This window comes from Streptomyces qinglanensis, assembly GCF_900111245.1.
GTDB classification, from domain to species: domain Bacteria; phylum Actinomycetota; class Actinomycetes; order Streptomycetales; family Streptomycetaceae; genus Streptomyces; species Streptomyces qinglanensis.
The window spans coordinates 113,845-170,646 of sequence record NZ_FOGO01000014.1; the positions used below are offsets into that span (position 1 = coordinate 113,845).

The 56,802-nt window shown below is 73.8% G+C and carries 47 protein-coding genes and 1 pseudogene (2 of these 48 cut by a window edge); 23 read left to right on the forward strand and 25 right to left on the reverse strand.

Going from position 1 to position 56,802, the window contains the following annotated elements; genetic code table 11:
• Positions 1 to 87, forward strand: the 3' portion of a protein-coding gene (locus BMX65_RS25340; protein ID WP_075002662.1) for an acyl-CoA dehydrogenase family protein. 1,050 nt of this gene lie to the left of the window's left edge; 87 of the gene's 1,137 nt are visible here — the last part of the coding sequence; its start codon lies off the left edge, out of view; it ends in the stop codon at positions 85 to 87.
• 412 nt (positions 88 to 499) lie between these two features.
• On the forward strand, positions 500 to 1,060 hold the full coding sequence (locus BMX65_RS25345) for an ATP-binding protein (protein ID WP_107437574.1): 561 nt from the start codon (positions 500 to 502) through the stop codon (positions 1,058 to 1,060).
• 294 nt (positions 1,061 to 1,354) lie between these two features.
• Here BMX65_RS25345 and BMX65_RS25350 read toward each other — a convergent pair whose 3' ends face one another.
• The gene (locus BMX65_RS25350) at positions 1,355 to 2,290 is read right to left on the reverse strand and encodes a cyclase family protein (protein WP_075002663.1); all 936 of its coding nucleotides are present in this window, start codon (positions 2,288 to 2,290) and stop codon (positions 1,355 to 1,357) included.
• 154 nt (positions 2,291 to 2,444) lie between these two features.
• On the opposite strand from BMX65_RS25350, the gene BMX65_RS25355 reads away from it, so the two are divergent.
• The 4 genes from BMX65_RS25355 to BMX65_RS25370 all read left to right on the forward strand — a co-directional run bounded on the left by BMX65_RS25355 (position 2,445) and on the right by BMX65_RS25370 (position 7,454).
• Positions 2,445 to 3,356, forward strand: coding sequence for an SDR family NAD(P)-dependent oxidoreductase (locus tag BMX65_RS25355; RefSeq protein ID WP_075002664.1), 912 nt, complete (start codon positions 2,445 to 2,447; stop codon positions 3,354 to 3,356).
• Between the two features lie 63 nt (positions 3,357 to 3,419).
• The gene (locus tag BMX65_RS25360; RefSeq protein WP_075002665.1) at positions 3,420 to 4,820 is read left to right on the forward strand and encodes an acyl-CoA dehydrogenase family protein; all 1,401 of its coding nucleotides are present in this window, start codon (positions 3,420 to 3,422) and stop codon (positions 4,818 to 4,820) included.
• Positions 4,817 to 6,361, forward strand: a complete 1,545-nt coding sequence (locus tag BMX65_RS25365; RefSeq protein ID WP_079172073.1) for an aldehyde dehydrogenase family protein — start codon at positions 4,817 to 4,819, stop codon at positions 6,359 to 6,361. Before BMX65_RS25360 ends, BMX65_RS25365 begins: the two co-directional genes overlap by 4 nt.
• 16 nt (positions 6,362 to 6,377) lie before the next feature.
• A complete protein-coding gene (locus BMX65_RS25370) occupies positions 6,378 to 7,454 on the forward strand; it encodes an alcohol dehydrogenase catalytic domain-containing protein (protein ID WP_075002666.1) in 1,077 nt (358 codons plus the stop codon).
• Between the two features lie 140 nt (positions 7,455 to 7,594).
• On the opposite strand, the gene BMX65_RS25375 is transcribed toward BMX65_RS25370, so the two are convergent.
• Positions 7,595 to 8,623 (reverse strand): GlxA family transcriptional regulator, encoded by a 1,029-nt coding sequence (locus tag BMX65_RS25375; RefSeq protein WP_075002667.1) that lies wholly within the window; start codon positions 8,621 to 8,623, stop codon positions 7,595 to 7,597.
• Between the two features lie 269 nt (positions 8,624 to 8,892).
• Here BMX65_RS25375 and BMX65_RS25380 point away from each other — a divergent pair, with 269 nt between their 5' ends.
• Positions 8,893 to 9,732, forward strand: a complete 840-nt coding sequence (locus BMX65_RS25380; RefSeq protein ID WP_239502213.1) for an NAD(P)H-dependent oxidoreductase — start codon at positions 8,893 to 8,895, stop codon at positions 9,730 to 9,732.
• Between the two features lie 92 nt (positions 9,733 to 9,824).
• Here BMX65_RS25380 and BMX65_RS25385 read toward each other — a convergent pair whose 3' ends face one another.
• The 4 genes from BMX65_RS25385 to BMX65_RS25400 form a co-directional block, all read right to left on the reverse strand.
• Entirely contained in the window at positions 9,825 to 10,568 is a 744-nt protein-coding gene (locus BMX65_RS25385; protein ID WP_075002668.1) for a flavin reductase family protein, read from the reverse strand.
• 190 nt (positions 10,569 to 10,758) lie between these two features.
• Entirely contained in the window at positions 10,759 to 11,625 is an 867-nt protein-coding gene (locus tag BMX65_RS25390; RefSeq protein ID WP_075002751.1) for an enoyl-CoA hydratase/isomerase family protein, read from the reverse strand.
• A 226-nt stretch (positions 11,626 to 11,851) separates the two neighbouring features.
• On the reverse strand, positions 11,852 to 14,140 hold the full coding sequence (locus BMX65_RS25395; protein ID WP_075002669.1) for an acetate--CoA ligase family protein: 2,289 nt from the start codon (positions 14,138 to 14,140) through the stop codon (positions 11,852 to 11,854).
• 296 nt (positions 14,141 to 14,436) lie between these two features.
• Positions 14,437 to 15,606: a flavin-containing monooxygenase gene (locus BMX65_RS25400; protein WP_177214346.1), complete on the reverse strand. Its 1,170-nt coding sequence runs from the start codon at positions 15,604 to 15,606 to the stop codon at positions 14,437 to 14,439.
• Positions 15,607 to 15,779: 173 nt separating this feature from the next.
• On the opposite strand from BMX65_RS25400, the gene BMX65_RS25405 reads away from it, so the two are divergent.
• Together BMX65_RS25405 and BMX65_RS25410 are read left to right on the forward strand one after the other, a co-directional pair.
• Positions 15,780 to 16,316, forward strand: coding sequence for a Zn-ribbon domain-containing OB-fold protein (locus BMX65_RS25405; protein WP_079172075.1), 537 nt, complete (start codon positions 15,780 to 15,782; stop codon positions 16,314 to 16,316).
• A gap of 56 nt (positions 16,317 to 16,372) precedes the next feature.
• The gene (locus tag BMX65_RS25410) at positions 16,373 to 16,861 is read left to right on the forward strand and encodes a GNAT family N-acetyltransferase (RefSeq protein WP_079172076.1); all 489 of its coding nucleotides are present in this window, start codon (positions 16,373 to 16,375) and stop codon (positions 16,859 to 16,861) included.
• 46 nt (positions 16,862 to 16,907) lie between these two features.
• Here BMX65_RS25410 and BMX65_RS25415 read toward each other — a convergent pair whose 3' ends face one another.
• The gene (locus BMX65_RS25415) at positions 16,908 to 18,101 is read right to left on the reverse strand and encodes a thiolase C-terminal domain-containing protein (RefSeq protein WP_075002671.1); all 1,194 of its coding nucleotides are present in this window, start codon (positions 18,099 to 18,101) and stop codon (positions 16,908 to 16,910) included.
• Between the two features lie 151 nt (positions 18,102 to 18,252).
• Here BMX65_RS25415 and BMX65_RS25420 point away from each other — a divergent pair, with 151 nt between their 5' ends.
• Entirely contained in the window at positions 18,253 to 19,602 is a 1,350-nt protein-coding gene (locus BMX65_RS25420) for an acyl-CoA dehydrogenase family protein (RefSeq protein ID WP_075002672.1), read from the forward strand.
• Positions 19,602 to 20,078: pseudogene (locus tag BMX65_RS25425) on the forward strand (nitroreductase/quinone reductase family protein); the annotation flags it as partial. The gene BMX65_RS25420 and the pseudogene BMX65_RS25425, both read left to right, overlap by 1 nt.
• 249 nt (positions 20,079 to 20,327) lie before the next feature.
• Here the strand turns inward: BMX65_RS25425 and BMX65_RS25430 are convergent.
• Positions 20,328 to 20,975, reverse strand: a complete 648-nt coding sequence (locus tag BMX65_RS25430) for a TetR family transcriptional regulator (protein WP_075002673.1) — start codon at positions 20,973 to 20,975, stop codon at positions 20,328 to 20,330.
• A gap of 306 nt (positions 20,976 to 21,281) precedes the next feature.
• On the opposite strand from BMX65_RS25430, the gene BMX65_RS25435 reads away from it, so the two are divergent.
• Positions 21,282 to 24,140, forward strand: coding sequence for a serine/threonine-protein kinase (locus tag BMX65_RS25435; RefSeq protein ID WP_075002674.1), 2,859 nt, complete (start codon positions 21,282 to 21,284; stop codon positions 24,138 to 24,140).
• Between the two features lie 108 nt (positions 24,141 to 24,248).
• Here the strand turns inward: BMX65_RS25435 and BMX65_RS25440 are convergent, their stop codons facing one another.
• Positions 24,249 to 25,145: a Trp biosynthesis-associated membrane protein gene (locus BMX65_RS25440; protein ID WP_075002675.1), complete on the reverse strand. Its 897-nt coding sequence runs from the start codon at positions 25,143 to 25,145 to the stop codon at positions 24,249 to 24,251.
• 221 nt (positions 25,146 to 25,366) lie between these two features.
• Here BMX65_RS25440 and BMX65_RS25445 point away from each other — a divergent pair, with 221 nt between their 5' ends.
• Entirely contained in the window at positions 25,367 to 25,924 is a 558-nt protein-coding gene (locus BMX65_RS25445; protein WP_075002676.1) for a hypothetical protein, read from the forward strand.
• A 72-nt stretch (positions 25,925 to 25,996) separates the two neighbouring features.
• Here BMX65_RS25445 and BMX65_RS33025 read toward each other — a convergent pair whose 3' ends face one another.
• The 4 genes from BMX65_RS33025 to BMX65_RS25465 form a co-directional block, all read right to left on the reverse strand.
• Positions 25,997 to 26,155, reverse strand: coding sequence for a hypothetical protein (locus BMX65_RS33025; RefSeq protein ID WP_162637690.1), 159 nt, complete (start codon positions 26,153 to 26,155; stop codon positions 25,997 to 25,999).
• Positions 26,156 to 26,395: 240 nt separating this feature from the next.
• The gene (locus BMX65_RS25455; RefSeq protein ID WP_075002678.1) at positions 26,396 to 27,178 is read right to left on the reverse strand and encodes an enoyl-CoA hydratase/isomerase family protein; all 783 of its coding nucleotides are present in this window, start codon (positions 27,176 to 27,178) and stop codon (positions 26,396 to 26,398) included.
• Positions 27,175 to 27,660 (reverse strand): Zn-ribbon domain-containing OB-fold protein, encoded by a 486-nt coding sequence (locus BMX65_RS25460; protein WP_075002679.1) that lies wholly within the window; start codon positions 27,658 to 27,660, stop codon positions 27,175 to 27,177. The genes BMX65_RS25455 and BMX65_RS25460 overlap by 4 nt, the downstream gene beginning before the upstream one ends.
• A 6-nt stretch (positions 27,661 to 27,666) precedes the next feature.
• Positions 27,667 to 28,806 (reverse strand): lipid-transfer protein, encoded by a 1,140-nt coding sequence (locus BMX65_RS25465; RefSeq protein ID WP_075002680.1) that lies wholly within the window; start codon positions 28,804 to 28,806, stop codon positions 27,667 to 27,669.
• A 204-nt stretch (positions 28,807 to 29,010) separates the two neighbouring features.
• On the opposite strand from BMX65_RS25465, the gene BMX65_RS25470 reads away from it, so the two are divergent.
• Entirely contained in the window at positions 29,011 to 30,633 is a 1,623-nt protein-coding gene (locus BMX65_RS25470; RefSeq protein WP_075002681.1) for a FadD3 family acyl-CoA ligase, read from the forward strand.
• A gap of 165 nt (positions 30,634 to 30,798) precedes the next feature.
• Here BMX65_RS25470 and BMX65_RS33030 read toward each other — a convergent pair whose 3' ends face one another.
• Positions 30,799 to 30,957, reverse strand: coding sequence for a hypothetical protein (locus BMX65_RS33030; RefSeq protein ID WP_162637692.1), 159 nt, complete (start codon positions 30,955 to 30,957; stop codon positions 30,799 to 30,801).
• Positions 30,958 to 31,312: 355 nt separating this feature from the next.
• Between BMX65_RS33030 and BMX65_RS25475 the strand changes: the two genes are divergently transcribed.
• Complete coding sequence (locus BMX65_RS25475; protein ID WP_075002682.1) at positions 31,313 to 31,498, forward strand: hypothetical protein; 186 nt, start codon at positions 31,313 to 31,315, stop codon at positions 31,496 to 31,498.
• Between the two features lie 233 nt (positions 31,499 to 31,731).
• On the opposite strand, the gene afsR is transcribed toward BMX65_RS25475, so the two are convergent.
• Positions 31,732 to 34,677 (reverse strand): SARP-family global regulator AfsR, encoded by a 2,946-nt coding sequence (gene afsR / locus BMX65_RS25480; protein WP_075002683.1) that lies wholly within the window; start codon positions 34,675 to 34,677, stop codon positions 31,732 to 31,734.
• 190 nt (positions 34,678 to 34,867) lie between these two features.
• Here afsR and BMX65_RS25485 point away from each other — a divergent pair, with 190 nt between their 5' ends.
• On the forward strand, positions 34,868 to 36,088 hold the full coding sequence (locus tag BMX65_RS25485; RefSeq protein ID WP_075002684.1) for an amidohydrolase family protein: 1,221 nt from the start codon (positions 34,868 to 34,870) through the stop codon (positions 36,086 to 36,088).
• Between the two features lie 236 nt (positions 36,089 to 36,324).
• On the opposite strand, the gene BMX65_RS25490 is transcribed toward BMX65_RS25485, so the two are convergent.
• The 6 genes from BMX65_RS25490 to BMX65_RS25515 are packed head-to-tail and all read right to left on the reverse strand — an operon-like array spanning position 36,325 to position 41,877.
• Positions 36,325 to 37,566 carry a cytochrome P450 family protein gene (locus tag BMX65_RS25490; protein WP_075002685.1) on the reverse strand — a complete coding sequence of 414 codons (1,242 nt, stop codon included), beginning with the start codon at positions 37,564 to 37,566 and terminating at the stop codon, positions 36,325 to 36,327.
• A complete protein-coding gene (locus BMX65_RS25495) occupies positions 37,536 to 38,849 on the reverse strand; it encodes a cytochrome P450 family protein (RefSeq protein ID WP_079172078.1) in 1,314 nt (437 codons plus the stop codon). Before BMX65_RS25495 ends, BMX65_RS25490 begins: the two co-directional genes overlap by 31 nt.
• Positions 38,846 to 39,517: a GTP-binding protein gene (locus BMX65_RS25500; protein WP_388550259.1), complete on the reverse strand. Its 672-nt coding sequence runs from the start codon at positions 39,515 to 39,517 to the stop codon at positions 38,846 to 38,848. Before BMX65_RS25500 ends, BMX65_RS25495 begins: the two co-directional genes overlap by 4 nt.
• Positions 39,489 to 39,857, reverse strand: coding sequence for a DUF742 domain-containing protein (locus BMX65_RS25505; protein WP_019359527.1), 369 nt, complete (start codon positions 39,855 to 39,857; stop codon positions 39,489 to 39,491). The genes BMX65_RS25500 and BMX65_RS25505 overlap by 29 nt, the downstream gene beginning before the upstream one ends.
• The gene (locus BMX65_RS25510; RefSeq protein WP_075002686.1) at positions 39,854 to 40,279 is read right to left on the reverse strand and encodes a roadblock/LC7 domain-containing protein; all 426 of its coding nucleotides are present in this window, start codon (positions 40,277 to 40,279) and stop codon (positions 39,854 to 39,856) included. The genes BMX65_RS25505 and BMX65_RS25510 overlap by 4 nt, the downstream gene beginning before the upstream one ends.
• On the reverse strand, positions 40,276 to 41,877 hold the full coding sequence (locus tag BMX65_RS25515) for an ATP-binding protein (RefSeq protein ID WP_075002687.1): 1,602 nt from the start codon (positions 41,875 to 41,877) through the stop codon (positions 40,276 to 40,278). The genes BMX65_RS25510 and BMX65_RS25515 overlap by 4 nt, the downstream gene beginning before the upstream one ends.
• A 278-nt stretch (positions 41,878 to 42,155) precedes the next feature.
• Here BMX65_RS25515 and BMX65_RS25520 point away from each other — a divergent pair, with 278 nt between their 5' ends.
• The 6 genes from BMX65_RS25520 to BMX65_RS25545 all read left to right on the forward strand — a co-directional run bounded on the left by BMX65_RS25520 (position 42,156) and on the right by BMX65_RS25545 (position 51,669).
• Positions 42,156 to 43,109: a TIGR03619 family F420-dependent LLM class oxidoreductase gene (locus BMX65_RS25520; protein ID WP_075002688.1), complete on the forward strand. Its 954-nt coding sequence runs from the start codon at positions 42,156 to 42,158 to the stop codon at positions 43,107 to 43,109.
• A 582-nt stretch (positions 43,110 to 43,691) separates the two neighbouring features.
• A complete protein-coding gene (locus BMX65_RS25525; protein ID WP_075002689.1) occupies positions 43,692 to 44,822 on the forward strand; it encodes an LLM class flavin-dependent oxidoreductase in 1,131 nt (376 codons plus the stop codon).
• Positions 44,823 to 44,964: 142 nt separating this feature from the next.
• On the forward strand, positions 44,965 to 46,704 hold the full coding sequence (locus tag BMX65_RS25530) for an N-acyl-D-amino-acid deacylase family protein (RefSeq protein ID WP_075002690.1): 1,740 nt from the start codon (positions 44,965 to 44,967) through the stop codon (positions 46,702 to 46,704).
• Positions 46,705 to 46,831: 127 nt separating this feature from the next.
• On the forward strand, positions 46,832 to 47,659 hold the full coding sequence (locus BMX65_RS25535) for a TIGR03619 family F420-dependent LLM class oxidoreductase (protein WP_075002755.1): 828 nt from the start codon (positions 46,832 to 46,834) through the stop codon (positions 47,657 to 47,659).
• Between the two features lie 131 nt (positions 47,660 to 47,790).
• The gene (locus BMX65_RS25540; RefSeq protein WP_075002691.1) at positions 47,791 to 50,379 is read left to right on the forward strand and encodes a bifunctional FO biosynthesis protein CofGH; all 2,589 of its coding nucleotides are present in this window, start codon (positions 47,791 to 47,793) and stop codon (positions 50,377 to 50,379) included.
• A gap of 156 nt (positions 50,380 to 50,535) precedes the next feature.
• Positions 50,536 to 51,669 carry an ADP-ribosylglycohydrolase family protein gene (locus BMX65_RS25545; protein ID WP_075002692.1) on the forward strand — a complete coding sequence of 378 codons (1,134 nt, stop codon included), beginning with the start codon at positions 50,536 to 50,538 and terminating at the stop codon, positions 51,667 to 51,669.
• 296 nt (positions 51,670 to 51,965) lie between these two features.
• Here BMX65_RS25545 and BMX65_RS25550 read toward each other — a convergent pair whose 3' ends face one another.
• Complete coding sequence (locus BMX65_RS25550) at positions 51,966 to 52,892, reverse strand: PhzF family phenazine biosynthesis isomerase (RefSeq protein ID WP_075002693.1); 927 nt, start codon at positions 52,890 to 52,892, stop codon at positions 51,966 to 51,968.
• 93 nt (positions 52,893 to 52,985) lie between these two features.
• Between BMX65_RS25550 and BMX65_RS25555 the strand changes: the two genes are divergently transcribed.
• Positions 52,986 to 53,921, forward strand: a complete 936-nt coding sequence (locus BMX65_RS25555; RefSeq protein ID WP_075002694.1) for a LysR family transcriptional regulator — start codon at positions 52,986 to 52,988, stop codon at positions 53,919 to 53,921.
• Between the two features lie 488 nt (positions 53,922 to 54,409).
• Here the strand turns inward: BMX65_RS25555 and BMX65_RS25560 are convergent, their stop codons facing one another.
• From BMX65_RS25560 to BMX65_RS25570, 3 genes are all read right to left on the reverse strand, one after another.
• Entirely contained in the window at positions 54,410 to 54,625 is a 216-nt protein-coding gene (locus BMX65_RS25560; protein WP_075002695.1) for a DUF397 domain-containing protein, read from the reverse strand.
• A gap of 275 nt (positions 54,626 to 54,900) precedes the next feature.
• A complete protein-coding gene (locus BMX65_RS25565; protein ID WP_075002696.1) occupies positions 54,901 to 55,761 on the reverse strand; it encodes a helix-turn-helix domain-containing protein in 861 nt (286 codons plus the stop codon).
• A gap of 415 nt (positions 55,762 to 56,176) precedes the next feature.
• Positions 56,177 to 56,802 carry the 3' portion of a GOLPH3/VPS74 family protein gene (locus tag BMX65_RS25570; protein ID WP_075002697.1) on the reverse strand. Its footprint extends 151 nt past the window's final position, so the window shows 626 of its 777 coding nt (coding positions 152-777); its start codon lies beyond the right edge, outside the window; it ends in the stop codon at positions 56,177 to 56,179.

A 56,802-nucleotide genomic window follows, 5' to 3' on the forward strand; every position in this document is an offset into this window, starting at 1 on the left:
GCCTGGTTGCGTGCGGAGCAGTGGTGCGCCGCCGCGGGCTCGGAGGAGCGGTTGGCCTCGGCGCTCCTGCGTCCCGCGGGTCGGTGAATGTCCCCTTCGACCGGGACATTCGATGCGCGTGATTACGCAGGGTTATGACTGTCTTGTGTGTGACTCTTGGCCACCGTGAGCGGAAGATCGTATTCCACTCGGATACGCTCCCTGGATGCGAGTACGGCGGCCGCGGGCCGCCGGTGGAAGGCGCGGGCCGCGCCGCCGCGCGGTGCCGGCCCCGACGGCCAAGGGGTGTAAGGGTGTCCACGAGATACGGGTGCGGTCGTTCGAGTCCCTGTACTCGACGTCGCACAGTATGCCGTGCGTCTACTCCTTTGCGCCGGAATATGCCTGAAGCGCTTGTTGGCTTCACTGCGAGTCAACCATGCTGTTCTCGCTGGAGTCACAATCCGTGACTACATGGAGACGCGAGGCGATGTGTCCGCCAGTTCGGATGGTGTGAGCGGTGCAGGTGCTTCTGGAGCAGTTGGAGATCGGATCCGATCCGACGGAGGTGGGGCGTGCCCGGAGGTGGGCCCGGGCCCGGCTGGCGGGATCGGGGGTGGACGCCGATGAGCCGCTGGCCGAGACGCTGATTCTGCTGATCTCGGAACTCGTCACCAACGCGGTGGTGCACACCGGCTGTCCGGCCGTCCTGTGCATGCTGCTGCCCCGGCGCTGCCCCGCCGGGGTCGCGCACGAGGCGGGATCGGTGCGGGTCGAGGTGGCCGACGCGAGCAGCCGCGCGCCGCGCCGCCGCCTCGCCGAAGGGGAGGACACCGGCGGTCGCGGGCTCGAGCTCGTCTCGGGTCTCGCCGACCGCTGGGGCTGGGAGCACGAGCCGGGCGGCAAGCGGGTCTGGTGCGAGCTGGACACCGCACCGCTGGGGGCGGTGGATCCCGTACCGGCCAACGGCCGGGAGCCGGGCACCCGTCGGGAGGCCCGGGTGAGCGGTGAGCCGCGTGCCGGGGTGAACGCGGGTGTGCGCGTCAATGTGGCAGGGGCGGGCGCTGGCGCGTTCGGCTGAGCGCGCGCCGGGCAATACGGGCATAACCCCCAAAGTCCAGACCAGGTGTTGACGTCTCGTACCGGTTTGATCACCCTTGGGTGGAGCGATTCGTCGTGAGGGGACGACGAGGTGCCTGAGGTTCCTCGGCGAGTGCGGGTCGCGTTCCGGTGCCGACCTCCGTCCGAGGGCAGGTCCCCGAGCGCCGGAGTCGGGTGGCGGTATGCCGTGCCGTGCTCGGGGCGCGCACCGGAGCGCCGCCACCCGACTGTGCTGGGCCCCGCAGTCGCCCCGGCGCCCCGTGGGCGGCCGCCGTCACAGCACCGCGACCGGCGCCACCGGGGCGCCGGTGCCGCCCGTGAACGGCTCGGGCTGCGCCGCCAGCAGGAAGGTGTAGCGCCCCTCGTCGGCGCAGACCTCGGAGAGTTCCTCCAGGTTCCAGTTCTGGCCCTGCAGCATGCCCATCTCCACCAGGTGCAGGGCGTGGACCGGCAGCCAGAGGTCCTCGATCTCGGGTGGGACGATCTCGAACGTGAGGGTGTCGTTGGCCACGGCGGCGACATCGCGCGCGTGGAACCAGGCGGGCGTGCGCAGCGACAGCCCGGGGGAGGGGTGGGCGTAGCCCTCCCGGTCGCCCGCCAGGTAGCGGCGGATCTGCCCGGTCCGTACGAGTACGATGTCGCCGGCCCGCACCCGGCAGCCCCCGAACTCCTCGGCTGCCGCGAGGTCCTCGGGCGTCACCGCGTGCGCGCCCGCCGTGAGCTCCTCGCCGCGGGCCCGCGCCACGTCGAGCAGCACCCCGCGGGAGACGAGGGGGCGGCTCTTCTCGATCCCGCTGAACGCGGCGCCGTCGTGCGCGGTGACCGTGGTGGCGGGGCGGCCGTTGTAGATCCGCCCGCCGTGCGAGACGTGCGGGAGGCCGTCCCAGTGGGTCCCGGCCTGGAGCCCCATGGTGACCGCGTCGTCGCTGGTGGCGACCGCGCCGGCGCCGAACAGTTCCAGATTGAGCGCGACCATCGTGTGCAGCGGGTTCACCCGGCCGGGGATCAATCCCGTCTGCACCCCGTCCTGCTGGAGGGGCAGGGCGAGCGGGACGCGGCGGCCGGTGCGCACGCAGGCCGCCGCCTCCCGCACCACCGCGTCCGTCACCAGGTTGAGGGTGCCGATCTCGTCGTCGGCGCCCCAGCGCCCCCAGTTGTTGACGCGCCGGGCGATCTCGGCGAACGCGGGGCAGTGTGCCGGAGCGGTCATCTGTCCTCCCGGGGTGCTCGGGTGCTCGGGTGCTCTGGTCCCGGCCCGGCTCGGGCGGCTCCGGCTCGGGCGCGGCCGGTTGCAGGGGGCTTGTGTTCGGCCGGGGCCTGCCCAAGAATCTAACGGGTCGTCAGATATTCGGGAGGGGGCCGACGTGGGTGATTTCCTGACCGGGAAGGTCGTCGCCGTCACCGGCGCCGGGCGCGGTATCGGCCGTGCGGTGGCGACGGCGTGTGCCGACGAGGGAGCCGAGGTCGTCGTCAACGACTACGGCGTCTCCGTCGACGGCGGCGCACCGCACAGCGAGATAGCCGAGTCCGTCGTGCAGGAGATCACGGAGGCGGGCGGACGCGCGGTGGCCGTCGCCGACGACATCTCCACGATGGACGGCGGGCAGCGCGTCGTGGACACCGCCCTCGCCCACTACGGCCGTCTGGACGGGGTGGTCTGCGCGGCCGGAATCCTGCGCGAGCGGATGCTCTTCAACATGAGCGAGGAGGAGTGGGACACGGTGCTCGCCACCCACCTCAAGGGCACCTTCACCGTCTTCCGCGCCGCGAGCGCCGTGATGCGCGCCCAGCGCGGCGGCACCCTCATCGGCTTCACCAGCGGCAACCACCAGGGCTCCGTCGCGCAGGCCAACTACGCGGCGGCCAAGGGCGGCATCATCTCGCTCGTCCGCAGTGCGGCGCTCGGCCTGCACAAGTACGGCGTGACGGCCAACGCCGTGGCGCCCGTGGCCCGCACCAGGATGTCCGCCAATGTCCCCATGGAACTGGCGGAGATCGGCGCACCCGAGGACGTCGCCCCCCTCGTCGCCTACCTCCTCAGCGAGCACGCCCGGCGGCAGGAGGTCACCGGACAGGTCTACACCGTCGCCGGGCCCAAGATCGCGGTGTGGGCGCAGCCGCGCGAACTGCGGTCCGCCTACGCCGACGGCGCCTGGACGCCCCGGCAACTGGCCGACCGGCTGCCCGGCACCGTCGGCCAGGACCCGATGCCCCTGCTGGCGCGGCTGGCGGAGATGTCCGAGGCTGCCGCCCGCAAGGACCGGCCCCAGGCATGACCTGGACCTGAGGACGTCCGGCCCCGCCCACCGGGACCGGCCCCGCCCCGGAGAGGGGGACGCATGGACTTCGGCTTCACGCCCGAGGACGAGGACTTCCGCACCCGGTCCCGCGCCTGGCTGGACGAGCATCTGTCCGGCGACTACGCCGCCGCTGCCGGACAGGGCGGACCCGGCAGCGCCCACGAGGCCGCTGCCGTCCGCCGCCGCTGGGAGCGTGCACTGGGCCGCGCGGGCTGGATCGGCATCGGCTGGGACCGCAGCCGCGGCAGCCACGGCAACCGCGCCGCCACCCTCACCCAGCAGGTCGTCTGGGCCGAGGAGTACGCGCGCGCAGGCGCACCCGGCCGGGTCGGCCACATCGGCGAGAACCTGCTCGCGCCCACCCTCCTGGCCCACGGCACCGATGAGCAGTGCGACCGCTTCCTGCCCCCCATCGCCCGCGGTGAGGAGCTGTGGTGCCAGGGGTACAGCGAGCCCGGCGCCGGGTCCGACCTGACGGCGGTGCGCACCACCGCCGTACGCGACTCCGCCGCGGACGGCGGTGCCGGGGGCTACCGGGTCACCGGTCAGAAGATCTGGACCTCGCTGGCCCGCGAGGCCGACTGGTGCTTCGTCCTCGCACGCACCGGACCGGGGACGCGCGGACGTCACGGGCTCTCCTTCCTGCTGGTGCCCATGGACCAGCCGGGCCGCGTCCAGGTCCGGCCGATCCGGCAGATGTCGGGAACGGACGAGTTCAACGAGGTCTTCTTCGACGGTGCACGCGTCGCACCCGGGCACCGGGTGGGCGCCGAGGGCGATGGCTGGCGCATCGCCACCTCCCTGCTCGCCCTGGAACGCGGAGTGTCCACCCTCGCCCAGCAGATCGGCTTCGCCGCCGAACTCGACCGCGTGCTGCGGCTCGCCCTGCAGACCGGCGCCGACACCGACCCCGTGGTCCGTGACCGGCTCGTGCGGGCATGGGCGGAGCTGCGGACCATGCGCTGGAACGCCCTGCGCACCCTGGGCGGCTCGGGCTCGGGCTCGGGCTCGGGCTCGGCCTCGGGGACGGGTTCGGGCTCGGAGACGAGTTCAGGCTCGGGCTCGGGGACGGGGCCGGGGACGGAGACGGGACCAGGCTCGGTGCCGGGCTCGGGGAACGGTTCGGGCGCGGGATCGGCTTCGGGCTCTGGGGCGGGCCCTGGGGCCCATGCGGGCACGGTTCCGGGCGCCCCCAGCGTCGCCAAGTTGCTGTGGGGGAGCTGGCATCAGCGCCTCGGGGAGCTGGCGATGCAGGTCCGCCAGGCCGCCGCCGCTCTGGGCCCGCACGACTGGTCGCCCCACCGGCCCTATGAACTCGATCCCCTCCAGCGATTGTTCCTCTTCAGCCGTGCCGACACTCTCTACGGCGGCTCGGACGAGATCCAGCGCGACATCCTCGCCCGGCACGTGCTGGGCCTGCCCGGGGAGGCACGTACGTGACGACGGAACCGGCCCCCGTACCCGCCCCCTCGCCTCCCGCGGGCGGCGCAGACCCAGCAGCCCGGCCACCGGCTCCCAGGGCCTACCGGCACTGGATCGACGGCGCCTGGCACCAGCCCGCCCTGGGCCACTATCCGATCACCGACCCGGCCACCGAAGCGCTGCTCGGCCACGCGCCCGAGGGGAGCGCCGCGGAGATCGACACGGCCGTCCGCGCAGCCCGAGCCGCCCAGGAGGCGTGGGCGGACAAGGATCCGCGCGAGCGGGCCCGAGTTCTGGAGCGGATAGCCGAGGTCCTCACCGCGCACGGGCCGGCATTGCTGCCCCTACTCCAGGCCGAGACCGGCGCCACCGTCAAGGTCGCGCGCGGCATGCAACTGCCCACCGCAGCCGACCGCTTCCGCCGCTATGCACGCGGCGCGCTGGAGCCGGACGTCCTTCCGCTGGCGCCGCAGCCCGTGGGGGCCAGTGCACTGGCCCCGGGAGGGCTGATCGGTGCGGCCGCGGTACGCCGCCCCGTCGGTGTGGTCGGCTGCATCACCTCCTACAACTTTCCTGTGGTCAACCTCGCGGGCAAGGTCGCGCCCGCGTTGGCCGTGGGCAACGCCGTGGTCTGCAAGCCGGCGCCGCAGGATCCGCTGAGCTGCCTGGAGCTGGGGCCGCTGCTGCGGGAGGCAGGGCTGCCGGACGGGCTCTTCAACGTGGTCACGGGCTCGGGCCCCGGGCCGGGGGAGGCGCTGGTCGCACACCCGGACATCGACATGATCAGTTTTACCGGCTCCACCTCCGTGGGAAAGCAGATCGCTGGGAACGCAGGACGAGACATGAAGCGCACTCTCATGGAGCTGGGAGGAAAGGGTGCGGCATTGGTGCTGGACGACGCGGTGGGCCGGGCCCGCGAAGCAGCACTGGGCTCGGTCGCCTCGACCTGGACCTTCCACAGCGGCCAGATCTGTACGGCACCGACGCGTGTGCTCGTACACGACTCGCTCCACGACGAGTTCGTGACTGCCCTTGCACGGTACGCCTCCGCACTCACGCCCGGCGATCCCACGAACGAGCGAACCGTGCTGGGCCCGGTCATCTCCGCGGCCCAGCGCGACCGGATCGAGGCGTACATCGCGGCCGCCCGCGCGCAGGGCGCCACGGTGCTGGTGGGCGGCGAACGCCCCGCGGCGCCCGGCACCGGGTTCTACGTCGCGCCGACGCTGCTCACCGGCGTCACACCGGAGATGACCGTGGCCCGCGAGGAATTGTTCGGGCCCGTGGTGGTCGTCCTCCCGTTCGCGGACGACGACGAGGCGGTGCGGATCGCCAACAGCACCCCCTACGGCCTCTACGACTACGTCTTCAGCGGCGACACGGGCCGCGCCTGGCGGCTGGCGGGGCGGCTGCGCTCCGGCAACGTCGGCATCAACACCGTCCAGCGGCATCCCGAGACACCGTTCGGCGGCTGCAAGGAATCCGGAGTGGGGCGGGACGGCGGCTCGTTCGGGCTGCACGCCTACAGCGAGCTCCAGTCGATCGTCTGGCCGTCGTGAAGGAGGCGGGAGCGGCATGAGAGGCGTGGTCCTGGAGGGCGCGCGGGCCCGGTGCGTGGACGATCTGGAGATCCGGCCGCCCGGACCCGGCGAGGTGCTGGTCGGCATCCGGGCGGCCGGGCTGTGCCACAGCGATCTGTCCGTCATCGACGGGACGATCCCCTTCCCCCGGCCCGTCGTCCTCGGGCACGAGGGCGCCGGAGTGGTCGAGGCGGTCGGCGACGGAGTGGTGCACGTGGTGCCCGGGGACCATGTGGCGCTGTCGACCATCGCGAACTGCGGCGCGTGCCCCCAGTGCGCGCGGGGCCGCCCCACCATGTGCCCCCGGGCTGTGGGCAGGCCGGAGCAGCCCTTCACCCGGCGCGGCGAACCGCTGTACAACTTCGCCGCCAACTCCGCCTTCGCCGAACGCACCCTCGTCAAGGCGGTCCAGGCCACGCCGGTGCCGCGCAGTGTCCCGCTCACCTCGGCTGCACTCATCGGATGCGCCGTCCTGACCGGTGTCGGCGCCGTGCTCAACCGGGCGCGGGTCGGCCAGGGCGAGTCCGTGGTGGTGCTCGGCGCCGGGGGTGTCGGGCTCAACGTGCTGCAGGGCGCCCGGATCGCGGGTGCGGCCCCCGTCGTCGCGGTGGACGCCAACCCCGGCAGGGAGGCTCTGGCACGGCAGTTCGGCGCCACCCATTTCGTCACCGCCGCACCGGGCGGCAGCGGCGCGGACACGGTCGCCGCCGTCACGGAGATCCTGCCGGAGGGGGCCGAGCACACCTTCGAGTGCGTCGGCAGCACCGCGCTCGTACGGCAGGCCGTCGACCTCCTCGGCCGCCGCGGCCAGGCCGTGCTGCTGGGCATGCCCCCGTCCGGTGCCGAGGCGGTCTTCCTGCCGGCCGCGCTGTTCCTGGACAAGTCCATCCTCGGCTGCCGCTACGGCTCCTCCCGGCCCTCCCGGGACATCGCGCTCTACGCGGACCTGTACCGGCAGGGGCGGCTGCTGCTCGACGAGCTGGTCACCCGCACCTACCCGGTCGAGGAGTTCGAGGCAGCCGCCGACGACGCCCACCACGGCAGGGTGGCCCGCGCGGTCCTCACGTTCTAGCCACTGCCGGGCCGGTGCCCCGACCCCGGGAGCGACGGCCGTACACGGCACCGCCGCAGGTCCCACCGAACCGCCGCGCGGTCCGCTCCGGCAGCGTGGTCTTGCTGCGGCCGCGTGGTCCGCTGCGGCCGCGTGGTCCGCTACGCCGCAGCGTGCGCAGCATCTGCCGCGTCTGCTCCCGCCGCCGTCTCCGCCCGGAACGTCCGGCGGTAGGCGCGGGGGGAGACACCCAGCGCCGCGTGGAAGTGCTGGCGGAGGGAGGCGGCCGTACCGAAGCCGGCGCGGGCGGCGACCCGCTCGACGGGCAGGTCCGTCTCCTCCAGCAGGTGGCGGGCGCGTTCGATGCGCTGCTGGGTCAGCCACCGCAGCGGCGTCACGCCGACCTCCTCGCGGAAGCGGCGGGTGAAGGTGCGGACGCTCATCGACTCGCGTGCGGCGAGTTCGCGGAGGGTCAGCGGCTGGTCGAGGTGGTCCAGGGCCCAGGAGCGTGCCGTTCCGGTGGAGGAGCGGCGGGGCTCGGGGACCGGGCGGCGGATGAACTGGGCCTGCCCGCCGTCGCGGTGCGGCGGTACGACGGTGCGCCGCGCCACCGCGTTGGCGACGGCCGCCCCGTGGTCCTCCCGCACGATGTGCAGGCACAGGTCGATCCCGGCCGCCTCACCCGCGGAGGTCAGCACGGCGCCCTCGTCCACGTAGAGCACGTCCGGATCCAGCCGCACGGCCGGATACAGGGCGCGGAAGCTGTCGGTCGACATCCAGTGGGTCGTCGCCCGCCGGCCGTCCAGCAGTCCGGCGGCGGCCAGGACGAAGGCGCCCGTGCAGATGGATGCCATGCGGGTGCCGGGGCGGACCCGCGCGAACGCCTCGCGGAGCGGTGCGGGCAGCGTGCCCTCGGTCTCTGTCTCGTCCGGTTCGTGGGTGGCGGGGACGACGACCGTGTCGGCCTCCGCCAGCGCTTCGGGGCCGTGCGCGACGTGGATGGGGAAGTCGGCGTCCGTACGGACGGTTCCCGGGGCGACGGCGCAGGTGAGGACCTCGTACAGCGGTTCGCCCTCCGCGGTGGCGGCGCGGCCGAACACCTGGTGTACCAGCCCGAGCTCCATCGGCAGCACCCCGTGCCTGACCAGCACGGCTACCCGGTGCAGCTCGGGGCGGGTGAAGGCGGCCATGGCCCGATCCTCGCACACAGTGCTCCTCGGGCCACCTGATCCGCACGGCTCCCCGTGCACCCGCTCCGCCGCCGTCGGGGCGTGCGATCCGTTCTTCTCTGTCCGGTTCGGTCCGCCTCTGTCGGGATCCGCCCAGCCCTGTCCGACAGGTCTGTTCGCCGGTGCCTGCCGAGGTGTGGCCAGGCGTGGGCCAGGTGTGGCCAGAATCTTGCACTCGTCGTCCATCCGGCCACTCGTTCCGATCCCCGGCCGGACGCAGGATCGGTGGCATGCAGACGACGACGCAGACGCAGACGAGGACGCAGGCGAAGGCGACCGGGGCGACGACGGCGGCGACGAAGAAGACGCTGTGGATCTTCGCCCACCCCGAGGCGCGTTCCCTGAACGCCGCGCTGCGGGACACCGGCGTCGCCGCACTGCGGGAACAGGGGCACCAGGTGCGGGAGTCCGACCTGTACGCGATGGGCTGGAAGCCGGTCGTCGACGGCGCGGACTTCCCCGGCAGAGCACCGGATCAGGAACGGCTGCTGGTCGGGGACGCACAGGAGCACGGATACGTCACGGGCGGTCTCAGTGCGGACATCCGGGCCGAGCAGGAGAAGATCGCGTGGGCCGACACCGTGGTCTTCCACTTCCCGCTGTGGTGGTTCGGGCCGCCCGCCATCCTCAAGGGCTGGTTCGACCGGGTGCTGGTGCAGGGCTTCGCGTTCGGCGTGCGGGACGCGCGGGGCGCCATCCGCCGGTACGGGGACGGCGGCCTGGCGGGCAAGCGCGCCATGGTCGTCACATCGGTCGGGGCGCGTGCTTCCAGTTTCGGTCCGCGCGGTGTCCACGGGTACGTCAACGACGTGCTCTTCCCGCTGCACCACGGAACGTTCTGGTACACGGGCATGGCGGCGCTCCCGCCCTTCGTGGTCTACGGCGCCGACCGGGCGACCGCGGCGGACGTCAAGGAGCGCCAGGAGGAGCTGCGCGAGCGGCTGCGCACCTTGGACACTCTCGACCCGCTGCCCTTCCGGTACGAGGCGGGCGGCGACTACGACGCCGATCTGGTGCTGCGTCCGGAACTCGACCCTGGCCGGACCGGACTGGAAGTGCACTCCAGGTGACCGGAAGAGCCGGCGGCGGGCGCCGGCGAGGGGGCGACGACGGGCCCGGACAGCCGCGGCAGCCGCGCTCGGTCCGGCCGTCGACCGGTGCGTCAGTCCCGGCCGTCGACCGGTGCGAAGGTGCCCAGGCGGCCCCGGTGGAAGACCAGCGGGTCCCCGGCGTCCTCGGCCGCGTCCAGCGCGCGTACCCGGCCCACCACGATGAGATGGTCGCCGCCGGTGTGCACGGCGTGGATCTCGCAGTCGATCCACGCCGCCACGCCCGCCAGCAGCGGCGAGCCCGTGACCGGTGCGGGGCGGTGCGAGACCCCGGCGAACTTGTCGGCGCCGCTCACCGCGAAGGCGCGGCACAGCTCGCCCTGGTCGGCGGCGAGGACGTTGACGCAGAAGACGCCGGCCCGTGCGATGCGGGGCCAGCTCGTGGAGGTGCGGCCCACCATGAACGACACCAGGGGCGGATCCAGCGACAGGGAGGCGAAGGACTGGCAGGCGAACCCCGCCGGCCCCGGTGTCCCGCCGGTCTCCGCCGCGGAGGAGGCACGTGCCGGGGTCCGTTCGCCAGGGTCCGGCGCAGCGGGCGCGGTGACGACGGTGACCCCCGAGGCGAAGCCGCCGAGCACGCGCCGGAAGTGGGCCGGATCGACGGGGGCGCGCTCGTCCTCGCGCACGGCGCGCAGGTCGGCCTTGGGGAGCGTGCCGGACTCCGCGCCCGTTCCGGTGCCCGGTCGGTCCGTGCCGGGCCGTCCGGAGCCGGGGTGGGTGTTGCGCGCACCGCGGGTGGCGCGGGCGGCCGGTGCGCCTGCGGCGCGCAGATAGCGCACCGCGGTGGCTGCCATTCCAGCGTGTCCCATCATGGATTCATCGCACCTGATGCTTCGTCAGATCGGAAGTTGCGGACCGTTCCTCGCTGTCGTGCCGACGCGCACGGCAACTCCAGAGTAACCACGGTGCTCCACCCCGCCTCGAAGCCGGGTCCACGGCACCGGGCGGAGCGCGCCGGGCGCGGCCGAGGAGGGGCCGGGCCGGTCAACGGCCCTCGAAGGCGGGATCGCGCCGCTCGACGAAGGCAGCCACGCCCTCCCGAGCGTCCCGGGTGGTCATATTGATCTCCTGCGCCCACGCCTCGGCGGAGAACGCGGCCGAGCGGCCCGCGTGCTGCGCGGAGTCGACCAGCCGCTTGGTGAGGGCCAGCGCACGGGTCGGCCCGGCGGCCAGCCGTTCCGCCCACTCCCGCGCGGTCCGCTCCAGGGCCGCAGCGGGCACGACCCGATTGACGAGCCCGAGCCGCTCGGCCTCCGCGGCGGGCAGCGCGTCCCCGAAGAACATCAGCTCCTTCGCCCGCCGCGGCCCGACCAGCCCGGCCAGCAGATAGGCCCCGCCCCCGTCGGGCACCAGCCCGCGGCGTACGAACACCTCCACGAACGACGCCTCCTCGGCGGCCAGCACCAGGTCGCAGGCCAGGGCGAGATGACAGCCGAGCCCCGCGGCGGTGCCGTTCACCGCGGCCAGCACCGGCTTCTCGCAGTCCAGTACGGCCGCGATCAGCCGCTGCGCCCCCCGTTCGAGCGTGCGGGCCACATCCCCGGCGACCCGCTCCCCGCTCCCGGAGCCGCTCCCGGAGCCACCCCCGGCGCCGCCGCCTCCCGCCCCGCCTCCGGAGCCGCTTCTGAGGTCGGCACCGGAGCAGAAGCCCCGGCCCCGCCCGGTGAGGACGACGGCCCGGACACCGGGATCCGCCGAGGCGTCGGCCAGCAGCGCGATGAGCCGCTCCCGCTGCGCCCAGGTGAGCGCGTTCAGCGTGTGCGGTCGGTCGAGGGTGATCCACGAGACGGCGTTGCGGGTCGCCTGCGCGACCGCGCACTCCGGCGGCTCCTCCTGGGGCGCCCCGCGCACACGGGCGGCGCGGGCGGAGCCTCCCTCGCGTACGGGCTCGGGCTCGCGCTCGGGCTCGGGCTCGGTCACAGGCTCGGGCTCGGGCTCGCACACGGGCTCGGTCACAGGCTCGGGCCCGGGCTCGGGGCCGGGCCCGGGCTCCGCGCGGGACATGTCACGAGGCGAGGACGTCACTGTGCAGCTCCTTTCACCGGCCGGGCCGGGGGCGCCGATCGTCGGAGGGGGCTCAACGGCAGACGGCCAGCGCGTCGAGTGCGACCGCGCCCTGTCCGCGCTCCAAAACCACCAGCGGGTTGATGTCCAGTTCCGCCAGCCCGCCGCTCCCGGTGTCCCCGCGGTGTGTGCCACCGTCGGGGCTCAGCTCCAGGGCCATGCGCTGCACCCGCAGGACGACCTCCACGAGCGCGTCGCTGTCGGCGGGCGGCCTGCCGCGCACCCCGTCCAGCAGTGCGGCGCCACGCAGTTCGCCCAGCATCGCGCGGGCCTCGTCCTCCCCGAAGGGCGGGACCCGCACCGCCGTGTCCCGCAGGACCTCGATCAGCACGCCGCCCAGCCCCACCGTCACGGTCGGCCCGAACAGCTCGTCCTGGGTGATGCCCACCGCCATCTCGATGCCCGGATCGACCAACTGGCACACCAGCACGCCCTCCGGCTCGACACCTTCGGCCAGGGCGCACTCGGTCAGTTCGCGATAGGTGTCCCGCACCTGGCTGGCGGAGGTCAGGCCGAGCCGGACGAGGCCGTACTCGCTCTTGTGCGCGAGCTGCGGCGCCGACGCCTTCATCACGACCGGATAGCCGACCTGCGCCGCCGCGCGGACCGCGCCCGCCGCACTGGTGCACAGGTGCTCGCGGGGGACGCGGATGCCGTAGGCGCGCAGCAGTTGCTTGCCCGCGTGCTCGCTCAAGGAGTGCCCCGGGCGCAGCAGCCCCTGGGCCTTGCGGAACGAGGGGGAGGGGTTGCGCGGCACCTCGTCGAAGGGGGAGCGGTAGTTCCGGGTGAAGCGGTGGTGGTCGAAGTAGGCGCGGAGGGCCCGCACGCAGTTGCCGAACGTGCGGAAGGTCGCCACCCGCGAGGAGCCCAGCAGGGTGTGCCGGTAGGCGTCCTCGGTGCCCACCGGGGAGCCCCATACGACGCAGACCAGCTTGTCCGTCTCCTCGGCGGCGTCCACCAGGTCCTGGGCCAGCCTGTCGCTCATCGGCGGGAAGGGCCCGGTGATGGGGCAGACCAGCACGCCGACGTCCGGGTCCGCCAGCAGCGCGTCGATGATCTTCCGGCCGCGCCCGTCGCCCACCGGGTGCCCCCCGTTGTCGACGGGGTTGGCGACCGGGAGGTAGTCGGGAATCCACTGGTGCAGCTCCGCCTGCTTCCGCGGGGAGAGGGCGGGCAGGCTCAGCCCCTCGGCGGTGGCCAGGTCGGCGAAGTGCGCCCCCGTGCCGCCCGATATCGCGTGCACGGCCACGCCCTCCGCCCGCGGCGGCCGGGCGCGCGCCAGCAGCGCGGCGGTGTCCTGCAACTCGTCCAGTCCGCTCACCCGGGTGACGCCGAACTGCCGCATCGCCGCGTCCGCGGTCGCGTCCGCTCCGGTGAGCTTCCCGGTGTGCGACGCGGCTGTCCGCGCGCCGGTCTCGGTGCGGCCCACCTTCACCGCGACGACCGGGACGCCGCGGCGCGCGGCGCGGTCGGCCGCCAGCAGGAAGGAGCGGCCGTCCTTGAGCCCCTCCAGATATGCGGCGACGGCCCCGACCTCGGGCAGGGTGGCGAAGTAGGAGAGGAAGTCCGCCGTCTCCAGATCCGCCTCGTTGCCGGTCGGCGCCCAGTGCGAGACCCGGATGCCCAGCTCCTGGAGGGCGAAGACGGGGCGCCCCTGGTGGCCGGACTGCGTGATCAGGGCGATGGCAGGCCCTTCGAGGTCCTCGCGGAAGTACTCGAAGGCGTTGAGGTTGGTGTTCGGGCCCAGCAGCCGCACCCCCGAGCGTGCGGCGGCCTCCGCGAGCCGGGCCTGCGCGGCCGCACCCGCCTCGCCGGTCTCGGCGAACCCGGAGGCGAAGACGACGGCGAACCGGGTCTTGGTGCCCTCCAGTTGGGCGAGGACGGGCAGTGGGTCGGCGACGAGCAGCACGGCCGTGTCCACCGGTTCGGGCAGTGCGGCGACGCTGGGGGCGCAGGGCAGCCCGAAGACCGTGCGCCGGTTCGGGTGCACCGGGTGCAGGCGCGCACCGACCCGCTCGGCCCAGTCGACCAGTCGGCGGGTGATCCCGGTGTGCGGCCGTCCCTCGGCGTCCGAGGCGCCGACGACGGCCACGGCCTCCGGGCGGAAGAACCGCTCCAGGTCCGGCACCGGCGCGTGCAGCGGCCGCCCGCTGACGTCGAGCGCCGCGCACGCGGGGTCTGCGGCGTCGGCGGCGTCCCGGGCCCGGCCGTGCACGGCGCCGCCGGGCGCGCGTTCGCCGCAGGCCAGTACCCGGGCCGAGCGTGCGGTCGTGGTGAGGGTCCCGTGAGTCGATCCGAGCATGTTCTCTCGCCCACTCCCGTGTGGTGGCCTGCCGGGGACTGACGCCTCCCGAGAACTGACGCTGTGTCAGATTACTGAACTGACGCAACGTCAGGAACCCCTCGTGCAGCGGACCGACGCCGCTGGGCCCGGCGGCGGTCGGCCCGAGCGGCGCGACGCCGCTGCCGTTGCGGCCGTCGTCGCCGGTCGCTCGGCCGGTGGCCCGAGCCCCGCCGCGGTGGCCCGATGCGCCCCGGGGCGCGCGTCCCCGGCGGGCATCGGCTCCTGGGCGCCGCCGGGGCCCTGCGGCTCTCCGCTCAGCGCGCGGCGCGCGCCACGGCCCTGGCGATCCGGCCGGCGTCCAGCGACAGTTCGCGCAGGGTGCCGCTCAGCGGATTCGAGAAGCCCGTGAAATAGAGGGCAGGCGCATCCGGGTGGGTGCGGCGGCCGTGTGCGCGGGGCAGGCCGCGGGAGTCGAGCACTCCCAGATGGCCGACCAGGTCCTCCAGGCCGCGCCGGTACCCGGTGGCGGCGACGACCACCTCGGGGGAGAGCGTCTCACCGTCCACGAGCGACACCTTGCCGCCGTCGAACGACTCGACGGCGGCCACCGGCTCGACCTTGCCGCGCCGTACCGCGGCCACGAGCCCCACGTCCAGTACCGGGGTCGCGCCCTGGCGGGCCCGGGTGTAGAGGCCCGTCTCCGGGCGGGGCAGCCCGTGCCGGGTCAGGTCCGGACCGGACATCCTGACGAGCTGCGCGGCCAGCCCGTCGCCGAGCCGCACCGGCAGCCTCCGGCCCAGGATCGCGCCGAGTTGCGAGGGCCAGCCGAGAGTGGAGCGGCGGAGGATGTGCGGAGGGGTGCGCACGGCCAGCCGGACGCGTCCGGCGCCGCCCTCGGCGAGGTCTGCGGCTATCTCGGCGCCGGTGTTCCCCGCGCCCACCACCAGGACGTCGCGACCGGCGTAGGGCGCGGGGGAGCGGTAATGGGAGGCGTGCAGCAGTTCCCCGGTGAAGTCGTCGCGGCCGGGCCAGGAGGGTACGTAGGGGGTGTGGTTGTAGCCGGTCGCGACGACGACGGCGGGTGCGGTCAGCCGCCGTCCGCCGTTGGCGTGCAGGATCCACCGTGCGCCGCCCGCGGGGGCCGGTGCGCCTTCCGTGTCGTCGGCCCGCTCCAGCCTGTGCACCTCGACCCCGGTGGCCAGTTCGATGCGGTGGTGCGCCGCGTATTGCTCCAGGTAGCGCACCACGTCGTCGCGGGCGACCCAGCGTCCGTACGCGCGGGGCAGGGGCAGCCCGGGGAGTGCGGACCGGGCCCGGGTGGTGTGCAGGCGCAGCCGGTCGTAGTGGCCGCGCCAGGAGGAGCCGACGGCGTCGCTCCGCTCCAGTACGACGGAGCTGATGCCGCGCTCCCGCAGGGCCGCGGCGGTGGCCAGGCCCCCGGGGCCGGCTCCGAGAATGTGGACGGGTGTGCCGCTGTCGGACATGGGCATGACCACAATCCTAGAGTGGCCCCGTCGGCTCTTGCGGACGAGCACCCGGAAGTCTTGCGGGCGAGCGCCCGGAGGCCCTACAACTGACGTGCCGTCAGTTGTCGCGGGCGACCGCGCCCGGACCGCGCCCCGGGCGCGGCGGCACGTCGTCGGTGCGAGGGGGTTCCGTGAGCGGACCAGCAGCACAGCAGCGGTTCGACCTGCCGGACATCGACGCCTTCACCGCGCCGTACTGGCAGGCCGCCGCCGAGGGGCGGCTCCTGGTGCGGCGCTGCCGCGCCGAGGGCTGCGGCGCGGTGCACCACTATCCGCGCGAGTTCTGCCCGCACTGCTGGAGTGCGGACGTCGACTGGGAGGAGGCCGACGGCCGGGCCACCCTCTACACCTGGTCCGTCGTCCACCGCAACGACCTGCCGCCCTTCGCGGCCCGGGTCCCGTATGCGGCGGCTGTGGTCGAGCTCGCGGAGGGGCCGCGCATGATGACGGAGGTCACGGACTGCCCGCCGGAGGCACTGCGGACGGGGATGGCGCTGCGGGTCGCCTTCCGGCCGGTGGACGCGGCCCTGACGGCCCCGACGGCCCCGACCGCGCCCGGCGACGGGGACGCGAAGGGCGCGAAGGGCGCGAAGGGCATGGAGGGCATGGAGGGTGGCGAGGGCGCCCGGCCGCTGCTCGTGCCAGTCTTCCGGCCCGCCGGGGAGTAGTCGCTCCCGAGGGTAATCGCTGGTGCGAAGGGCCGTGTCTGCCGCATGCTGGCCGGGTGCAGATCCGAACCGCCACCGAGGCCGACTGGCCCGCCATCCGTCCTTTCCTCCTGCGCATCGTCGCCGCGGGGGAGACTTACACCTACCCCCGCGACATGGACGAGGACGCGGCCCGCGACGCCTGGATGCTCCCGCCGCCCGGCCGCACCGTCGTGGCCGTGGACGACGACGGAACGGTGCTCGGGTCCGCCAAGATGAACCCCAACCACATGGGCGGCGCCGCGCACATCGCCAGTGCGAGCTTCATGGTCGACCCGGACCACGCGGGCAAGGGCGTCGGCCGGGCACTGGGCGAGCACGCGCTGGAGTGGGCCAGGCGGGAGGGCTACCGGGCGATGCAGTTCAACGCCGTGGTGGAGACCAACACCGCCGCTGTGGCGCTGTGGAAGTCGCTCGGCTTCGAGATCGTCGCCACCCTGGAGGAGGGCTTCCTGCACCCCCGGCACGGGTATGTGGGGCTGCACATCATGTACCAGCGGTTCTAGCGGCGGCCGACGGATCGGCACCGGCGGTTCCGCACGACCGCCCGGTTCAGCCGCGCCCCAGCACCACCGTTCCGGACGAGCAGAACCAGCCGCCCGTCCCCGAGGCGACGGCCAGTTCGGGCAGTGTCCCGTCGCGCCGGCGGACCTGCCGGCCGGCGCCGGCCTCGCCGCGGAGCTGCCGGACCGCCTCGACGAGCAGGAACAGCCCGCGCATCCCCGGATGGCAGGCGGACAGCCCGCCGCCGTCGGTGTTCACCGGCAGCGCACCCTCCCGCAGCAGCCGCCCGCCCTCGACGAACGCGCCGCCCTCGCCCTTGGCGCAGAAGCCCAGGTCCTCCAGCGTCACGAGGGTCATGTAGGTGAAGGCGTCGTAGATCTCCGCCAGATCGATGTCCTGCGGGGTCACTCCGGCCCGCGCGAAGGCGGCGGGTCCGGAGACGGCGGCGGGGGAGACGGTGAAGTCCGCCCATTCGGACATCGTCGTGTGCGAGACCGCGGTGCCCGAGCCGAGGATCCACACCGGTTCCGCGGCCAGGTCGGGCACCAGGTCCTCGGCGACGAGCAGCACGGCGCAGCCTCCGTCGGTGCGCACGCAGCAGTGCAGCTTGGTGAACGGGTCGGCGATCAGCGGTCCCGACAGCACGTCCGCCACGGTGATCGGCTCGCGGCGGAGCGCCTCGGGATTGGCCGCGGCGTTGGCGCGGGCCTGCACGGCGACCTGGGCGAGCTGTTCGAGGGTGGTGCCGTACTGGTGCATGTGCCGGCGGGCGGCCATCGCGTACTTGGCGACGAGCGTGTGCCCGTAGGGCACCTCGAACTGGAGGGGGCCGCGGGCGCCGAAGGAGAGGTCGGCGGTGCGGCGCCCGGCTTTGAGGTCGGCGCGCGGTGTCGCGCCGTAGACGAGGAGCACGGCGTCTGCCCGCCGCTGGGCTATGGCGTCCGCCGCGTGCGCGGCCATCACCTCCCAGGTGGCGCCGCCCACCGAGGTGGAGTCCACCCAGGTGGGCTGCAGCCCCAGGTATTCGGCGACGTCCACCGGGGCCAGTGCGCCCAGCCCGGCCGAGGCGAGCCCGTCCACCTGGGAACGGTCGACTCCGGCGTCGGCCAGGGCGCGGCGGGCGGCCTGCGCGTGCAGGGCGTACGGCGTCGCTGCGGCGTCCGGTGCTCCCGTGTCGCAGAGCGCGACCCCGGCGACCGCGACGCGGCGGGCGGTGTGATGCGGGCTGGTGGCGACCGGCATGAAACTGACGGTACATCAGATACGGCGCCGGGTGGCAGGGGCCGTGCCGGGTGCGCGGACCCTGGGCATTCCGTCCGCCGGTCTCTAATATGACGCTCCGTCAGTCATCGAGTCCGAGTCCGCCGTCGTCGAACCGCAGGGGGCGCTGCCCATGGACACCGCGTTCACCGAGGAGCAGGAGGCCGTCCGGCACACCGTGCGGGACCTCCTCGCACGGCGCTGCGGGCCCGAGGAGGTCAAGGCCGCCGTGCAGGCCCCCGAGGGGTACGACACGTCGCTGTGGCACATCCTCGCCCGGCAGCTCGGCCTGCCCGGCCTGGCGCTGCCCGAGACGTACGGGGGCGCCGGATGCGGCACCCTGGAACTCGCGCTCGCCTTCGAGGAGGCAGGCCGCACCCTGCTGCCCTCCCCACTGCTGCCCACCGCCGTCCTCGCCGCCCCGCTCGTGGCCGGGCACGGCAGCACCGCCCAGCGCGACCGGCTGCTGCCGCTGCTCGCCTCCGGCGAACTGACCGCCACCCTCGCCGTCCCGGGCCGCGCACTCGCGGCGGCCCTCGGACTCACCGGCTCCGCGCGGGAGTGGGCGGGCGGCGGCCGCGCGGGCGGAGTCCAGGCCCGCCGCACGGACGCCGGGTGGCGGCTGTACGGGGAGGTGGCGCAGGTGCTCGGCGGGCACAGCGCCGGGCTGCTGCTCGTCGCCGCGCACACCGGCGGCTTCACCCGCAGCCGTACGCCGCTGTTCCTGGTCCGCGGTGACGCGCCCGGCCTGGTGCGCACCCGGCACACCGTGCTGGACGAGACGCGCCCGGCGGCCCGCATCCAACTGCGCGACGTCGAGGCGGCCCCGCTCGGACCCGTCGACGGCGGCGACAGCAGCGGCGCCCGCGGCGGTACCGACCGGGACATGTGCTCCGCGCTCCGGGCGGCCGGGCCGCGCGCCGCAGCGGTGCTGGCCGCCGAGGCGGTGGGCGCCGCGGACGGCGCGCTCACCCGTACCGTCGAGTACGTCAAGCTGCGGGAGCAGTTCGGGCGACCCATCGGCTCGTTCCAGGCGGTGCGGCACCGGCTGGCGGACGTGTACGTGCAGGTCCAGGCAGCGCGCTCGGCCGCGTACTACGCGGCATGGACGGCCGCGCAGGCCGACGGCATTGGCCTGGCCGACAGTACTGGCCTGGCCGACGGCGCCGACCGGCTTGCGCAGGCTGCCCGGGTCGCCGACGGTCCGCCCGGCGGCGCGGCGGGCGACGATCCGGCGACGGTGAGCGCGCTGGCGCTGGCGCAGGCGCTGGAGACGCAGCGGCTGGCCGCGGCCGAGGCCGTGCAGCTGCACGGCGGGATCGGGTTCACCTGGGAACACGTGGCGCACCTCTACTTCAAGCGCGCGGCGGGCGACGAGTTGCTGTTCGGGCCTGTGCACCGGCTGCGGGCGCACGCCGCGGACCGCGCGGCGCTGTTCGGGCCGCGTGCGAGGGTGTGCGCGTCGTCGGCGGCGGCTGTCTGATGGCCGGGTCCGGTACCGTGAAGCTGATCCGGAGGGCCTCGTCGACCAGGGCCTTCGCCCGGATCGCACCGTATGTGATCCCCGCGCTGGACCGGGCCGTGCACCGCCTGTCCGGCGGGCGGACCATGCTCAGCACCCGGCTGCTGCCCGGTGTCGTACTGACCTCGACGGGGGCCAGGAGCGGGCAGCCGCGGCGCACACCCCTGGCGTGCCTGCCCGAGGAGGGGCGGGGGAGCTGGCTGCTGGCGGGCAGCAACTTCGGCAGGCCCGGCCATCCTGCCTGGAGCGGCAATCTGCGCAGGAACCCGGAGGCGTGGATCAGCTACCGGGGGCGGGACATCCCGGTGCGGGCGCGGCAGTTGGAGGGGGACGAACGGGAGCGGGCGTGGCGGGAGCTGCTGCGGTTCTGGCCGCCGTACGCCGCGTACCAGTCCCGGACGGAGCGCCGGATCCGCATCTTCCGGCTCGAACGCCGTGTTCCCGGAAGGCAGGAGCCCGGAGGCCGTGCGCCCGTAGGTCCTGCGCCCGGAGGTCAGGAACCCGGAGGCCCTGCGCCCGGAGGCCAGGAGCCCGGAGGCCAGGAACCCGGAAGTCGCGCGTCCCGAGGTCAGGAGCGCGGACGCGGGAAATCCGCGGCCCATGAGCCCGGACACCGTGGGGCCGGAGGCCGGGAGCCCGAAGGCCGGTGACGGGGCCGGTGGTTGCCGGGGGAGCGGCCGGGGCGGCTACTTGGCGGGCTTCTTGCCCGTCACCCCGAGGTGGACCAGCAGGGCCAGGCTCGGCTTCAGCTCCGCCTGTTTGACGCCCCAGCTCTGGAAGCCCTTCTGGTGCCCGGCGACCGAGGCCAGCATGGCGACCAGGGAGCCCGCCACCGCGGCGGCGTTGACCTCCTTGTCGACCCTGCCCCGGGACTGGAGGTCCTTGATCGCGTCGGCGAGGGAGTTGTTCACCGAGTTGAGGACCTTCATGCGGATCTTGTAGAACCGCTTGTCGCCCTCGGCGGCGCCCAGGTCGACCACCCGCAGGATCGCGTCGTTCTTGCGCCAGAACCCCAGGAAGCCCTCGACCAGGTCCTCGGCCGTCTGCCGGCCCGCCTTGCCGGTCCAGGAGCGCCCGGCCACCAGGTCGGTGAGGGCCGCGCCCTCCTTGGCCATGGCTTCCGCGATCTCCAGGACGGCGCCCTCGACATCGGGGAAGTACTGGTAGAAGGTCGCCGGAGAGGTGCCTGCTCTCCGGGCCACGTCGATGACCTTGACGTCGCGGTAGGGCGAGGAGCTGAGCATCTCGCTGAGGCAGTCGAGCAGCTTCTGCCGTGTCGCCTGACCGCGGCGTCCGGCCACCCGGCCGTCGACGGTTCGCACTTGTCCTGTCATGCCGTCAGCTTACCGAGGGGTGATCGGCCCGCGATTCGTCAGCGGGCAAACGGGGTGTGCTCACTTCTCCGGCGGGGGTGAGGGCAATCGGGGTGATACTCGTCCGAGGGAGCACGTCGGATTCTCCGGCCCATCCGGGGCTTTGTCCGCCTGCGGCGACACGTACGTGCCGCCCCCGGGTTCGCAACCGGCGCGTTCGCCAGGAAGAATCAGCGTCCGGACCGCCAGGTCCGGCACGGCAGTGAGAGGCTGCACGGGGTGGGAACGGGCAGATTTTACGGCCCCTACGGGGAGGTGGCAGGACAAGTGGTGGAGCAGCTCACACAGCACGATCCGCGGCGGATCGGCCCGTTCGAGGTGTTGGGCCGTCTCGGCTCCGGCGGTATGGGGCTGGTCTACCTCGCCCGCTCGGCGTCCGGCCGCCGGGTCGCGATCAAGACGGTGCGCACCGAGCTGGCCGAGGACCAGCTCTTCCGGGTGCGTTTCACCCGCGAGGTCGAGGCGGCCCGTGCCGTGAGCGGCTTCTACACCGCCGCCGTCGTGGACGCCGACCCGCGCGCCGCCGTGCCGTGGCTGGCCACCGCCTATGTGCCCGCGCCCTCCCTGGAGGAAATAGTCACCGAGTGCGGACCGGTACCGGTGCAGGCCGTGCGCTGGCTGGCGGCGGGGGTCGCCGAGGCACTCCAGTCCATCCACGGCGCCGGCCTGGTGCACCGCGACCTCAAGCCGTCCAACGTGCTGGTGCTGGAGGACGGCCCCCGCGTCATCGACTTCGGCATCGCCTCGGGGGTCTCCAACACCCGGCTGACCATGACGAACGTCGCCGTGGGCACGCCCGCCTACATGTCGCCCGAGCAGGCGCGGGACTCCCGCAGCGTCACCGGGGCCAGCGACATCTTCTCGCTCGCCTCCACCCTCGTCTTCGCCGCCACCGGCCACGCGCCCTTCCACGGCGCCAACCCGGTGGAGACGGTCTTCATGCTGCTGCGCGAGGGTCCCGACCTGGAGGGGCTGCCGGAGGCGCTGCGGCCGCTGATCGACTCCTGTATGCGGATGGCCGCCGAGGAGCGGCCCACGCCCGCCGATCTGCAGGCGCAACTCGCCCCGCACCTCTTCGGCGCGGGGAGCGACGACAGCGGCACGGTGTCGGCATGGCTGCCGTCCACGGCCGTCTCGCTGATCGAGCGCCGCAGAGGCGGCCGCACGATGCGGCGGCAGCACGCGGTCGCGGCCGACGGAGCAGCCGCCGGAGCAGCCGTCGGGTCCGGGCCCGGCGCGGCCGGGGGCGGACCGGGTGCCGCGGCCGCCGCCGGAGGCTCGGCCCTGGGGTCCGTGGGCCCCGGCGGGCCCCCGGCCGCCGGACGCGCGGCCTCCGGACAGGACCCCGCCGCCTCCGGACCAGGGGGGCCCGGTGCCGCCGTCGCGGAGTGGGACCAGGGCATCCCGCCCGGGCCGCCTGCCGTCGGCTCCGCCACCGGGCCGTCCGGCGCCGAGGGCGGGTCCGCACCCGACGGGGTGCCGGGCCCGGTGTCCGGCTCCTCACCGGGAGCGGCCCCGGACGCGGGGCCGGTCGTCTCGCGTCCCGCCGCCCAGCCCGGAACCCCCGGTGCCGGGTCCGTGCAGTTGCCCGGCGCGCAGGTGCCGATCGGACCCGGACCGCGGCGTCCGGACGAGACCGGCCGGGACGCCGAGGCGGCCGCCACCTCCGGCTGGGTGCGTCCGCCCGCCGGCCAGGACGGCGCGCAGGCCGCCCAGCCGTATGCGCAGCAGCCGCCCAGGCCCGCTTCGGCGGCGGTGCCGTCGCTGTCGTCCGCCGAACCGGCAGCCCCGGCACCGTCCGCTCCGCACCCGCTGGCCCGCCCCTACGGGACTCCCGGTCCGCGGCACGCCGGGAACGCCGACCACGGTCCGGGTCAGCCGTCCGCCGTGCCCCCGCCCACCGGTCCGCCGCTCCCGCAGCACTCCGGGGTGCCGCAGTCGCCGCCGCCCGCGGGGCCGGGCCAGGCCGGCGGCCCGCAGCCCGGTGGCCCGCAGCGCTGGCGTCCGTGGCGGTTCCGGATGTCGAACGACGTGTGGGGCTCGCCCGTGGTCGCCGACGAGCTGGTGTACGTGACCTCCTTCGAGGTGCACGCGCTGGACGTGGCGAGCGGGCGCAGGCAGTTCAAGACCCGGGAGGTCGCCTGGTCGATGGCGGTCTCCGGGGGCCGGGTGCACGCCTCGGACGGGCCCAGCCTGTACGCGCTGGACGCCACCGACGGCTCCGAGCGGTGGCGGCTGGCCACCGACGGCTGGGTCTACTCGCTCCAGGTCGCCCGCGGCACCGTGGTCACCGGTACCCGTGGCGGCGGGGTCCAGGCGTGGGAGGCCGCCAGCGGCGAGAAGCTGTGGGAGCTGACGGGCGCGCAGGCCGACTTCGAGACCCCGGAGGCGGGACCGGTCATCGCCGACGGCGCCGTCTGCACCTGGGCCGACGGACGGCTGTACGTGCTGGAGGCGCGGACCGGCGCGGAGCGCTGGTCCTACCCGGTGGGCGACGCCTCCGCCACGGGCGGGGTCCCCGTGCGGGTGACGTCGGCGCCGGACGGAACCCTGTACGTGTGTGCGGGCTCCCGGGTGTTCGCGCTGGACGCCGCGACCGGGCGCGAGCGCTGGCGGTTCGACGCCCCGGCCGCCTTCCTGTGCCCGCCCGCGTTCGTACCGGGCCCCGGGGTGACGGGCGGGGGCATCTACCTCGCCGACTACCTCGGCACCGTCTACGCGCTGGACTCCGGTACCGGCCACGACCGCTGGCGGATCGCCACCGAGCCGCGGCACTCGACCGAGCCGGTCGTCACCGCGGACGGGCTGGTGCACCTCGGCAGCGGCAGCGCCCTGTACACGCTGGACGCGGTGAGCGGGACGCCCCGCTGGCGTTTCGCGACCGGCGCCGACGTGGTGGGTGCCCCCGTCGTCGCCGACGGGCGGGTGCACTTCGGCTCCGCCGACCACTGCCTCTACACCGTCGACGCGGTGGGCGGGCAGCTCCGCTGGAAGCTGGCGACCGGCGGCGAGATCACCGGCTCGCCGGTGGCCGTCGGCGGGGTGGTGTACGCGTGCAGCAAGGACCGCTGCGTCTACGCGCTGGACGCCACGAAGGGCACCGGCCAGGCCCGGCACTCCGCCTGAGCTCCGCTCCTGCCGGTCCGGGCCCCGGGCGCATGTCCGCCGGCCCCTTCCCCGGGCGCACGCTGTGGCGCGTCCGGGGAAGGGGCCGGCAGCGGGGTGGGGGTGTGCTCAGGCCGCGTCCCGCCCGCGGTGCGGCCAGGTGTCTTCATCGTCGGGGTTGCCGGGGTTGCCGGGGTTGCCGGGGTTGCCGGACCGTCGGCTCCCGGAAGGCGGCCCCGCGCCCTCGGGCCGCCGCTCGTACGGCTCGTCCAGCGGAGCTCCCTGGGTACCGGGCTGCGGCTGGTAGGGCTCGGGCCTCTCGGGCAGCGGCGGCTCCGTGTGCATCTGCCGGGGCCCGCCGTACGGTTGCTGCGGCGGCGGTGCCCCCGGCTCGGGTGGCGGCGGCCCCGGGTACCCCTGTGGCGGCGGAGGGGGCCCGCCCGCGCCCGGTCCCGGCGGGGGCTGCTGCCACCGGGGATCGGCGTAGGGCCGCTCCGGCGGCGGGGGGCCCACGAACGGCTGCTCCAGAGTGTCCTCGGTGCGGTCCGGTGCCCCGTGGAAGGGCGGGGCCGCGGCCCCCGGTTCCGCCGCGTGCCGCCGCCGGGCCGCGGTGCGGCGGCCCGTCATCAGGGCCCCGGCGAGCAGCAGCAGGAATCCGCCGCCCAGGGCGAGCCAGGCCCCGGAGGCGAGCCCGCCGGTGTTGCCTGCGGAGAGGCTTCCGGCGGCCTGCCCCTGCCGCACCATCCACAGGACGGTGACCGCCAGGCCCAGCACGCCCGCCAGCGCCACGGTCAGCCGCGAACGCAGCAGCACGCCGAGCACGGCGATCACCGCCACGACCAGCATCAGCACGAACAGCCCGGTGAACAGGGCCGCACCGGCGCTGGTGACGCCGGTCCCCGTGAAGAGGTCGTCGATGCGGAAATCACGCCCGAGGCGGCCGTCGTACCACGGTCGGAAGGGGCTGTATACGGCGGCCGCCGCTCCGATGAGGGCGAGCAGGGACCCGAGAAAGTTCCGGATCATGGTCTCGCCTCGCTTTCCGGCGCCGCTCCCGGCGCCGCACGGGTGCGTGATCCACATCCGACGCTACGCCGCCCGGAACCCCCTCGCCACTGCGCGCGTCCTGAGCCGATGATAGGAGTTGTACTGCACGCGACAACTGCCCAGCGGGTGCGTCGCGCCCTGGGTGCCGTGTGCCGCGGCGCGCACCGACCGTCGCGGAACGACGTCTCGGGGGAGTCCCAATGAAGCGGATGCGTCACCTCAAGCTGATCGCCGCCGTCACGCTCGTGCTGGTCGCGTTGAGCGGCTTCAGCCCCGCCCGTTCCTCGGGCGGCCGCGGCGGCAGCAAGAGCCACAGCAAGAGCCGCAGCGGGCACGGCGGCGGCGGTTGCAGCAGCAAGAAGTCCAGCAGCCACAGCTCCAGCCACTACGACAACGACTACGACAACGACTACGACAGCGACGACAGCTACGGCACCACCACCTCCGGCAGCTCCAGCAGCTCCCGCCAGGACCGGGCCAGGGGCTCGGGCACCGTCACCGAGTGCGCCGCGGCCAAGGGGAAGAAGCTGAAGAACCGGGACGAGCCCGGCGCCACCGTGCGGGTCCGCAACTCCGGTGGGAGCAACGGCACCTTCGACGTCGAGGTGGCCTTCCGCGACGGCAACCGCCAGATCGTCGACACGGGCTCGGCCATCGCCGTGGTGCGCCCCGGCCGCAGCAAGACGGTCCAGGTGCCGATGGACCACCCCGACCAGCTGTCCAAGGTCCGCGACTGCGAGGTCACCTCGGTCTCCTGAACCGGCCGGTGCCGGGGGCGACCGCCCCCGGGCACCGGCCTCCGGGGCCACCGGTGCCGGGGGCGACGCCACTCAGGGAGTGGAGCGCCCCAACAGGAACAGGCTGCCCAGGACGACGAACACCGTGATGACGATCAGGGCGAGGCCGACCGGGTTGTTCGGGTTGTACACATACCGGCTGGTTCCCCAGCGGCTGCGGATGAAGACGGGCTCGTGGTCGCGCTTGTGCATGCCGGAACAGTAGAAGGTGCGAGCCGCCGCTGTCGGGGGCCGCACCCGGCAGTCTCGGCCGCCCGCACCTTGCCGGGCCGCGCCGCGCCCCCCTCCCGGAGCCCGGAGCCCGGCGCCCGGCGCCCGGCGCCCAGAACCCGGCGCCCGTCGGCCGGTTGCCTCAGCGGTCCGAGCGGTCCGAGCGGTCCGAGCGGTCCGTCCCTCGGACGCCGTATCGGCAAGAGGTCCCGGACCACACCGCTAGCGGGTGCGGAAGGCGCCCCTGCCGCGCTCGCGGAACAGCGCGGCCTGCTGCCGCGGCGGCAGGTTGCCGAGTGCGATCAGGGGCGGGGCCTGGGCCATCGCCTGGTTGCGGGCCGCCTCCTTCGCGGCCCACACCGCACGCACCGTGCCCTGTACGGCCGTGGCGGGGTGCCGGGCCAGCACCCGGGCGCACTCCAGCGCCGCGGCCAGCGCCCCGCCGACGGGCGCGAGTTCGGAGACGAGCCCGGTCTCGTAGGCGCGGCGTCCGGAGATCCGCTCCGCGGCGCCCATCAGCGCCATCCGCGCGACCTCGCCGAACGGCATCCGCTGCGCCATCCCCATCGCCTCGTAGGCGCCGACCATGCCGTAGCTGGTGTGCGGGTCGAAGAAGGCGGACTCCTCGGTGGCGACGAGGAACTCCACCTCGCTCAACAGGTAGAAGGCACCGCCGCAGGCCATGCCCTCCACGGCGGCGACGACCGGGACCCACAGGTCGCAGCTCTTCGGCCCGATCGACAGCAGCGGGTCCTCGATCGCGAAGGGGGCGTGCGGCTGCGGGACCGCGTCCTCCGCCTCGGCGGCGGCCCGGTCGATGCCGGTGCAGAAGGCCCGGCCGCCCGCTCCGGTCACCACCGCGGCCCGCACCGACTCGTCCGTGCGCAGATCGCGCCAGACGCCGGTGAGCGCGCGGGCGTCGGCCAGGTCGAGCGCGTTGTGCTTCTCCGGACGGTCCAGCGTGACCACGGCGATGCCGTCCTGCCGTGCGACGCGGATGCTCATGGCCGCTCCAGCACCCAGCGCGGCAGTGTCATCCGCCGGTCGCCGCCGCCCAGTTCCCGGAAGACGGCGCGTACCGGTGCGCCGATACGCAGCCTGTCGCCGGGTGCCGAGCCCAGCGGTGCGTCCGGTGCCGCGACCAGGTTGCCCACCAGCCGGATCGCCGGGTCGTCGGCGAGTTCGACCACCAGGACGTTGTAGGGGGCCGCCTCGGCGTACCCGGGCAGCAGCGGCGGATGGGCCACCACATAGGACCAGATCCGGCCGCGGCCGCTCGTCCGCTGCCAGTCGCTGTCGAACGACTGGCAGCGCGGGCAGCACGGCCGGGGCGGGAAGCGCCGGGTGCCGCAGCCGGCGCACGCCTGGACGCGCAGTTCGCCCGCGGCGGCGTAGGACCAGAACGGGGCTCCGTCGTCGTCGGGTACCGGCAGCAGCAGGCCAGTCTCCGCCGGAGAAGGCGCAGGCGGCGGTGTCCGCGCGGGCATCGGGAATCAACTCCTCAGCAGCAGTGCGGAGGTGGGCACGCCCTCGCCCGCCGTGACCAGGCAGGTGGCGGCGTCGGGCACCTGGGCGGTGGAGGTGCCGCGCAGTTGGCGGACGCCCTCGGTGATCAGGTTGAAGCCGTGTACGTACGCTTCGCTGAGCCCGCCGCCGGAGGTGTTCAGCGGCAGCCGTCCGCCGATCTCCAGGGCGCCGCCCTCGGTGAAGGCCGCGCCCTCGCCGCGCCCGCAGAACCCGTACCCCTCCAGCGAGAGGGGGACGAGTGCGGTGAAGGCGTCGTAGATCTGGGCGACGTCCACATCCTGTGGACACAGGTCGGCGTGCTTCCAGAGCTGCTGCGCCGCCGTCCAGGCCGGGCCGCGCAGGGGGTCCTCGGCCCAGTAGTTGACCATTCCGTGGTGCTGCGCCGGCAGGCCCTGCGCGGCGGAGTGCACGTACACGGGTCTGCTGCGGCAGTCGCGGGCGCGGTCGGCCGAGACCACGACGCACGCCAGGGCGCCGTCCGTCTCCAGGCAGTTGTCGAACAGGCACAGCGGCTCGCTGATCCAGCGGGAGGTCATGTACATCTCGCGGGTCAGCGGCCGCTCGTACATCATCGCCGCGGGGTTCTGGTTGGCCCGGTTGCGGCACGCCAGCGCCACGTTGAACAGGTGGTCGCGGGTGGCGCCGTACTCGTGCATGTAGCGCCGGGTGAGCATCGCGATCTCGTCCGCCGGGCGCAGCAGCCCGAAGGGCCGGGTCCACTGCGCGGGAGTGGGGAGCTGCACGGTGGTGTTCCGCCAGGGGCGGCCGCCGGAGCCGCGCTTGCGGGAGCGCCAGGCCACGCCCACCGTGGCCTGGCCGGTGGCCACGGCGGCGGCCAGGTGTGCCACGGTGGCGCAGGATCCGCCGCCGCCGTAGCCGGCCTTGGCGAAGAACGTCACGTCGCCCGCGCCGATGGACTTGGCGACCTCGACCTCGTCGGTCTCCTCCATCGTGTACGAGGCGAACCCGTCCACCTCGGCGGGCGCGATACCGGCGTCCTCCAGCGCCGCCAGGATCGCGCGGCAGGCCAGGGTCTTCTCGGATTCGGGGAGCTGCTTGGCGAACGGCGTCCGGCCGATGCCGACGATCGCCGCGGCGTCCTTCATGGCGTCCTCCCGGCTGTGCGTGGGCGGCCCTCGTGGGCGTACCCCTGGCGTCTCCGGTGCTGACAGTGCGGGAGGCTACCGCTAATCTGACGATGTGTCAGGTGCTGGGTGTGCCGGTGCCGGGCCGCGGCGGACCGCCCGCCGCGGCCCGGCACCGGCTCCGGCACCGGAAGGTCCGGCCCGATCCGACCAGGGAGGCGCACGGTGAGCGGTACGGCCCCTTCGTCCGCGGACGGAACCACCCCGCGGACCATCCCCGAACTGGTGCGCACCGCGGCCGAGCGGTACGGGCCGCGCGAGGCGGTGGCCGACGGGCGCACCCGGATCAGCTACGCAGGGCTGGGCGAGCGCGTCGAGCGGGCCGCGGCGGCCGCGCTCGCCTCCGGGCTGCGACCGGGCGACCGGGTGGCCGTCTGGGCGCCCAACACGGCGGACTGGATCGTCGCCGCACTCGGCGCCGTCACCGCGGGCGGCGTCCTGGTACCGCTCAACACCCGCTTCAAGGGCGCGGAGGCCGGCTACGTGCTGGCCCGGACCCGTGCCCGGCTGCTGTTCGTCACCGGCACCTTCCTGGGCACCTCCTACGTCGCGGCGCTCCGCCGCGCCGCGGGCCAGGGGCCGGGCGCGGGACCGCTGCCGGGCCTGCCGCACCTGCGCGAGGTGGTGGTGCTCGCCGACGACGCGCCGGAGGACTTCCGCACCTGGGCGGACTTCCTGGCGGGCGGCGCGGCCGTCCCGCCGGAGGCGGTGCGCGCACGTGCGGCGCGGATCGCCCCCGAGGCACCGTCGGACATCACCTTCACCTCGGGCACCACCGGCCACCCCAAGGGTGTGGTCCTCACCCACGAACAGACCCTGCGCGTCTACGCGTGCTGGAGCGAACTGGCCGGACTGGCCGCAGGCGACCGGTATCTGATCGTCAACCCGTTCTTCCACAGCTTCGGATACAAGGCCGGGATCATCGCCTGCCTGCTGCGCGGCGCGACGATGGTCCCGCAGTCCGTCTTCGACGCGGAGGCCGCGCTGGCCCGTGTCGCCGCCGAGCGGATCAGTGTGCTGCCCGGCCCGCCCACCCTGCACCAGGCGCTGCTCGACCACCCCGCCCGCCGCCGGTACGACCTCTCCGCGCTGCGGCTGGTGGTGACCGGTGCGGCCGTCGTCCCGCTGGAGTTGGTCGAGCGGCTGCGCACGGAACTGAAGGTCGGCACCGTACTGACCGCCTACGGGCTGACCGAGGCGTCCGGGACGGTGACCATGTGCCGCCGTGGCGACCCGGCCGAGGTCGTCTCCGGGACCTCCGGACGCGCCATCCCGGGTACGGAGGTGAAGGTCGTGGCCGGCTCCGGTGCCGAGCAGCCCCCTGGTGCGCCGGGCGAGGTGCTGGTGCGCGGCTACCACGTCATGTCCGGCTACTTCGAGGAGCCCGGGGAGACGGCACGGGTGCGCACCCCGGACGGCTGGCTGCGCACCGGCGACGTAGGAGTGCTGGACGCCGACGGCAACCTGCGCATCACCGACCGGATCACGGACATGTTCGTCGTCGGAGGCTTCAACGCGTATCCGGCCGAGATCGAGCAACTCCTGCTCCGCCACCCCGGCATCGCCGAGGCCGCCGTGGTCGGCGTCCCCGACCGCCGCCTCGGCGAGGTCGCCAAGGTCTTCGCCGTGCGCCGCCCCGGTGCGACGGTGACCGCGGACGACCTGATCGCCTGGTCCCGCCGGGAGATGGCCAACTACAAGGTGCCCCGCGAGGTCGCGTTCGTCGCCGAACTGCCCCGCAACGCGGCAGGGAAGGTCGTCAAGGCGCGGCTGCGCGCGCGGCGCTGAAGCCGCTCCCGCAGGCAGGCGCGGCAGCGCGCCCCGGGCCGGAAACGGCTTCGCGCCGGAAACGGCTCCGCGCCGGGGCGGACGGTGCGGCCCCGGCGCGGACCCGGGCCGGGCGCACCCGGCTCAGGTGGAGTGGTCGATCTGCCGCGTGAGCGGCACCGGCGATCAGGTGGAGTGGTTGTTCTCCGTGTGGGCGGCACCGGCGGTCAGGTGGTGCCCAACGGACGGCTGCTCGGCGGTGGCGGCGAGGGAGGGCCCTGCCAGCAGGCCGACGAGGCCGAAGGCGAGCGCCGTTGCGGCAAGAACGCTTCTTACACGACTCACGGTGACTCCATGTCGGTTCGGGATCGAATGCTTGTGCCTTGACTGTTCCGTACCCAACTCCGGGCGTTCTGCCCGGAGAACGGGCGGCGGTTCCGACCCGGCCCCGTGCGGATTCCGGCACGGCGGTCGGGTCCGCCGGGTGCGGGCCCGGCCCGCACCCGGGCGGTGAAGGCGCGGGTTGCCATCGACGACTCCCCCTCTACGCCGTCGATGGCGACCCGCGCTTCTTCCCCCCTGCGGTGATGGTCTCGTTACCGGGCGGCGCCGACCTCGGCCTGCTCGGGCTCCCCGGACTCCTCGGATATCCGGGACTCCGCGGATGTCCGGGACTTCTCGGATGTCCGGGACTTCTCGGATGTCCGGGGACTCCGCGGAGTCCCCGGACTCCTGCGACGCCTCCGGAAGGATGGTGCCGTGGTTGTTCTGGGCGATCATCGGCGAACCGGTGCCGTGGTTGTTCTCCGTGCTGGGTGCACTGGTGCCGTGGTTGTTCTCGGTCCCCGTTGTGGACACTTCCTGCTCGTCCACGGTCTGCTCGTGAGTGGCCATGGTGGCTAGCTCCTCGATCTGGGGCGTTGGGTCCCCTGTCGGAGACCCGCCCGGCAGCTCCCCCGAGGACCGCCGGACGGGTCTGTTGCGGCCGCTCACCGTACCGGGGCCAGCGGCTTCCCCTGACCCGCCTGCCCCCCGACGCGGCGGATCGTTGGGTAAGAGCATCGCCGAGAGCGATAAACGATTGATGAACGCCTGATAATCGCGACCGCGAGGCGGCTCTCAGCGCTCCGAGACCCGCGTCAGCAGCTCTCTGACCTCGGCACTCTCGGGCGAGCCGAGCGGCTCGAAGATGGCCAGCGCCTCTTCCAGGCAGGCCCGTGCACGGCGGGCCTGGCCCAGCCGGGCCAGCGCCTTGCCCAGGACGACGAGGACCGTCGCCTTCCGCCATTCGCCGCCGATGACGCGCAGCGCGATGGCCTGCTCGGCGTGCTCGGCGGCCCGGGCCGCGTCCCCGGAGAGCAGGTGCGCTTCGGCGATGCGGAAGTGGGTGACCCCCTCCCAGCGCGACTGCCGGCTGACGTGGAAGATCTCGCGGGCATCCGTGAGGTGCTGCAGCCCCTCCGCCACCCGCCCGGCGGCCGACAGCGCGGAGCCCAGCGTGTAGAGCGCGTTGGCCATCCGCAGCGTGCTGTCCATCTCCTCGTAGATCGCCACGCCCTGCATGGCCAGTTCGACCGCGCTCTCGTGCCGCGCCAGCGCGGTGTGGACCCGCGAGAGGTTGCACAGCGCGCTCGCCTCCGAGGGGCGGTTCTCGTCCGCGCGGAAGGCCAGGATGGCCGCGTCCAGGTGGCTTTCCGCCTCCTCGTGCCGGCCGAGGTAGGTGGTGAGGATGCCGAGGTCGTTCGGCGCGTAGGAGCAGGAGAGCGGGTCGTCCGCGGAACGGCCCAGCGCCAGGGCGCGCACCGCCTCCGTCTCGGCCTGCGGGAACCGCCCGGCCAGCGCATGGGCGTGGGTCAGCATGATGCCCGCGCGCGCTCCCGGGAGGGCCTCGCCCGCCCGCTCGGCGGCCTCCCGCACCGCTGCCGCCGCCCGCTCGTAGCGGAGCGAGTGGACGCCGGAGTCCGCGAGGTCCTTCGTGGCCACGAGCAGATCGGCGGCCGGGCGGAGGGCCCCGCGGGAGGCCGCCTGCCCGATCGCCGCCATCAGGCACTCCCCTTCGGCGAAGAGCCACTCCAGGGCGCTCTCCTGGCCGGGGAAGTCCAGCCCCCGGCACACCGGCGGGCCGAGGTGGTCGACGGTCCGGTCACGGGGGTGGTCCCAGGCGAACACGTGTCTCGCCGTGGCCAGGTAGAAGTCCAGCAGCCGGGCGGGCGCCGCCTCGCACTCGCCGGTGGGCTGCTCGTCCCGCTCCGCGCACGCGCGGGCGAAGAGGCGGACCAGGTCGTGGAAGCGGTAGCGGCCGGGCGCTGCGGACTCCAGCAGGGAGGTGTCCACCAGGGACTCCAGCAGGTCCTCGGCCTCCTCCGGGGCGCGGTCCAGGAGGGCCGCGGCGGCGTCCAGGGAGATGTCCGGCCCCTCGGCGAGGCCCAGCAGCCGGAAGGCGCGGGACTGTTCGCGGTCGAGCTGGCCGTAGCCGAGTTCGAAGGTGGCCTTCACGGCCTGGTCGCCGACCTGGAGTTCGTCCAGCCGGCGGCGCTCGTCGCCGAGCTTGGCGGCGAGCGCCGAGACGGTCCAGGTGCGGCGGGCCGACAGCCGGGCCGCGGCGATCCGGATGGCCAGCGGCAGGAACCCGCAGGCCGCCACCACGTCCATGGCGGCCTCACGCTCGGGGACCACCCGCTCCGCGCCGACGATCCGGGTGAAGAGGGCGAGGGCCTCCTCGGGGTTCATCACGTCCAGGTCCACCAGGTGGGCACCGGCCAGGTCGACCAGCCGCGCGCGGCTGGTCACCAGGGCGGCGCACCCGGAGGTGCCGGGCAGCAGCGGCCGCACCTGGGCGGCGTCCCGGGCGTTGTCGAGCAGGGTCAGCACCCGGCGCCCGGCCAGCAGCGAGCGGAAGAGCGCGGAGCGCTCCTCGGTGCCGCTGGGGATGGCCGAGTCGGCGACGCCGAGCGCGCGCAGGAAGGAGCCGAGCACGGTCTCGGGGTCGACCGGGGCGGCTCCGGCGCCCTGGAGGTCGACGTAGAGCTGGCCGTCGGGGAACCGGTCGGCGGCGGCGTGGGCCACATGGATGGCGAGGGTCGTCTTCCCGACGCCGCCGATGCCCGCGACGGCGGAGACCGCCATCACCGTCCCGTCGGTCTGTGCCAGTTCGTCGCCGAGTTCGGCCACGAAGGAGGCCCGGCCGGTGAAGTCGGCCACGGTCGCCGGGAGCTGGGCCGGCCGGGTGGCCTCGGTACCGGGTGCGGAGGGGTCCTCGGCCGACTGGTAGGCCAGCTCGTCGTCGGCCTCCAGGATGCGCTGCTGGAGCTCGGACAGCTCGGTGCGCGGGTCGACGCCGAGCTCGTCGGCGAGCAGCTTGCGGGTGTCGGCGTAGACGGCCAGCGCCTCGGCCTGCCGTCCGCTGCGGTAGAGAGCGAGCATCAGCAGCTCCCGCAGCCGCTCCCGGAGCGGGTGCGCGGCAGTGAGCGCGGTCAGTTCGCTGACGGCCTCGGCGTGCCCGCCGACCTGGAGGTCGAGGTCGAGCCGGAGCTCCAGCAGGCCCAGCCGCCACTCACCCAGCCGGACGCGCTGGTGTTCGGCGTAGGGGCCCGGGACGTGGGCGAGCGGTTCGCCGGCCCACTGGGCGAGCGCGGAGCCGTACAGCTCCCGGGCCGCCTCGCGGTCGCCGGCCGAGGCCGCTTTCTCGGCGCGTACGGCGAGTTCGTGCGCCCTCTCCGCGTCCAGGGTGGCCTCGGGGCCGGTGCGGACGGCGTAGCCGCCGGACTCGCTGACCAGGATCCCGGCGGCGGAGCCGAGGGCCTTGCGGATGCGCGAGGCGTAGGTGCGCAGCGCGGCCTTGGCCCGGTCGGGCGGTTCCTCGCCCCAGATCGCGTCGATGAGCTCCTCGGCGGTGGAGGTGCGGCCTCCGGGCAGCAGCAGCGCCGCCAGCAGCGCCTTCTGCTGGGGTGAGCCCATGGTCAGCTGCTGGTCCCCGCGCCAGGCGCGGACTGGACCGAGCACAGTGAAGTGAAGCTGGTTCCCCTGACGCTCCGTTCCGACCTGTTCCTGGTCCCCGGCGCCCATTGGTGTGCCCCCTGCGAATCCGCACTCCTCCGTTCCCCGCACGGGTCAGTCTGCCTTGTTCTCGTCAATTCCGTCAGCCGAGTGCCGGCCTCTCTACGAACCCTTCGAATTCGGAGGGCGAGGGGGCCGTCGCGCAAGGTGTCGGCAACGCAGAGCTGACGGGCCGTCAGATCAGCGTTACCGTAGCGGCATGGAGACCTTTCCGAAGATCATCTCGGTGGACGACCACACGGTCGAACCCCCGCACGTGTGGCGCGACCGGCTCCCCTCCCGCCACCGCGAGGCGGGCCCGCGCATCGTCCGCGCGCCGCTGAAGGAGATGACCTTCGTCGGCGGGAAGTTCGCGCCCACCATGGGCGAGCCCGGCGACGAGGGCCCGCTCGCCGACTGGTGGGTCTACGAGGACCTGCGCCGCCCGCTCACCCGGCTGGACACCGCCGTCGGCTACGACCGGGACGAGGTACGGCTGGAGGCCATCACCTACGAGCAGATGCGGCCCGGCTCCTACGACGTCCGCGCGCGGCTGGCCGACATGGACGTCAACCACGTCCAGTCGGCGCTGTGCTTCCCCACCTTCCCCCGGTTCTGCGGACAGACCTTCACCGAGGCCGAGGACCGCGAACTGGGCCTGCTGGGCGTGCGGGCCTACAACGACTGGATGGTCGAGGAGTGGTGCGGCCCGCAGGCGCAGGGCCGGTTGATCCCGCTCACCCTGGTGCCACTGTGGGACGCCGAACTGGCGGCCGCGGAAGTGCGCCGCAACGCCGCCCGCGGCGTGCGCGCCGTCTGCTTCTCGGAGATCCCGCCGCGCCTGGGACTGCCCTCCGTGCACACCGATGCGTGGGACCCGTTCCTGCGCGCCTGCGACGAGACCGGCACCGTCGTCGCGATGCACATCGGCTCCTCCAGCCGGATGCCCTCCACCTCCGAGGACGCCCCGCCGGCGGTCGGCTCCACGATCACCTTCGCCAACTGCTGCCTGTCGATGGTCGACTGGCTGATGAGCGGAGTCTTCGACCGCTTCCCGCACCTCAAGATCATGTACGCCGAGGGCCAGATCGGCTGGATCCCCTACATCCTGGAGCGGGCCGACGTGGTGTGGGAGGAGAACCGGGGCTGGGGAGGCGTGGCGGACAAAGTGCTGCGCCCGCCCTCCGAACTGTTCGCCGCACACGTGTACGGCTGCTTCTTCGACGACGCGTTCGGACTGCGGAACGTGGAGTCCATCGGAGTGCCCAACATCCTCTACGAGACCGACTACCCGCACTCGGACTCGACCTGGCCCCGGTCCAGGGAGGTCGGCGAGGAGCAGATGGGGCACCTGTCCGCGGACGTGGTCGAGCGCATCGTCCGCGGCAACGCCATCGACCTGCTCGGCCTGACGGACGACGGGCTGTGGCCCGGACCCTGAGGGGGACCGCGTCGCCGAACCGGTGCCGGCCCTCTGGGGCGCGTCGCCGAACCGGTGCCGGCCCCCTGGGGGACGGCAGCCGGGCCCCGGGAGGCGTGGCCGGCGCCGAGGAGGCGGCGGACAGCGGCTGCGGCCCGGCCCCGCGGGCCGTCCGCTCCCTGCCGCCGACTGCTCGGCCCGGTCCGGCGGCGGGCCGTCCGCAACCCGCCGCCGGCAGCTCGGTTCACCCTCGGGGCTCAGCCCAGCGGCCGCACCGGCAACGACGCGAAGCCGTGGGCGATGGCCGAGGGCACCTGAGCCAGCTCCTCGGGCGGAACGGCCAACGCCAGATCCGGGAACCGGTCGAAGAGCGCGGGCAGCGCGGTACGCGCCTCCAACCGGGCCAGCGGCGCACCCAGGCAGAAGTGCACTCCGTGTCCGAACGCCAGATGCTCACCGCCGGGCCGCAGGACGTCGAACTCAGCGGCTGTCCCGCCGTACTTGACGGGGTCGCGGTTGGCCGAGGCGATGGTGGACACGATCGCGTCACCCTGCCGGATGGTGGTCCCGTCCGGCAGCTCGATCTCCTCGACCGCGAAGCGCAGCGGGAGATTGGCGATACTCGGGGCCCAGCGCAGGGTCTCCTCGATCACATCGTCCCAGGACGCCTCGGCCTCCCGCACCAGGCGGAGTTGCTCGGGATGGGTGAGCAGGGCGTGGACGGCGTTGCCGATCAGGTTGACGGTCGTCTCGTGCCCGGCCCCGATCATCAGCAGCAGGGTGTCCAGCAGCTCCTTCTCGGAGAGTGCGCTGCCCTCGTCGTCCCGCGCCGAGACCAGCACGCTGGTCAGGTCCTCACCCGGCTCGGCGCGCTTGGCCTCGCTCAGCGCGGTGCAGGCGGCCTGCATGTCCACCGCCGTCTGCCCGGCCTGCTCGGCCGTCAGTGTGGTGTCCATGATCAGGTCCATCAGCCGCTTCATCTCGGGCCGCTGCTCCTCGGGAACCCCGAACAGCTCGCAGATGACATTCATCGGCAGCGGATGCGCGTAGGCCGAACGCAGATCCAGCGGCTCGCCGCCCGGCCCCTCCTGCCGCGCCCGGACCTCCATGGCGTCCAGCAGCTCGGTGGTGATCCGCTCCACACGGGGCAGCATGGCGGCCGTCCGGCGTGCGGTGAACGCGGGCGCGACCAGTTTCCGGAGCCGCTTGTGGTCCTCCCCGTAGGAGCACAGCATGTTCTCCCGGTCGAGCCAGGTCAGCAGCCAGGTGTCGCGGAACTCGCCCCGCTGCCACGGAGGCCAGTGCTGACGGGGGTCCTTGGAGACCCGAGGATCCCGCAGCAGCTCCTTGAGCACCTCGAACTCGCTGATGTACCAGGCGTGCACCCCGGCGGGCAGCTCGACCAGGGCGGCGGATCCCAGCCCGCGGATGTGTGCGGCCTCGCCGTGGATGTCCCGCCCCAGCGGATCTATCCGGACTGCCTGCTGCTGCGCTTCCACGGTTTTCCTCCTGCGGAGTCGGGACTGACCGGGCTGAACCGCGCGGGCAGCGAGACGAGTCCGCGCTGGAACGGGCCCGGCCGCCAGGCCAGCTTGTCGTAGGGCACCGTCAGCTCGATGTCCGACAGCCAGGCGGTGAGCCGCTCGATGGCCGTCGTGGCGATGAGCAGTGCGGGCTGCTGCGCGGGGCAGGCGTGCGGTCCCGCGGCCCAGGCCAGGTGCGCGCCGCCGCCGGATCCGGCGGCGCCCGTGCTCTCACCCGGCGCGGACCGCCCGCTCTGCGTGGAGGCCGCCGCGTAGGAGACCAGCACGAGCTGGCCCGCCCGCAGCCACACCCCGTGGAAGTACACATCCCGGCGCGGGTAGTGCGCCGAGTAGTTGGCCATCGGCGGCTCGTTGCGCAGCACGTCGTGCAGCGCGTCCCGGGCCGTGAGGGCACCCCCGGAGAGGTTGCCGTAGTAGCGGTCGTCGACCAGCATCCGGCTGAGCGCGTTGCCGATCAGGTTGGAGAGCGGCTCGTAGCTGGCGCCCAGCGTCAGCACGATCTGGTGGACGATCTCCTCGGCACTCAGCATGGCGGGGTGCTGCATGAACCAGGACGTCAGATCCTGGCCGGGCTCCCGCTGCTTGAGCTGCGTCAGTTCGGTGACGTAGCGGGTGTAGGCGGCGTCGGCGGCCGCCGCCTCCTCGGGCGTCTTGCCGTCGAACATCCCCATGATGCCCTGGATCAGCAGCTCGCTCTCCTCGTCGGGCAGACCGAAGGCCCGGTTGAAGTAGAGCAGCGGCAGCACACGGGCGAACTGGCCGATCAGGTCCGCCTCGCCGTCCGCGGCGAAGCTCGCGATCAGGGAGTCGGCGACCTCCTGGACGTTCCTCCGCATCTCGTGCGGTTCCTGCCGTCCGAAACTGTCGGCGATGACCTTCCGGTAGCGGGCATGTGTCTCACCGTCGGTGAACAGCGCGTTGGGCCGGCCGCGCAGCATCGGCATCACGGCCGAGTCCTCCGGCACGTTGTTCAGCCAGATACTGGAGTCCTTCGACCAGGTGGCCGGGTCGTGCAGCAGGTCGAGCGCGGCCCGGTAGTCGATCACCAGCATGGCGCCCACCCCGGGGGCGATCTCCACGGGGGCGAGCGCGCCGTACTTGCGCAGCCGGTCGTAGACGGCGTACGGGTCCGCCGCGAACTCCTCCCCGTACAGCGGGGTGACCTCGTGGTTGGGCCGGGACAGCGGCGGCGGCATCTGGCCGGAGGACTGTTGCCCCGGCGCTGGGACGGTGCTCAAGAGGGCTCCTGGGACGGCTGCGGCTGGCTCTGCTGTTGCTGGTCGAGGGCTTCGAGGACGTGGCTGACGAGTGCGATCAGCGCGTCCGCCGACTGGCTCCGGTCGCGCGCGTCGCACACCACCAGCGGGGTGTCCGGGTGCAGGTCGAGATGGTCCCGCAGGGTCTCGGCCTGGTGCTGCGGGGAGTCGGGGAAGGAGTTGACGGCCACCGCGTACCGCAGTCCCGCCTCCTCGATCATGTCCATCACCTCGAAGGAGTCGGCGAGGCGACGGGTGTCCGCCAGCACCAGGGCGCCCAGCGCGCCCCGTGCGATGTCCTGCCACAGCGGGCGGAACCGCCGCTGCCCCGGGGTGCCGAACATGTACAGCACCAGATCCCCGGGCAGGGTGAGCCGCCCGAAGTCGATGGCGACCGTGGTGGTGGTCTTGTCCCGCACCCCGGCCAGGTCGTCGACCAGCGCGCCGGTGCGGGTCATCACCTCCTCGGTGTGCAGCGGCTGGGTCTCGGACAGCGAGCGGATGAAGGTGGTCTTGCCCACCCCGAACGGACCCGCGACCAGCAGCTTCACCAGCGTCTGCGGCTTGTCGTCCAGATATATGGAGCCTGCCGGCGCCGCAGAGCCCGACGGGGTCTCCGGACTAGGAGGACTTGAGAGTGCGGAGTCCATTGAGAACTTTCTCCAGAATCTGCCGCTCCGGCAGTTCGGCGTCGGGAATCGGGGCGCGGGCCATCAGCCGGCCCGCGTCCACCAGGTCGGCCACCAGGACCTTGACCACACTGACCGGGAGCCGCAGATGCGCGGCGGCCTCGGCGAGCGACAGCGCACCGCCGCGCAACAGCTCCAGCAGCCGGATCTCCTCCGGGCGCAGCCCGGAGACCGTCGCGGGATCCGCCGCGCCGTGCAGCACGGTGAGGCGGTCGAGAGTGTTGCGGCTGGGCCGGGCTCGTCCGGTCGTCGCCAGATACGCAGGCACCAGGCGCCTGCCGTCACGGGGCGGCGGAGTCATGTGGTCGTGTCGTTCCTCGCCGGGCTGCTCATGGTCTTCGCACCCAGCGACGCGACCTGTACCTGCATCTGGTGAGTGACCACGCCCATGTTCACGTCGGGGCCGGCGAAGACGGCCAGCGTGGTGTTCTCACCCGCGGGGATGGCGAAGACCCAGCCGTGGTCGGACTCCACCACGGTCTGGCGCAGCCGCGCCTCGAACGACCCGGCGAACGCCGCCGTCGTCGTCCGGGCCGCGCCCTGGAGCGCGGAGAGCATCGCGGCCACACCCTCCGCGGCGTCCCGCTCCAGGTGCGGCGAGCGTCCCTCGATGAGGCCGTCGCCGGAGATGACGGCCGCGTGGATGACGTGCGGCAGCTCCAGCAACGGGCCCAGCACCCATGAGGTGTCGTCCCGGAGTGCCCTGCGTGCGGGGATTGTCATTCCTGCGGATTCCCTTCAGCGGAACGGGGATCGGCGTAGTGGTCGTCGGCGACCGCGAAGCCGTGATGGGGGGACGGTGCTGCGGACGCCGGGTTCGCGCCACCCGCCTCGGTGCCCTCGTCGACCGCCGCGCGTCCCGAGTTGGTGCCGCGCTGGAAGGCCGCCCAGCGCTCCGCACTCTGCTCAGGCGACGCCTGCGGCTGCTGCGGGGCCTGCGGCGGCTGTGCGTGCCGCCCGGTCGACTGCGACTGCGGCGCTTCCTCGGCAGGCACCTGGCCCGCGCCCGGCGCCGCCCCCAGGGTGGCGTCGGGCGCGGGCCGGCGGCGCCTGCGGCGCGGCAGGTCCTCGTCGGACGGCGCGCCCTGCTGAGCGGCGTCCTGCCCGGCCTGCGCGTACGCCGAGGCGGCGGTACCGGCCGCGGGTTCGCTCTGGGGCGGACGCTGCGGCACGGCGTGCCCGGGCAGCGTGGAGGGGACCGGCGGGGCGGCGCTGGCGTTGCTGCGCGGCACCGGGGCCATGGGGGACATCGGCTGCTCCTCCTCGTCGAGCAGCGTCAGCAGCGGGTCGCCGGGGATGTGGACGATGGCGCGTACACCGCCGTACGGGGACGGCTCCACGGACGCCGTGAAGCCGTACTGCCGGGCGAGCTGCCCCACCGCGGCGAAACCGGTCTTGGGCGGGTCGCCCAGCTCGGTCAGGAGCGTGGTCTCCTGGCCCGACATCATGCGCTGGGCACGTTCCATCTCCTCGGCGTGCATGCCGACACCGGCATCATCGATGATCACCGAGGCCCCGCGGTTGCCCTGCTGAATCGTCACTGCCACGGGGAGCTCGGGGTGCGAGTAGTGCAGCGCGTTGGCGAGCAGCTCGGTGAGGACCACGGCGCCGGGCTCCACGGCCCGCGCCACCACGCCCACCGGGTCCCGGAGCTGGTTCGTGACCTGGACGCGCTCGTAGCCGCTGAGCCGGGACATCGCGCCGACGACGATGTCGCCCAGGTGCGAGTTCTGCCGGGTCAGCCCGGGCCAGGCGCCGCAGACGATCGCGGTGGACTGGATACGGCGCAGGGCCTGCTCGTTGAGGAAGTCGGCGGCCAGCAGGTCCTCGGCCACGAACGGGTCGTCGTAGCGCTCCTGCATCGTCTGCAGCCGCGTCTGCAACTGGTAGAGCAGCGCCTGGATGGTCGTCGTCGCGCCTCGCATGGAGGCCTGCGCCGCGCCGTCCACGCGCAGCCGCTCCTTGGTGACCGCGTTGCTGACCTGTTCGAGCACCGCGGTCAGCGCCCGGTCCAGCTCGGTGCCCTGGAAGTTCGGGTCGAGCAGGCCCCGTACGGGGACGTTCGGGTGGGCGAGTGCGGCGGTCAGGTCCGGGGCGCGGGCGGCCGCGAGGTGCCGGACCTCCGCCTCGGTCGCCTGCGCCCGCCCGGCGAGGGCCGCCTGCTGGCGCAGCGCGTCCTGCAGGTCCTTCTCCGCGGTGGCGGAGCGCTGCCGCAGCCGCTTCGCCTCGCGCGCCGAACGCGCCAGCAGGAGGGCGAGTGCCACGGCCGCCGCCGTCCCCACGGACAGGATGACGGTCAGCGCCACCGGTATCTCGGTCATCGGCGTCCTTGAGCGATTGGATTGTCGTGCGGGCCGGCCAGTCCGCGGACTGCTCGCGAACTGATCAGTGAACAGCAGTCGTGCCATGTTCTCTCAGTGGCGCAGCGCGCGCAGCCAGATGCGGAAGCAGTGCTCCTGATTACCGAGCGCAAACGCGCCACGCGGCGCTGAGGCTAGCACCCCTGAGCGATTCTCAGGCACCTGGTCCGTCGTGTGGATTCCTGGACCCTCCCGCGCAGCCCCTTGTCTGACGGGTCGTCAGGTCACACGATGGTCCGGTGCTGACTTTCCCTCCCGGGCGGACGGCCTACGGCATCCAGCTCCCGGTCCAGTCGCAGAGCACCCTCTACGCCGAGCCCTGGGAGGCCGCCGCCGGCCCCGCCGAACTGGAGGCCGTCGCCCGCGCCGCGGACCGGCACGGATACGCCTACATCGGCTGCTGCGACCATGTGGCCGTGCCCCGCAGGCTGGCCGGTGCCATGAGCACCGTCTGGTACGACCCGGTGGCCACCCTCGCCTTCCTGGCCGCCGCCACCGAACGCGTCGCCCTGCTCAGCCATGTCGCCGTCGTCGGACTGCGCCACCCCCTCGCCGTCGCCAAGCAGTACGCCACACTCGACCGCCTCTCCGCCGGGCGGCTCGTCCTCGGCGTGGGCGCCGGGCACGTCCGCGAGGAGTTCGAGGCGCTCGGCGTCGACTTCGCCGCGCGCGGCGCGCTGCTGGACGAGTCCGTCGACGCGCTGAAGGCAGCCTTGGGCGAGGAGGAGTTCCCCTCCTTCGCGGGCCGCCGCTACGCCTTCGCCGGCCTGGGCCAGCAGCCGCGCCCCGTGCAGCGCCCCCGGCCGCCCCTGTGGGTGGGAGGCTCCTCGCCCCGCGCCGTGCGCCGCGCCGCGCTGCGCGGAGACGGCTGGCTCCCGCAGGGCGACCCGCGCGAGGCGCTGCCGCCCAAGATCGACCGCATCCGGCGGCTCCGCGCGGAGGCGGGGCTGGCGGCGGAACCCTTCACCGTCGGCGCCCTCGCCGAGCCCCTCTACATCGGCCGCCCCGCCTGGGACGTGGGCCGCCGCACCTGCCACGGTGCGCCCGCAACCGTCGCCGAAGCGCTCCGCCCCTACCGCGCCATGGGCGTCACCCAGCTCCAGCTCCGCTTCCGCAGCCGGTGCGCCGAGGAATTGCTCGACCAACTGGCCCTCTTCGCCCAGGACGTCGCCCCGCTCCTGGACGAGCGCTAGGTCCCGCACGCGGCGTCCTGTGCGCCCGTGTCCGGGTCCGGGTCCGGGTCCGCGTGCCTGTGTGCCGGGTGCCGGGTGCCTGCATGCCTGGGTGCCTGCGTGCCTGGGTGCCTGGGTGCCTGGGTGCCTGGGTGCCTGGGTGTCTGGGTGTCTGGGTCCGTCTGTCCGTCGGAGCCCGTCTGTTCGTCTGTCCGTCTGACCCTGCCCTTCTGTCGGTCCGTCTCCGTCTGTGCCCGGCTGCGCGCTCGGGGCGTCGGCGGGTCCGGTGGACGGGTGCGCGCGAGGGCACCGTGGCGCCGGAACCGGGAGGCCCCCGCCGCCGGTATTTGCTCCTTCGCGGATGGAACGCCACTACCGGTGCATGTGGCAGTGCGCCGGATTCCGCCAGGAAGACTTCGCAAGTCCTCCCGGTGTCGGTGGTCGCTCTTTCACCCTTCCTTCACTGCGTGGCGCCCTTCCCCCGGGCCGGCCGCGGGGCTCTCCGCCGTATTGACGGCCCCGCGCACCGGTGCCAGAGTCGGCCCCAGCGTGATCTGACGCTCCGTCAGAAAATTTGGCAGCATCGCCCAAGGAGATGACACCGTGGAGTTCGGGCTCTTTGTTCAGGGGTACGTGCCCGCCGCGCGGGCCCAGGCCGATCCGCAGGCCGAGCACAAGGCACTGGTCGAGGAGACCGAGTACGTCATCCAGGCGGACGCCTCCGGCTTCAAGTACGCCTGGGCCTCCGAGCACCACTTCCTGGAGGAGTACAGCCACCTGTCGGCCAACGACGTCTTCCTCGGCTACCTCGCCCACGCCACCGACCGCATCCACCTCGGATCGGGCATCTTCAACCCGCTCCCGCAGGTCAACCACCCGGTGAAGGTCGCCGAGCGGGTCGCCATGCTCGACCATCTCTCCGGCGGACGGTTCGAGTTCGGCACCGGCCGCGGTGCCGGCTCGCACGAGATCCTCGGGTTCCTGCCGGGCGTCACCGACATGAACCACACCAAGGAGATCTGGGAGGAGACGATCGCCGAGTTCCCCAGGATGTGGCTGCAGGACGAGTACCAGGGGTTCCAGGGGAAGCACTGGTCGTTGCCCCCACGCAAGATTCTCCCCAAGCCGTACGGGGGTTCACACCCCGCGATGTGGTACGCGGCCGGGTCGCCCCCGTCGTATGCGATGGCCGCGAAGAAGGGGCTGGGAGTGCTGGGCTTCAGCGTCCAGAAGGTCGCCGACATGGAGTGGGTGCTGGAGTCCTACAAGGGCGCGGTCGAGCACGCGCAGCCCGTCGGGGACTACGTCAACGACAACGTCATGGTCACCTCCACCGCGATCTGCGCGGAGACCACCGAGAAGGCCAGGCGGATCGCCGTCGAGGGCGGGCTCAACTACCTCCAGTCGCTGCTCTTCCGCTACCACGACACCTTCCCCCGCCCCCAGGGCATCCCGCAGTGGCCCGAACTGATCCCGGAGTACACCGAGGAGGTCGTCGACCTGCTCGTCGCCGAGGAACTGATGATCTGCGGCAACCCCGAAGAGGTGCTGCGCCAGTGCAAGCGCTGGGAGCAGGCGGGCGCCGACCAGCTCTCCTTCGGGCTTCCCCTCGGCATCCCGTACGAGGACACCATGAACACGATCAAGCTCATCGGCGAGCACGTGATCCCGCACATCGACACCGACCCGGTGCACCGCACCACCCGCTTCCGCGACGCGGCCCGCAACGGCTGACCCCCGCCCGCCCCCCGGCACCACCCGGACGCCCCTCCGGCACCACCCGGACGCCCCCCGGCACCGCCCGGACCGCTGCCCCGGGACCGCCGGGCTCCGCGTGCGGCGCCGGTGGCAGGACGACCGAAGGAGGACCTGCAGCATGCTCGACCACCTCATCACGGGCGCCACCGTCGTCGACGGCACCGGGGCGCCCGGCCACCGGGCCGACGTCGCCCTCCGGGACGGCCGGATCGCCCACGTCGCCGAACCCGGCACGCTCCGCGAGGAGGCCCGCAGCAGTCAGGACGCCACCGGACTCGTGCTCGCGCCCGGATTCGTGGACCCGCACACCCACTACGACGCGCAGTTGTTCTGGGACCCCTACGCCACGCCCTCCATGAACCACGGCGTCACCACCGTCGTCGGCGGCAACTGCGGCTTCACCCTGGCCCCCCTCCACCCCCAGCGCCCCCAGGACGCCGACTACACCCGGCGGATGATGGCCAAGGTGGAAGGCATGTCACTGGTCGCACTGGAGGAGGGCGCGCCCTGGGACTGGCACTCCTTCGACGACTACCTGACCGCGCTGGAAGGCCGGACCGCGGTCAACGCGGGCTTCATGGCGGGCCACTGCGCACTCCGCCGGTACGTCATGGGACAGGACGCCGTCGGCGGGCAGCCCGACGGAGACCAGAGCGGCCGGATGGTGCGGCTCCTGCACGAGGCCATGGAAGCGGGCGCCTGGGGCCTGTCCACCACCCGCTCCAGCACCCACTCCGACGGCGACGGCAACCCGGTGGCCTCCCGGCACGCCGCACCGGCAGAGCTGCTGGCCCTCTCCCGCGCGGTCGGCGAGCACGAGGGCACCCAGATCGAGGCCATCGTCACCGGCTGCCTCGACCAGTTCTCCGACGCGGAGAGCGACCTGTTCGCCCGGATGTCGGCCGCCGCCGGACGGCCGCTGAACTGGAACGTGCTCACCATCGACGCCGCCGTCCCGGAGCGGGTGCCGCGCCAGTTGGCCGCCGCCGAGCAGGCCCGCCGGGAAGGCGGCCGCGTCGTCGCGCTCACCATGCCCATCCTCACCCCGATGAACATGTCACTCGGCAGCTTCTGCGCGCTCAACCTGATACCCGGCTGGGGCGACATCCTCGGGCTGCCGGTACCCGAACGCCTCGCGCAACTGCGCGACCCCGGCGTCCGCGCGGAGATGCTGCGCCGCGCGGACAGCAAGGAGGCGGGCGTCTTCCGCCGCCTGGCCCGCTTCGACCGGTACGTCGTCGGCGACACCTACGCGTCCGCGAACGAAGGGCTGACAGGCCGCGTCGTGGCCGACATCGCCGCCGAGCGGGGCCAGGACCCCTTCGCCTGCCTGGTGGACATCTGCGCCGAGGACGACCTGCGCACCGTGCTGTGGCCGATGCCCACCGACAACGACCCGGCGAGCTGGGAGCTGCGCAGGCGGACCTGGGAGCACCCGGACGTCCTGCTGGGCGGCTCGGACGCGGGCGCCCACCTGGACCGCATGTGCGGGGCGCCCTACACCACACGCTTCCTGGGCGACTGCCTGCGCGGCCGGAAACTGGTCGGGCTGGAGCGTGCCGTGCAGATGCTCACCGACGAACCGGCCCGGCTGTTCGGACTGCGCGACCGCGGCCGGGTCCGCGAGGGCTTCCACGCCGACCTGGTGCTCTTCGACCCGGAGCGGATCGACGCGGGCCAGGCGACCCTCGTGCACGACCTGCCCGGCGACAGTCCGCGGCTCGACTCCCGGGCCACCGGCGTCGTCGGAGTCTGGGTCAACGGAGTCGAGACGGTCCGCGACGACCGGGTGACCGGCGCCGTCCCGGGCCGGATCCTGCGCTCCGGCCGCGACACGGAGACGGTCGGCACCCGTTAGCGGACTCCACCGGGCCGGCCGGGCACCCGGCCTCAGCGCCACGTCCGCCGGCGCCGCCCGGCGGCAGCAGGCGCACAAGCCGCACAGAGGCATGGAGTTCACCACCGCGCACCGGCACAGTGACGGCATGCGGATCTCGACGACCATCCTGCTCACCGACGAGACCATCCGGCCCGCCCGCCTCGCGGGCGCACTCGAGGAACGCGGCTTCGGCGGGCTGTACCTGCCCGAGCACACCCACATCCCCGTCAGCAGACAGACCCCCGCCCCGATGGGCGACCCGCTGCCCCGCCCCTACGGGCGCACCCTCGACCCGTTAGTGGCCCTGGCCGCGGTCTCGGCCGTCACCCACGAACTCGCGCTGGGCACCAGCATCACCCTCGTCGCCCAGCACGACCCCGTGGTGCTGGCCAAACAGATCGCCACCCTCGACTGGATGAGCGGCGGCCGGTTCACGCTGGGCGTGGGGTTCGGCTGGAACGTGGAGGAGGCCGCCGACCACGGCGTCGTCTGGCACCGCCGCCGCGACCTGGTGCGCGACCGGCTCGCCCTGATGCGGGCCCTGTGGGCGGCCGAGCCGACGGCCTACGAGGGCGAGTTCGGCTCCGTACGCGCCTCCTACGCGCACCCCAAACCGGTGCGCCCCGGCGGGCCCCGGCTGCTGGTCGGCGGCGCCGCCGGCCCCACCCTCTTCGCGCACATCGCCGAGTACGCGGACGGCTGGCTGCCCATCGGCGGCAGCGGGCTGGGGGAGGCCGTCCCGGCCCTCCGGGACGCCTGGCGGGCCGCCGGGCGCACCGGCGGCCCCGCCGTCGTGCCCGGCTACGTCCTCCCCTCCCCGGGAAAGCTGCGCCACTACCGGGACCTGGGCGCCGAGGAGGTGCTGCTGCAACTGCCCTCCGGCTCCGAAACAGAGGTGCTGCGCACCCTGGACGACTACGCGCGGTACCTGTGACCCGGTGCGGCGGGCCGGCGTCCGGTCCGGGGCGCGCGCGGCGTGACCCCGGTGCCCCCGTGTCGGGGCGCTGCCGGAGTCCGCAGGTCACCCCGCTCCCGGCCGTCCGCGCCGCGGGCTACGCTCGGAGGATGACCTCACACGGACAGACGCCGACGGCCAACGCGATGCGGCGGGCCCTGAAGCGGGCGCGGGACGGGGTCGCGCTCGACGGGACGGAAGCCGCGGTGCTCCTCCAGGCGCGCGGCGACGACCTCGCGGACCTCACCGCGTCGGCGGCCCGCGTGCGGGACGCGGGCCTGGCGGCGGCCGGCCGGCCCGGCGTCATCACGTACTCCAAGAGCGTCTTCCTGCCCCTCACCAGGCTGTGCCGCGACAAGTGCCACTACTGCACCTTCGTCACCGTGCCCGGCAAGCTGCGCCGCGAGGGGCACGGGATGTACATGTCGATGGACGAGGTCCTCGACATCGCCCGCCGCGGTGCCGAACTGGGCTGCAAGGAAGCGCTGATCACCCTCGGGGACAAGCCCGAGGACCGCTGGCCCGAGGCGCGCGCCTGGCTGGAGGCCGAGGGGTACGACGACACGCTCGCCTACGTCCGTGCGGTCGCCATCCGCATCCTGGAGGAGACCGGTCTGCTGCCGCACCTCAACCCCGGGGTGCTGTCCTGGACCGACTTCCAGCGGCTCAAGCCGGTCGCACCCTCCATGGGCATGATGCTGGAGACCACCGCCGAACGGCTGTGGAGCGAACCGGGAGCGCCGCACTACGGCTCGCCCGACAAGGAGCCGGCGGTGCGCCTGCGGGTGCTGGAGGACGCCGGCCGCTCGAACGTCCCGTTCACCAGCGGACTGCTCATCGGCATCGGCGAGACGTACGAGGAGCGCGCCGAGTCGCTGTTCGCGCTGCGCCGGGTGCAGCGGGCCTACCACGGCGTCCAGGAGCTGATCATCCAGAACTTCCGCGCCAAGCCGGACACCGCGATGCGCGGCATGCCGGACGCGGAACTGGACGACCTGGTCGCCACCGTCGCCGTGGCGCGGCTGCTGCTGGGGCCCTCCGGCTGCCTGCAGGCCCCGCCCAACCTGGTGGACGCCGAGTACGCGCGGCTGATCGACGCGGGCATCGACGACTGGGGCGGCGTCTCCCCGCTCACCCCCGACCACGTCAACCCCGAGCGCCCCTGGCCGCACATCGACGAGCTGGCGGAGCACAGCCGCACGGCCGGGTTCGAGCTGCGCGAGCGGCTGGCCGTCTACCCCGAGTTCGTCCGGCGCGGCGAGCCCTGGCTGGACCCGCGGGTGCTGCCGCACGTACAGGCGCTGGCCGACCCGGAGACGGGGCTGGCACGCGCCGGGGTACGCCCCCAGGGGCTGCCCTGGCAGGAGCCGGACGAGGGCTTCACCCCGATGGGGCGCACCGATCTGCACCGCAGCATCGACACCGAGGGCCGCACCGGCGACCGCCGGGACGACTTCGACGAGGTGTACGGCGACTGGGAGGAGCTGCGCGAGCGCGCGGCGCCCGGGATGGTGCCCGAGCGGGTCGACGCGGACGTGCGTCAGGCACTCGGCCAGGCCGCCGAGGACCCCACGAAGCTCACCGACGAGCAGGCGCTCGCCCTGCTGCACGCCGACGGACCGGCGCTGGACGCGCTCTGCCGCACGGCGGACGACGTGCGCCGCGACGCGGTCGGCGACGACGTGACGTACGTGGTCACCCGCAACATCAACTTCACCAACGTCTGCTACACCGGCTGCCGCTTCTGCGCGTTCGCGCAGCGCCGCACCGACGCCGACGCCTTCACCCTCTCGCTGGAGCAGGTCGCCGACCGCGCCCAGCAGGCGTGGGACGTGGGCGCGGTCGAGGTGTGCATGCAGGGCGGCATCCACCCGGACCTGCCGGGCACCGCCTACTTCGACATCGTCCGCGCGGTCAAGGAACGCGTCCCGGGCATCCATGTGCACGCCTTCTCGCCGATGGAGGTGGTCAACGGCGCCTCCCGCACCGGCATGTCCGTCCGCGAGTGGCTGACGGCTGCCAAGGAGGCCGGACTGGACTCCATCCCGGGCACGGCCGCGGAGATCCTGGACGACGAGGTCCGCTGGATCCTCACCAAGGGCAAGCTGCCCACCGCGACCTGGCTCGACGTCGTCACCACGGCGCACGAGGTGGGCCTGGGCTCGACGTCCACGATGATGTACGGGCACGTGGACCAACCCCGGCACTGGCTGGGCCATCTGCGGCTGCTGGCCCGCACCCAGCAGTCCGCGCGGGAGAAGGGGCTGGCCGGGTTCAGCGAGTTCGTGACGCTGCCCTTCATCCACACCAACGCGCCCGTCTACCTCGCCGGTATCGCCCGCCCCGGCCCCACGGCCCGGGAGAACCGCGCCGTCACCGCCATGGCCCGGCTGCTGCTGCACCCGTGGATCCCCAACATCCAGACGAGCTGGGTCAAGCTCGGCACCGAGGGCGCCGCCGAGATGCTCCGCTCCGGCGCCAACGACCTGGGCGGCACCCTCATGGAGGAGACCATCTCCCGGATGGCGGGCTCCTCCTACGGCTCCTACCGGTCCATCAAGGACCTGGTCGCCATCGCGGACGCCGCGGGCCGCCCGGCGCGTCCACGCACCACCGGCTACGGCGCGGTCCCGGCCGAACGTGTCGCGGCAGCACACGCCTCGGACGGCCGGCTGCCGGAGCTGCTGCCGCTGGTGTGAGGCCGCGCCGCCCGGCCCCGGGTCACCGGTCCCGGGTCACCGGTCCCGGTCCGGGAAACGCGGGACCGGGGCCGGACGCCCCCGCGGCCCTCCTCCGTCCGGCCGGATCCTTGATTAGAGTGCCGGGGGCCACGAACGGAGGAGGGGCAGCGGATCGTGACAGGCGCGGGTGGCGGGGACGGTGGCGCGACGGCCATATGGGGCCGGTCCGAGCAGCAGGACTTCCGCAGCCGGGTGCGCGGCTGCCTGCTGGGCGGGGCGCTGGGCGACGCGCTCGGCGCCGGGGTCGAGTTCGACTCGCTGGCCGCTATCCGCGAGAAGTGCGGCGAGGAGGGCGTCACCGACTATGTGCCCGCGTACGGGCGCAGAGGAGCGGTCACCGACGACACCCAGATGACGCTGTTCACCGTCGACGGCCTCATCCGCGCCCATGTGCGCCGGGACACCGGAGCGTGGCATCCGCCGACCGACGTGCACGCCGCCTACCGCCGCTGGGCCGCGACCCAGCGCGACTGGGGACCGGACGAACGCCGCGCGGACGACGGCTGGCTCGCCCGCGAGGAGTGGCTCTACGCCCGCCGGGCACCGGGCAACGCCTGCCTCAGCGGGCTGGCCGACGCCCGCATGGGCACCCTGGAGCAGCCGAAGAACCCCGACTCCAAGGGCTGCGGCACGGTCATGCGCTCGGCGCCGTTCGGGCTGCTGGTCGGCTGGGAGCCGGGGCTGGTCTTCCAACTCGCGGTGGAGTGCGCCGCGCAGACGCACGGGCACCCCACCGGCTGCCTCGCCGCCGGGGCCTTCGCCGCGATCGTCCACACCCTCGCCCGGGGCGAGGACCTGGACACCGCCGTCCAGCGGGCTCTGGTGCAGCTCGCGGCCCGGCCGGGGCACCAGGAGACGACCGATGCGCTCAAGCGCGCACTGGGCGCCGTCCGCCAGGGCATGCCCTCGCCGGAACGGGTGGCGGCGCTGGGGGAGGGCTGGACGGCCGAGGAGGCGCTGTCCATCGGGGTCTACTGCGCGCTGGTCGCCGAGGACGTCCGGCACGGTCTGCTGCTGGCCGTCAACCACAGCGGGGACAGCGACTCCACCGGTTCCGTCTGCGGGAACCTGCTGGGCGCCATGCATGGAGAAACGTCACTTCCACCGGGCTGGGTGGCCGAGATCGAGGGCCGCGCGACGATCCTGGAGCTGGCCGACGACTTCGCCATGGAGATGACACAGGGCCCCGCGCTGCACGAGCCGGGCTCCGCGTCCCCGGGGTGGCTGGCCCGCTACCCGCGCGCGTAGCCCCCCGGACGCCGTAGCGGGAGCCCGCCGGAGCCCGGCCGGACACCGCCGGAGCCCGCCGGAGCCCGCCGGAGCCCGTCGGACAACCGTCGGAGCCCGCCGGAAGCCCGGCCGGACGCCCGTCGGCCGGAGCCGGCCGGAGTCCGCCGGAAGCGCCCGCGCTCCGGCCCGCTTCCTGCTTCCCCGCTTCCTGCTTCCTGCTTCCCGCTCCCCGCGGGCGGCTCCGGGCGCCCCGCGCGGCGGGCGGTCCCTGCCGGTCCCGGCGCACCGCCGCGTGGCGCGCGGCCCGGCCCGAGTCACCCGGCGATCGGCACGGCGTGGCCGCTGACCCGCACCCGCGCGTCGCCCGGTGCGGTGCGGACGGTCAGATCACTCGGCCGCCCCATGTCCTCGCCCTGCCGCACGGCGACCTCACCCGAGGCGGGCAGCAGCCCGAGGGTGCGCAGATAGCCGCCGAAGGCGGCCGCCGCGGCGCCGGTCGCCGGGTCCTCGACGACCCCGCCGACGGGGAACGGGTCCCGGGCGTGGAAGCGCTCGTCGCTCTCGCGCCAGACCAGGTGCACCGTCGTCCAGCCGTGCTGCCGCATGATGCCGGTGAGCGCGTCGAAGTCGTAGTCCAGATCGGCCAGCCGCGCCCGCGAGGCGGCGGCGAGCACCAGGTGCTCGTTGCCGCCGAAGGCGACGTGCGGGGGCAGCGCCGGGTCCAGGTCGGCACGGTCCCAGCCCAGCGCGGCGAGGGTGGCGTCCACCTCGGCGTCCTGTGCGGGGCGCGACCTGGTGGGGACGCTGGTGAGGGCTGCCCGCACGGCGCCGCCGTCGTCGGCCGCGGTCGCCACCCGGATCTCGCCCGCGGGCGTCTGGAAGACCAGTTCGCCGGGGCCGAGCAGCCCGGCGAGGGCCACCGACACGGCGACGGTGGCGTGCCCGCAGAACGCGACCTCGGCGAGCGGGCTGAAGTAGCGGAGCGTGAAACGGCGCCGCTCGTCGTCGCGGGCGGTGACGAACGCCGTCTCGGAGTACCCGACCTCGGCGGCGATCGCCAGCATCTGCCGCGCGTCGAGGTGCGCGGCGTCGAGGACGACTCCGGCCGGGTTCCCGCCGTCGGGATCGGAGGTGAACGCCGAATAGCGGAGGACATCCGCACCGGCCGCGGCTGCGGCTGCGGCGGGTGCCGAGGGGGTCGAGGGGGCCGAGAGGGGCGAGGAAGCCGCTGAGGAAGTCATGCCTGAACTTTTGCACCTGCCCGGAATTATTACCAACGATAGCTATGCATGAAAGCCATCGGATAATTCGATGACATTGCTAGGGTCCGGGGAATGGACACCCGGCTGCTGGAAACCTTCACCGCGCTCGCCAGAACGGAGAGCTTCACCGGTGCCGCCGCCGAACTGCGGCTCGCCCAGTCCACGGTCACGGTGCAGATCAGATCCCTGGAGAAGACGCTGGGCACCCGGCTCTTCGACCGGCTCGCCCGAGGGGCGCTGCTCACCGACGCGGGGCGGCGGCTGCTCGTCCGCGCCGAGGAGGTCCTGGAGGCCGAGGCGCGGCTGCTGGCGGCCGCCACCGAGGACGGCCCGGTCAGCGGCACCGTGGTGGTCGGCGCGGGCGAGACACTGTGCTCGGCTCATCTGCCCGCGGTGATCGTCGCGCTGCGCCGCCGCCACCCGCGGGTGGAAGTGCACCTGGAGCCGCACGGGACCGCGGATGCCGTGGCGGCGCTGCGCGCGGGCCGACTGGACTGCGCTCTGCTGCTGGAGGACCTGGTCGACCAGCCCGGCGTCACCGCCGAGCGCGTGGCCGAACAGCCCCTGGTCCTGCTGTGCGCACCGGACCATCCGCTGGCCGGCCGCGCACAGGCGGCGACCTGGCAGGAACTGGCCCGGGAGAGCTTCTTCCTCCACGAGCAGGGCTGCTCCTACAGCGACCAACTGGCCGCGCGCCTCCAGGCGGTCGCCGGTACCCCGCCGCGACTGACCCGGTTCGGCAGCATCGAGGCCGCACGCTCCTGTGTGGCGGCCGGACTCGGACTCACCGTCCTGCCGCGCGCCAACGTCGCCGCGGCGCTGCGCGACGGCCGGCTCGCCGAGGTGCCCGGCCCCTCCCTCCCGCACATCTCCGTCCACCTGGCCCGCCCCCGGCGTCGGCGGCCCTCCCGCGCGGCGCACGCCGTCGCGGCCGAGGTCGTGCGGCACTTCCAGGACGAGGGAGCGGCTGCACCCGGGCCCGAGACATCTGGCGGCACCACCGCATGAGTTCGCCCGCGTGCACCGGCAGACGCTGCCCTGCGGGCCCGTGCGGAGGTGAGGAACGCCGCCGCCCGGGCCACCGCCATCCGTGGCGCGGCGCGGTGCCGCACGTGCAGCAGGTGGCGGGAGTCGGCACCCGGCCGCTCCTGTGCCGGATTCCTCCAGGAGGACCCGCGCGAACGCTGGGAGGCATGTGTCGCGGATCCGGACGAAGCCGCCGCGGACTCGGGGCCGGGAAGACAGAGACGGACCGAGAGCCGGGGAGGACGGAGCCGACCGCGCCCTTCGTCCCGGCGATCCCGGGACGGACACCTCGGTTCGGTGGACCGGCTGCGTCGAGCCGGTCGAGCCGGTCGAGCCGGCCCCGGGCCGGCAGTGCCGAGCCCCCTCGGCCGGGACGGCGGGCCAGTCGAGAGGGCTCCGGTGCCACGAGTGCGGCACGGTCCGGCGCGGTGCGGACCGGCCGCCGGCGCTGTACGGGCCGCTGCCCGGCCTCAGGCCCGGCCGGTCGTGGAGTCCCCGGAGTTCACGCGGGCCACGAACGCGCCCCACGCCTCCGGCAGGAAGCTGAGCGCGGGCCCCTGCGGCTCCTTGGAGTCCCGTACCGCCACTGTGCGCACGGACGGCGATTTCACCTCCACGCAGGCCCCGTTGCCGGTGGAGTAGCTGGACTTGGTCCAGGCATGGGTGGTTCCTTGCTGAATCGGCATGTCTGCTCCGGTTCTTCCGGGTTGTTCCTGACGTGCGATCGACATTACGCGGCGATTCGGGCGCGCGACGTTGTCGTTCACTCAACCGGATGGCATATTCCAAGCAGCTCTTCACATCGCGGTGCGCCGCGGTGTAGCCTCCCCGCTTTTTCCTGCAATTCCTCCCGGCACATGCCGGACGGCCCGGCAGCTCCGGCCGCCGGGCCGTCCACTCCGCGGAAGCGTGCTCCCGGCCTCCCCGGGTCCTCCCCGCGTCCGGGGCTCGTGCTCGGAGCTCAGCCCCGTGCGTACTGCTTGGCCACGTCCTCGATGAACTCGCGCGTCTGGTCCGGGTTCAGCGCCTGCGCCCGCAGGTGCTCGTACATGACGCTGTAGTTCTGCACGTCGTTCGCCTTCTCCAGATAGAGGTCACTGGTGACGCCCTCCAGGTAGATGACGGTCGAGTCCGACGCCTCCGGGAACTCCAGAATCGCGTACTGCCCGTTCACCCCCGGATGCGCGCCCATCGAGAACGGCATGACCTGGAGCGTCACATGGGGCTGCTGCGACATCTCGTTGAGGTATTCGAGCTGCTCGGCCATCGTGTGCCTGCCGCCCACCTCACGGCGCAGCACCGACTCGTCCAGCACCGCCCACAGCCGCAGCGGGGTGCGGTCCTCCCTGATGCGCTCCTGGCGGCGCATACGGACCTGCACCCGGCGCTCGATGTCCGCCGCGCCGGCCTCCGGCAGAGCACCGGCGACCACCGCTTCCGCGTACGGCCGCGTCTGCAGCAGACCCGGCACGACCTGGGGCTCGTAGACGCGCAGCGAGGCGGCGTCCGTCTCCAGGCCGATGTAGACGCTGTAGGGGATGTCCCCGAACGCGTGCCACCAGCCCTGCTGACGCGACTCCTTCGCCATCTGCATCAGCGATTCGACTATCCGCCGGTCCTCGACCTCGTAGACGCCGCACAGATCGCGCACGTCCCGCTGGCTGATGCTGCGGCGGCCGTTCTCCAGCCTGCTGATCTTCGACTGCGAGACCAGCAGCCGGTCCGCGACCTCCTCCGCCGTCATGCCCCGCTGCTCGCGCAGACGGCGCAGTTCCTGGCCGAGTCGGCGACGCCGGACTGTGGGGTTGACGTTCGACGCCACGGGACCGCACCTCCGTGTAAGTACGACTACTCCAGCAGATTGCCACCAACATGGTTGCCCGCGCTGGAAAATGACAACAGAGAGTGCGGATTCGAGTACAGCAGGGGGCGCATGCGGTGACGACAACGCATGCGCGGGGACGCGGATCCGGTCGTCGCTGTGTGACGGCCGGACCGCGAGCCCGCGCATGCGTCCTGGTACCCGCACCGCCCCGAGGGTGCGCCGTCGGTCGGCGCGGTGGCCCGCGGACCTGCCGCAGGCGTCGGATGTGCCCCGCAGGCGCGCGACGCCCGCCGCTCCTGTGCGGTGCCGTGCGTGCTCCGTGGTGCTGTGCGTGCTCCGGACGGTGCCGTGCCTCCGGATGGTGCCGTGCGTGCTCCGGCCCGTACGGGACGGAGCGGACAGCGGGCGACGGTCAGCGTGCTCCCGCTCGGACCATGCCGCCCGCCATGTGCCGGGACTGCTCCGGCAGATGCCGGGCCGGACCGGCGGACGCCGTCGCCCGCGCGGCCGGGCGTCCCGACGAGGGTCCGCTCGCCGCGCTCGCCTGAGCTCGCCGCGGCTGCGCCCCGACGCCGTTCTGGACGTCCATCACCGCGTGTGCGACGAGGCCGCCCATCGGGTCGTGCCGGATCAGGTCCCGCAGCCGGGAACGGCAGGACCGCCCCTCGTTGCCGGGGTAGAGGTGCTTGCCGAGTCCGACCGCGTGGGCCAGCGCGGCGAGCGCCGCCGTCCGCGGGTCCGGTGGGACCCCGGTGCGGATCGCGGTGTCGAGCCGGGCCCTGATCTCCCGGCTGATGGCTGTCTCCGTCGCCTGGTAGCGCGTCGTCGGCAGCACTCCGCACATCTGGCCGGAAACGGCGTGCACCATGCCACACCGTTCCAGATGTGTGAGATAGGTTTGGCGCAGCCCCAACCGGGGCCCGCCGATCCAGTGGACCGCGCGCACCGGGCTGCCGCGCCTGCGCAGCAGTTCCAGCGCCGAGTCCAGCGTCGGATCTCCGGTCGGCCGTGGCAGCACCACGGCGATACGATCCCCAT

What these genes read in the sequence shown, in the direction of transcription:
- BMX65_RS25350 (WP_075002663.1), bottom strand. Translation starts at nt 2,290, where the DNA reads ATGACCGCTCCGGCACACTGCCCCGCGTTCGCCGAGATCGCCCGGCGC.
- BMX65_RS25360 (WP_075002665.1), top strand. Translation starts at nt 3,420, where the DNA reads ATGGACTTCGGCTTCACGCCCGAGGACGAGGACTTCCGCACCCGGTCC.
- BMX65_RS25370 (WP_075002666.1), top strand. Translation starts at nt 6,378, where the DNA reads ATGAGAGGCGTGGTCCTGGAGGGCGCGCGGGCCCGGTGCGTGGACGAT.
- BMX65_RS25375 (WP_075002667.1), bottom strand. Translation starts at nt 8,623, where the DNA reads ATGGCCGCCTTCACCCGCCCCGAGCTGCACCGGGTAGCCGTGCTGGTC.
- BMX65_RS25380 (WP_239502213.1), top strand. Translation starts at nt 8,893, where the DNA reads ATGCAGACGACGACGCAGACGCAGACGAGGACGCAGGCGAAGGCGACC.
- BMX65_RS25385 (WP_075002668.1), bottom strand. Translation starts at nt 10,568, where the DNA reads ATGGCAGCCACCGCGGTGCGCTATCTGCGCGCCGCAGGCGCACCGGCC.
- BMX65_RS25395 (WP_075002669.1), bottom strand. Translation starts at nt 14,140, where the DNA reads ATGCTCGGATCGACTCACGGGACCCTCACCACGACCGCACGCTCGGCC.
- BMX65_RS25400 (WP_177214346.1), bottom strand. Translation starts at nt 15,606, where the DNA reads ATGTCCGACAGCGGCACACCCGTCCACATTCTCGGAGCCGGCCCCGGG.
- BMX65_RS25415 (WP_075002671.1), bottom strand. Translation starts at nt 18,101, where the DNA reads ATGCCGGTCGCCACCAGCCCGCATCACACCGCCCGCCGCGTCGCGGTC.
- BMX65_RS25420 (WP_075002672.1), top strand. Translation starts at nt 18,253, where the DNA reads ATGGACACCGCGTTCACCGAGGAGCAGGAGGCCGTCCGGCACACCGTG.
- BMX65_RS25430 (WP_075002673.1), bottom strand. Translation starts at nt 20,975, where the DNA reads ATGACAGGACAAGTGCGAACCGTCGACGGCCGGGTGGCCGGACGCCGC.
- BMX65_RS25440 (WP_075002675.1), bottom strand. Translation starts at nt 25,145, where the DNA reads ATGATCCGGAACTTTCTCGGGTCCCTGCTCGCCCTCATCGGAGCGGCG.
- BMX65_RS25445 (WP_075002676.1), top strand. Translation starts at nt 25,367, where the DNA reads ATGAAGCGGATGCGTCACCTCAAGCTGATCGCCGCCGTCACGCTCGTG.
- BMX65_RS33025 (WP_162637690.1), bottom strand. Translation starts at nt 26,155, where the DNA reads ATGCACAAGCGCGACCACGAGCCCGTCTTCATCCGCAGCCGCTGGGGA.
- BMX65_RS25455 (WP_075002678.1), bottom strand. Translation starts at nt 27,178, where the DNA reads ATGAGCATCCGCGTCGCACGGCAGGACGGCATCGCCGTGGTCACGCTG.
- BMX65_RS25460 (WP_075002679.1), bottom strand. Translation starts at nt 27,660, where the DNA reads ATGCCCGCGCGGACACCGCCGCCTGCGCCTTCTCCGGCGGAGACTGGC.
- BMX65_RS25465 (WP_075002680.1), bottom strand. Translation starts at nt 28,806, where the DNA reads ATGAAGGACGCCGCGGCGATCGTCGGCATCGGCCGGACGCCGTTCGCC.
- BMX65_RS25475 (WP_075002682.1), top strand. Translation starts at nt 31,313, where the DNA reads ATGTCCGGGGACTCCGCGGAGTCCCCGGACTCCTGCGACGCCTCCGGA.
- afsR (WP_075002683.1), bottom strand. Translation starts at nt 34,677, where the DNA reads ATGGGCGCCGGGGACCAGGAACAGGTCGGAACGGAGCGTCAGGGGAAC.
- BMX65_RS25485 (WP_075002684.1), top strand. Translation starts at nt 34,868, where the DNA reads ATGGAGACCTTTCCGAAGATCATCTCGGTGGACGACCACACGGTCGAA.
- BMX65_RS25500 (WP_388550259.1), bottom strand. Translation starts at nt 39,517, where the DNA reads ATGGACTCCGCACTCTCAAGTCCTCCTAGTCCGGAGACCCCGTCGGGC.
- BMX65_RS25505 (WP_019359527.1), bottom strand. Translation starts at nt 39,857, where the DNA reads ATGACTCCGCCGCCCCGTGACGGCAGGCGCCTGGTGCCTGCGTATCTG.
- BMX65_RS25510 (WP_075002686.1), bottom strand. Translation starts at nt 40,279, where the DNA reads ATGACAATCCCCGCACGCAGGGCACTCCGGGACGACACCTCATGGGTG.
- BMX65_RS25515 (WP_075002687.1), bottom strand. Translation starts at nt 41,877, where the DNA reads ATGACCGAGATACCGGTGGCGCTGACCGTCATCCTGTCCGTGGGGACG.
- BMX65_RS25530 (WP_075002690.1), top strand. Translation starts at nt 44,965, where the DNA reads ATGCTCGACCACCTCATCACGGGCGCCACCGTCGTCGACGGCACCGGG.
- BMX65_RS25535 (WP_075002755.1), top strand. Translation starts at nt 46,832, where the DNA reads ATGCGGATCTCGACGACCATCCTGCTCACCGACGAGACCATCCGGCCC.
- BMX65_RS25540 (WP_075002691.1), top strand. Translation starts at nt 47,791, where the DNA reads ATGACCTCACACGGACAGACGCCGACGGCCAACGCGATGCGGCGGGCC.
- BMX65_RS25550 (WP_075002693.1), bottom strand. Translation starts at nt 52,892, where the DNA reads ATGACTTCCTCAGCGGCTTCCTCGCCCCTCTCGGCCCCCTCGACCCCC.
- BMX65_RS25555 (WP_075002694.1), top strand. Translation starts at nt 52,986, where the DNA reads ATGGACACCCGGCTGCTGGAAACCTTCACCGCGCTCGCCAGAACGGAG.
- BMX65_RS25560 (WP_075002695.1), bottom strand. Translation starts at nt 54,625, where the DNA reads ATGCCGATTCAGCAAGGAACCACCCATGCCTGGACCAAGTCCAGCTAC.